General features: G+C 68.3%; 56 protein-coding genes and 2 tRNA genes (1 of these 58 cut by a window edge). 40 read left to right on the top strand and 18 right to left on the bottom strand.

All coding sequences use genetic code 11. From position 1 onward, the window contains the following. The 3 genes from KOF26_RS15490 to KOF26_RS15480 form a co-directional block, all read left to right on the top strand. Positions 1-774, top strand: the 3' portion of a protein-coding gene (locus KOF26_RS15490) for a cystathionine gamma-synthase family protein (RefSeq protein WP_216327095.1). 555 nt of this gene lie to the left of the window's left edge; only the last 774 of its 1329 coding nucleotides appear in the window; its start codon lies beyond the left edge, outside the window; the stop codon is at positions 772-774. 181 nt (positions 775-955) lie between these two features. After that, positions 956-2200, top strand: coding sequence for an SAM-dependent methyltransferase (locus tag KOF26_RS15485; protein WP_216327093.1), 1245 nt, complete (start codon positions 956-958; stop codon positions 2198-2200). Between the two features lie 46 nt (positions 2201-2246). Continuing rightward, positions 2247-2693 (top strand): NIPSNAP family protein, encoded by a 447-nt coding sequence (locus KOF26_RS15480; RefSeq protein WP_216327090.1) that lies wholly within the window; start codon positions 2247-2249, stop codon positions 2691-2693. Between the two features lie 31 nt (positions 2694-2724). Here the strand turns inward: KOF26_RS15480 and phaR are convergent, their stop codons facing one another. Next, positions 2725-3285 carry a polyhydroxyalkanoate synthesis repressor PhaR gene (phaR, locus tag KOF26_RS15475; RefSeq protein ID WP_216327438.1) on the bottom strand — a complete coding sequence of 187 codons (561 nt, stop codon included), beginning with the start codon at positions 3283-3285 and terminating at the stop codon, positions 2725-2727. 89 nt (positions 3286-3374) lie between these two features. On the opposite strand from phaR, the gene KOF26_RS15470 reads away from it, so the two are divergent. Then, positions 3375-4370: an alpha/beta fold hydrolase gene (locus KOF26_RS15470; protein ID WP_216327087.1), complete on the top strand. Its 996-nt coding sequence runs from the start codon at positions 3375-3377 to the stop codon at positions 4368-4370. 31 nt (positions 4371-4401) lie between these two features. Further along, complete coding sequence (locus KOF26_RS15465) at positions 4402-5577, top strand: acetyl-CoA C-acetyltransferase (RefSeq protein WP_216327086.1); 1176 nt, start codon at positions 4402-4404, stop codon at positions 5575-5577. 133 nt (positions 5578-5710) lie between these two features. Here the strand turns inward: KOF26_RS15465 and KOF26_RS15460 are convergent, their stop codons facing one another. Then, positions 5711-6886 (bottom strand): carbohydrate porin, encoded by a 1176-nt coding sequence (locus KOF26_RS15460; protein WP_216327083.1) that lies wholly within the window; start codon positions 6884-6886, stop codon positions 5711-5713. Positions 6887-7067: 181 nt separating this feature from the next. Between KOF26_RS15460 and KOF26_RS15455 the strand changes: the two genes are divergently transcribed. The 3 genes from KOF26_RS15455 to KOF26_RS15445 all read left to right on the top strand — a co-directional run bounded on the left by KOF26_RS15455 (position 7068) and on the right by KOF26_RS15445 (position 11448). Next, complete coding sequence (locus KOF26_RS15455; RefSeq protein WP_216327081.1) at positions 7068-8855, top strand: methyl-accepting chemotaxis protein; 1788 nt, start codon at positions 7068-7070, stop codon at positions 8853-8855. A gap of 183 nt (positions 8856-9038) precedes the next feature. Continuing rightward, positions 9039-10244, top strand: coding sequence for a glycosyltransferase 87 family protein (locus KOF26_RS15450; RefSeq protein ID WP_216327069.1), 1206 nt, complete (start codon positions 9039-9041; stop codon positions 10242-10244). A gap of 4 nt (positions 10245-10248) precedes the next feature. After that, complete coding sequence (locus tag KOF26_RS15445; RefSeq protein ID WP_216327067.1) at positions 10249-11448, top strand: glycosyltransferase 87 family protein; 1200 nt, start codon at positions 10249-10251, stop codon at positions 11446-11448. 3 nt (positions 11449-11451) lie between these two features. Here the strand turns inward: KOF26_RS15445 and KOF26_RS15440 are convergent, their stop codons facing one another. The 5 genes from KOF26_RS15440 to KOF26_RS15420 are packed head-to-tail and all read right to left on the bottom strand — an operon-like array spanning position 11452 to position 15748. Next, on the bottom strand, positions 11452-12207 hold the full coding sequence (locus KOF26_RS15440) for an ABC transporter ATP-binding protein (protein WP_216327064.1): 756 nt from the start codon (positions 12205-12207) through the stop codon (positions 11452-11454). Then, on the bottom strand, positions 12204-13001 hold the full coding sequence (locus KOF26_RS15435) for an MlaE family ABC transporter permease (protein WP_216327061.1): 798 nt from the start codon (positions 12999-13001) through the stop codon (positions 12204-12206). The genes KOF26_RS15440 and KOF26_RS15435 overlap by 4 nt, the downstream gene beginning before the upstream one ends. Next, complete coding sequence (gene alr, locus KOF26_RS15430) at positions 12998-14035, bottom strand: alanine racemase (RefSeq protein ID WP_363182273.1); 1038 nt, start codon at positions 14033-14035, stop codon at positions 12998-13000. Before alr ends, KOF26_RS15435 begins: the two co-directional genes overlap by 4 nt. Further along, positions 14025-14702 (bottom strand): RlmE family RNA methyltransferase, encoded by a 678-nt coding sequence (locus tag KOF26_RS15425; protein ID WP_216327055.1) that lies wholly within the window; start codon positions 14700-14702, stop codon positions 14025-14027. The genes alr and KOF26_RS15425 overlap by 11 nt, the downstream gene beginning before the upstream one ends. Next, positions 14699-15748 (bottom strand): Ppx/GppA phosphatase family protein, encoded by a 1050-nt coding sequence (locus KOF26_RS15420; protein ID WP_216327053.1) that lies wholly within the window; start codon positions 15746-15748, stop codon positions 14699-14701. The genes KOF26_RS15425 and KOF26_RS15420 overlap by 4 nt, the downstream gene beginning before the upstream one ends. Before the next feature lie 164 nt (positions 15749-15912). Between KOF26_RS15420 and KOF26_RS15415 the strand changes: the two genes are divergently transcribed. After that, positions 15913-15986, top strand: a tRNA-Gln gene (locus KOF26_RS15415). Positions 15987-16234: 248 nt separating this feature from the next. Beyond that, positions 16235-16861: a DVUA0089 family protein gene (locus KOF26_RS15410; RefSeq protein ID WP_216327050.1), complete on the top strand. Its 627-nt coding sequence runs from the start codon at positions 16235-16237 to the stop codon at positions 16859-16861. 27 nt (positions 16862-16888) lie between these two features. On the opposite strand, the gene KOF26_RS15405 is transcribed toward KOF26_RS15410, so the two are convergent. After that, on the bottom strand, positions 16889-19450 hold the full coding sequence (locus KOF26_RS15405; protein ID WP_216327047.1) for an HWE histidine kinase domain-containing protein: 2562 nt from the start codon (positions 19448-19450) through the stop codon (positions 16889-16891). After that, on the bottom strand, positions 19443-19994 hold the full coding sequence (locus KOF26_RS15400; protein ID WP_216327043.1) for a biliverdin-producing heme oxygenase: 552 nt from the start codon (positions 19992-19994) through the stop codon (positions 19443-19445). The genes KOF26_RS15405 and KOF26_RS15400 overlap by 8 nt, the downstream gene beginning before the upstream one ends. Before the next feature lie 219 nt (positions 19995-20213). Here KOF26_RS15400 and KOF26_RS15395 point away from each other — a divergent pair, with 219 nt between their 5' ends. The 16 genes from KOF26_RS15395 (at position 20214) to KOF26_RS15320 (ending at position 33327) form a co-directional block, all read left to right on the top strand. Further along, positions 20214-20414 (top strand): hypothetical protein, encoded by a 201-nt coding sequence (locus KOF26_RS15395; protein ID WP_216327040.1) that lies wholly within the window; start codon positions 20214-20216, stop codon positions 20412-20414. A gap of 149 nt (positions 20415-20563) precedes the next feature. Then, on the top strand, positions 20564-21025 hold the full coding sequence (locus KOF26_RS15390; protein WP_216327037.1) for a (2Fe-2S)-binding protein: 462 nt from the start codon (positions 20564-20566) through the stop codon (positions 21023-21025). Between the two features lie 2 nt (positions 21026-21027). Further along, positions 21028-23193 carry a xanthine dehydrogenase family protein molybdopterin-binding subunit gene (locus tag KOF26_RS15385; protein WP_216327035.1) on the top strand — a complete coding sequence of 722 codons (2166 nt, stop codon included), beginning with the start codon at positions 21028-21030 and terminating at the stop codon, positions 23191-23193. Then, entirely contained in the window at positions 23190-24557 is a 1368-nt protein-coding gene (locus tag KOF26_RS15380; protein WP_216327024.1) for a cytochrome c, read from the top strand. The genes KOF26_RS15385 and KOF26_RS15380 overlap by 4 nt, the downstream gene beginning before the upstream one ends. A gap of 31 nt (positions 24558-24588) precedes the next feature. Then, positions 24589-25530 carry an XdhC family protein gene (locus KOF26_RS15375; protein WP_216327022.1) on the top strand — a complete coding sequence of 314 codons (942 nt, stop codon included), beginning with the start codon at positions 24589-24591 and terminating at the stop codon, positions 25528-25530. Next, positions 25527-26102, top strand: coding sequence for a nucleotidyltransferase family protein (locus tag KOF26_RS15370; RefSeq protein WP_216327019.1), 576 nt, complete (start codon positions 25527-25529; stop codon positions 26100-26102). Before KOF26_RS15375 ends, KOF26_RS15370 begins: the two co-directional genes overlap by 4 nt. Further along, positions 26083-27126, top strand: a complete 1044-nt coding sequence (moaA, locus tag KOF26_RS15365) for a GTP 3',8-cyclase MoaA (RefSeq protein ID WP_216327016.1) — start codon at positions 26083-26085, stop codon at positions 27124-27126. Before KOF26_RS15370 ends, moaA begins: the two co-directional genes overlap by 20 nt. A 1-nt stretch (position 27127) precedes the next feature. Continuing rightward, complete coding sequence (locus tag KOF26_RS15360; protein WP_216327002.1) at positions 27128-27382, top strand: MoaD/ThiS family protein; 255 nt, start codon at positions 27128-27130, stop codon at positions 27380-27382. Position 27383: 1 nt separating this feature from the next. Next, the gene (locus KOF26_RS15355; RefSeq protein WP_216326998.1) at positions 27384-27839 is read left to right on the top strand and encodes a molybdenum cofactor biosynthesis protein MoaE; all 456 of its coding nucleotides are present in this window, start codon (positions 27384-27386) and stop codon (positions 27837-27839) included. Beyond that, a complete protein-coding gene (gene moaB, locus KOF26_RS15350) occupies positions 27836-28381 on the top strand; it encodes a molybdenum cofactor biosynthesis protein B (RefSeq protein WP_216326994.1) in 546 nt (181 codons plus the stop codon). Before KOF26_RS15355 ends, moaB begins: the two co-directional genes overlap by 4 nt. Continuing rightward, the gene (moaC, locus tag KOF26_RS15345; RefSeq protein WP_216326991.1) at positions 28381-28857 is read left to right on the top strand and encodes a cyclic pyranopterin monophosphate synthase MoaC; all 477 of its coding nucleotides are present in this window, start codon (positions 28381-28383) and stop codon (positions 28855-28857) included. Before moaB ends, moaC begins: the two co-directional genes overlap by 1 nt. Continuing rightward, a complete protein-coding gene (locus KOF26_RS15340; RefSeq protein ID WP_216326988.1) occupies positions 28854-30071 on the top strand; it encodes a molybdopterin molybdotransferase MoeA in 1218 nt (405 codons plus the stop codon). The genes moaC and KOF26_RS15340 overlap by 4 nt, the downstream gene beginning before the upstream one ends. Before the next feature lie 29 nt (positions 30072-30100). Then, a complete protein-coding gene (gene modA / locus KOF26_RS15335) occupies positions 30101-30847 on the top strand; it encodes a molybdate ABC transporter substrate-binding protein (protein WP_216327436.1) in 747 nt (248 codons plus the stop codon). After that, a complete protein-coding gene (gene modB, locus KOF26_RS15330; protein ID WP_216326984.1) occupies positions 30847-31542 on the top strand; it encodes a molybdate ABC transporter permease subunit in 696 nt (231 codons plus the stop codon). The genes modA and modB overlap by 1 nt, the downstream gene beginning before the upstream one ends. Continuing rightward, positions 31532-32155 (top strand): ATP-binding cassette domain-containing protein, encoded by a 624-nt coding sequence (locus tag KOF26_RS15325; protein ID WP_216326981.1) that lies wholly within the window; start codon positions 31532-31534, stop codon positions 32153-32155. Before modB ends, KOF26_RS15325 begins: the two co-directional genes overlap by 11 nt. A 332-nt stretch (positions 32156-32487) precedes the next feature. Beyond that, positions 32488-33327 carry an alpha/beta fold hydrolase gene (locus KOF26_RS15320; protein ID WP_216326978.1) on the top strand — a complete coding sequence of 280 codons (840 nt, stop codon included), beginning with the start codon at positions 32488-32490 and terminating at the stop codon, positions 33325-33327. Between the two features lie 17 nt (positions 33328-33344). Here the strand turns inward: KOF26_RS15320 and KOF26_RS15315 are convergent, their stop codons facing one another. Then, positions 33345-34823, bottom strand: a complete 1479-nt coding sequence (locus tag KOF26_RS15315) for a helicase HerA domain-containing protein (protein ID WP_216326965.1) — start codon at positions 34821-34823, stop codon at positions 33345-33347. A gap of 207 nt (positions 34824-35030) precedes the next feature. Between KOF26_RS15315 and KOF26_RS15310 the strand changes: the two genes are divergently transcribed. Beyond that, on the top strand, positions 35031-35234 hold the full coding sequence (locus KOF26_RS15310) for a hypothetical protein (protein WP_216326963.1): 204 nt from the start codon (positions 35031-35033) through the stop codon (positions 35232-35234). Here the strand turns inward: KOF26_RS15310 and KOF26_RS15305 are convergent. From KOF26_RS15305 to KOF26_RS15295, 3 genes are read right to left on the bottom strand one after another with little or no spacing between them, the layout of a single operon-like run. Next, positions 35231-36133 carry an MBL fold metallo-hydrolase gene (locus KOF26_RS15305; protein ID WP_216326961.1) on the bottom strand — a complete coding sequence of 301 codons (903 nt, stop codon included), beginning with the start codon at positions 36131-36133 and terminating at the stop codon, positions 35231-35233. The two genes, KOF26_RS15310 and KOF26_RS15305, sit on opposite strands and share 4 nt — an antisense overlap. Before the next feature lie 12 nt (positions 36134-36145). Next, entirely contained in the window at positions 36146-36922 is a 777-nt protein-coding gene (locus KOF26_RS15300; protein WP_363182272.1) for a hypothetical protein, read from the bottom strand. A gap of 1 nt (position 36923) precedes the next feature. Further along, positions 36924-38135: a toxic anion resistance protein gene (locus tag KOF26_RS15295; protein WP_216326959.1), complete on the bottom strand. Its 1212-nt coding sequence runs from the start codon at positions 38133-38135 to the stop codon at positions 36924-36926. 176 nt (positions 38136-38311) lie between these two features. On the opposite strand from KOF26_RS15295, the gene KOF26_RS15290 reads away from it, so the two are divergent. From KOF26_RS15290 to KOF26_RS15265, 6 genes are all read left to right on the top strand, one after another. Then, complete coding sequence (locus KOF26_RS15290) at positions 38312-39703, top strand: cytochrome ubiquinol oxidase subunit I (RefSeq protein WP_216326958.1); 1392 nt, start codon at positions 38312-38314, stop codon at positions 39701-39703. Further along, positions 39703-40710 carry a cytochrome d ubiquinol oxidase subunit II gene (gene cydB, locus KOF26_RS15285; protein WP_216326955.1) on the top strand — a complete coding sequence of 336 codons (1008 nt, stop codon included), beginning with the start codon at positions 39703-39705 and terminating at the stop codon, positions 40708-40710. Before KOF26_RS15290 ends, cydB begins: the two co-directional genes overlap by 1 nt. Further along, positions 40710-40811: a DUF2474 family protein gene (locus KOF26_RS15280; RefSeq protein ID WP_216326952.1), complete on the top strand. Its 102-nt coding sequence runs from the start codon at positions 40710-40712 to the stop codon at positions 40809-40811. Before cydB ends, KOF26_RS15280 begins: the two co-directional genes overlap by 1 nt. Before the next feature lie 97 nt (positions 40812-40908). Then, the gene (typA, locus tag KOF26_RS15275; protein ID WP_216326948.1) at positions 40909-42726 is read left to right on the top strand and encodes a translational GTPase TypA; all 1818 of its coding nucleotides are present in this window, start codon (positions 40909-40911) and stop codon (positions 42724-42726) included. 145 nt (positions 42727-42871) lie between these two features. Further along, the gene (locus tag KOF26_RS15270; protein WP_216326945.1) at positions 42872-43282 is read left to right on the top strand and encodes a hypothetical protein; all 411 of its coding nucleotides are present in this window, start codon (positions 42872-42874) and stop codon (positions 43280-43282) included. 55 nt (positions 43283-43337) lie between these two features. Beyond that, the gene (locus tag KOF26_RS15265) at positions 43338-44273 is read left to right on the top strand and encodes a thymidylate synthase (RefSeq protein ID WP_216326942.1); all 936 of its coding nucleotides are present in this window, start codon (positions 43338-43340) and stop codon (positions 44271-44273) included. A 52-nt stretch (positions 44274-44325) separates the two neighbouring features. On the opposite strand, the gene KOF26_RS15260 is transcribed toward KOF26_RS15265, so the two are convergent. After that, positions 44326-44847, bottom strand: coding sequence for a gamma carbonic anhydrase family protein (locus KOF26_RS15260; RefSeq protein ID WP_216326939.1), 522 nt, complete (start codon positions 44845-44847; stop codon positions 44326-44328). Positions 44848-44989: 142 nt separating this feature from the next. Here KOF26_RS15260 and KOF26_RS15255 point away from each other — a divergent pair. The 4 genes from KOF26_RS15255 (at position 44990) to KOF26_RS15240 (ending at position 47184) form a co-directional block, all read left to right on the top strand. Beyond that, positions 44990-45064, top strand: a tRNA-Gly gene (locus tag KOF26_RS15255). A 311-nt stretch (positions 45065-45375) separates the two neighbouring features. Further along, entirely contained in the window at positions 45376-45879 is a 504-nt protein-coding gene (locus KOF26_RS15250; RefSeq protein ID WP_216327430.1) for a sigma-70 family RNA polymerase sigma factor, read from the top strand. Continuing rightward, positions 45869-46510, top strand: a complete 642-nt coding sequence (locus KOF26_RS15245) for an NrsF family protein (RefSeq protein WP_216326936.1) — start codon at positions 45869-45871, stop codon at positions 46508-46510. Before KOF26_RS15250 ends, KOF26_RS15245 begins: the two co-directional genes overlap by 11 nt. A 104-nt stretch (positions 46511-46614) precedes the next feature. Then, positions 46615-47184: a DUF308 domain-containing protein gene (locus tag KOF26_RS15240; RefSeq protein WP_216326933.1), complete on the top strand. Its 570-nt coding sequence runs from the start codon at positions 46615-46617 to the stop codon at positions 47182-47184. A 127-nt stretch (positions 47185-47311) separates the two neighbouring features. On the opposite strand, the gene asd is transcribed toward KOF26_RS15240, so the two are convergent. Beyond that, complete coding sequence (gene asd / locus KOF26_RS15235; protein ID WP_253201499.1) at positions 47312-48250, bottom strand: archaetidylserine decarboxylase; 939 nt, start codon at positions 48248-48250, stop codon at positions 47312-47314. 34 nt (positions 48251-48284) lie between these two features. Between asd and KOF26_RS15230 the strand changes: the two genes are divergently transcribed. Further along, on the top strand, positions 48285-49931 hold the full coding sequence (locus KOF26_RS15230) for an aminotransferase class III-fold pyridoxal phosphate-dependent enzyme (protein WP_216326930.1): 1647 nt from the start codon (positions 48285-48287) through the stop codon (positions 49929-49931). Between the two features lie 4 nt (positions 49932-49935). Here KOF26_RS15230 and KOF26_RS15225 read toward each other — a convergent pair whose 3' ends face one another. Continuing rightward, on the bottom strand, positions 49936-50544 hold the full coding sequence (locus KOF26_RS15225) for a hypothetical protein (protein WP_216326927.1): 609 nt from the start codon (positions 50542-50544) through the stop codon (positions 49936-49938). A 16-nt stretch (positions 50545-50560) separates the two neighbouring features. Then, positions 50561-51205, bottom strand: coding sequence for a class I SAM-dependent methyltransferase (locus KOF26_RS15220; protein WP_216326924.1), 645 nt, complete (start codon positions 51203-51205; stop codon positions 50561-50563). 268 nt (positions 51206-51473) lie between these two features. On the opposite strand from KOF26_RS15220, the gene KOF26_RS15215 reads away from it, so the two are divergent. Further along, on the top strand, positions 51474-52328 hold the full coding sequence (locus tag KOF26_RS15215) for a UDP-2,3-diacylglucosamine diphosphatase (RefSeq protein ID WP_216327424.1): 855 nt from the start codon (positions 51474-51476) through the stop codon (positions 52326-52328). Then, the gene (locus tag KOF26_RS15210; RefSeq protein ID WP_216326922.1) at positions 52325-53416 is read left to right on the top strand and encodes a glycosyltransferase family 4 protein; all 1092 of its coding nucleotides are present in this window, start codon (positions 52325-52327) and stop codon (positions 53414-53416) included. Before KOF26_RS15215 ends, KOF26_RS15210 begins: the two co-directional genes overlap by 4 nt. 121 nt (positions 53417-53537) lie before the next feature. Here KOF26_RS15210 and KOF26_RS15205 read toward each other — a convergent pair whose 3' ends face one another. Next, the gene (locus KOF26_RS15205) at positions 53538-54875 is read right to left on the bottom strand and encodes a ferredoxin reductase family protein (protein ID WP_216326920.1); all 1338 of its coding nucleotides are present in this window, start codon (positions 54873-54875) and stop codon (positions 53538-53540) included. Positions 54876-55093: the final 218 nt, after the last annotated feature.

Below are 55093 nucleotides of genomic sequence, written 5' to 3'. Positions count from 1 at the left end.
GGCGCCGGCCGCGTCGCGCTGATCTATCTCGAAAGCCCGGCCAATCCGACCAACGTGCTGGTCGATGTCGAGGCGGTGGCGCGGGTGCGCGACCGCCATTTCCCGCAAGGCGGCGAGCGACCGCCCATCGTCATCGACAACACCTTCCTCGGCCCGCTCTGGCAGAAGCCGCTGGCGCATGGCGCCGACCTCGTCCTTTACAGCCTCACCAAATATGCCGGCGGCCATTCCGATCTGGTGGCAGGCGGCGTGACCGGCGCCAAGGCGGCGCTCGACCCGATCCGGGCGATGCGCAACACCATCGGCACGATCACCGACCCGCACTCGGCATGGATGCTGCTTCGCTCGCTGGAGACGCTGGAGCTGCGCATGAGCCGCGCCGGCGAGAATGCGGCCCGGGTGTGCGCCTGGCTGCGCGATCATCCCAAGGTGCAGCGCGTCGGCTATCTCGGCTTTCTCGAGGAAGGCTCGGCGCAGGCGGATATCTATCGCCGCCATTGCACCGGCGCCGGCTCGACCTTCTCGCTCTATCTCAAGGGCGGGGAGGCGGAGGCGTTCCGCTTCCTCGACGCGCTGAAGATCGCCAAGCTCGCCGTCAGCCTCGGCGGCACCGAGACGCTCGCCTCCCACCCCGCCGGCATGACGCACCTGTCCGTGCCGGACGCGCGCAAGCAGGCGCTCGACATCGGTGACAATCTCGTCCGCATCTCGATCGGCGTCGAGGATCCGGAGGATCTCATCGCCGATTTCCAGCAGGCGCTTGAAGCCGTCTGATCGGCGGCCGCAGCCGCCAGCCAGATCGCGCCATTTCCTCGTGCTGGGGCCCGCGCCGGGCGAAGGGCACGACATGCTCCGTCCGCCGGGCCCGCGCAGGCTCATGCTCATCACAGCCGGGCTTCATCCCTCGGCCCGATCGGTTATAGGGCCGTAACAGCAAGACAGGATGACATGCGGAATGTGGCTTCTCGACAAGATGCTCCGCAAGATCGTGAAAAACGGCGAGTTGATCGTTCACGAGGCCGGGGGAAAGATTCATCACTATGGCGCGCCCGATCCGGCGCGCGCGCCCGTCACCATCCGCTTCACCGATGCCGCGACTCCCAACCGCATTGCCCGCGATCCGCGGCTGGGCGCGGCGGAAGCGTGGATGGACGGGCGGATGACGGTGGACGGCGACGACATCCTCGGCCTCGTCGACCTGTTCCGCAGCAACGCCCAGTGGGACATGGCCGCCGACAGCGGATTGGAGGCGAGCGCCTTCAAGCGGCTGGTCCATCGTGCCACCCATGGCTGGGACCGGCTCAACTGGGAAAGCCGTTCGAAACGCAACGTCGCCCATCATTATGACCTCGATGACCGGCTCTACAGCCTGTTCCTCGATGTCGACCGGCAATATAGCTGCGCCTATTTCCGCGACGAGGATGTCAGCCTCGATCAGGCCCAGCTCGACAAGAAGGCCCACATCGCGGCCAAGCTGGCGCTCGCTCCGGGCCAGCGCGTGCTCGATATCGGCTGCGGCTGGGGCGGCATGGCGCTCTATCTCCACCGCGTCGCCGACGTCGACGTGCTCGGCGTCACCCTTTCCGAGGAACAGCTCAAGGTGGCGCGCGCCCGCGCCGAGGCGGCCGGCGTGGCGAGCCGCGTCAAGTTCGAGCTGATCGATTATCGCAACGTCACCGGCAAGTTCGACCGCATCGTCTCGGTCGGCATGTTCGAGCATGTCGGCCCGCCGCATTACGAGACCTTCTTCGCCAAGTGCCGCGAGCTGCTCGCCGACGAAGGCGTGATGCTGCTGCACACCATCGGCCGCATGGGCAAGCCCGGCACCACCGACCTGTTCACCAGCCGCTACATCTTCCCGGGCGGCTACAACCCGGCCCTGTCCGAGGTGATCAGCGCTTCGGAGAAGGTGAAGCTGATCGCGTCGGACATCGAGATGCTGCGCGTCCATTACGCGCTGACCATCCGCCACTGGTATGATCGCACCGTCGCCGCGCGGAAGGAAATCGAGGCGCTTTATGATGCACGCTTCTGGCGGATGTGGACCTTCTATCTGGCCGGCGCGATGACCGCGTTCAGCCGGGGGGGCCTGTGCAACTACCAGATCCAGTATATCCGCCGCCGCAACGCCGTGCCACTGACCCGCGATTATATCGGCGAGGCCGAGGCGGCGCTGCGCGCGAAGGCGCCGACGCCCTGACGCCTCGCCGCGCCCGATCTCACGACAGAAAAGAGGGAGAGAGAAGATGATTCGTTCCGCCGCCAAGGCGATCATTCTGGCAGCGCTCGCGGCGAGCTTCGCCCCGGCCGCCGCCCCGGCGCAGCCGGCCCCGCTCCAGGCGCGGCAGGCGCTGTATGAGCTGCGCGTCTATCACGCCGCGCCCGGCAAGCTCGCCGACCTCAACACGCGCTTCCGCGACCATACGCTGCGCCTGTTCCGTAAACATGGCATGACCAGCGTCGCCTATTGGAACGAGGCGCCGACCCCCGCCGATCCCAATGGCAAGGTGATCTATATCCTCGCCTATCCCGACATGGCGGCCCATGATGCCGACTGGAAGGCGTTCCGCGCCGATCCCGAGTGGCAGAAGGCGGCCGCCGCGTCGGAGGCCAACGGCAAGCTGGTGCTGAAGGTGGACAGCAGCTTCATGACGATGACGGACTATTCGCCGCCGCTGACGTTGGGGCGATGAACGAGGCGGCGGAGGGGCCGCCCGCCCTCCGTCACTTCACCAGCTTCTCGATCTTTTCCTGCAGCCCGGCGAGCTGGGCCTTGAGCGCGTCAAGCTCCGCGTCGCGATCGGCCGGGGCGCCGGCCGCGGGGGCCGCTGCATCGCCTACCTTCGGCTTGAACGCGCTGGAGGCGGCTTCGAACATTTCCATGTTGCGCTTGGCGATCTCGGCGAACGGGCCGCCGGAGAAGGCGCCTTCCATGGCCGAGCGGAACTGCGCCTGATTGCGGCGGAACGCATCCATGGACGCTTCGAGATATTGCGGCACCATCGACTGCATGGAGTCGCCATAGAGCGAGATCAGCTGGCGCAGGAAGCTGACCGGCAGCATCGTCTGCCCGCGATTTTCCTCGTCCATGATGATTTGGGTGAGGACATTATGTGTAATATCCTCGTCGGTGCGGGCATCGAGTACCTTGAAGTCCCGGCCGTCGCGGGTCATTTGCGCCAGGTGGTCAAGCGTGATGTAGCTCGAAGATTCCGTATTGTAGAGACGCCGGTTAGCATACTTCTTGATGATGACCGTGTCCGTGCCCGAGGTAGACTTCGCCATGGCGTTTCCCGTCAATGCCTGACGCCCGTGTAACACCGAAGCTTGCCGCACCGCAACACGGACCTCGTCCGCTCCCGTTATTTCTCCATATGTTGCGCAGCGAGACGTCCGGCGATGGCGAGCGCATGGCCGCAGCGCTCGCCGGGCTCGCTGCCTATCAGGCCGCGACCCGCACCGCACCACCGGCCGAGCCGCCCGTCGCCGCCGCGGTCGGCCGGGCGCGCCTGCTCGATTATGGCGGCGCGGGCGCCCCGCTGGTGGTGGTGCCGTCGCTGATCAATCCGCACACGATTCTCGACCTGACCGAGGAGGTGTCGCTGATGCGTTGGCTGGCGAGCCGGGGCGTGCGGCCGCTCTTGCTCGACTGGGGAATGCCGACGCCGCACGACCGCGGCCTTGACGTCGCCGGTCATGTCGAGGCGATGCTGCTGCCCCTGATCGACGCGCTGGGCGAGGCGCCGCTGCTCGCCGGCTATTGCCTGGGCGGGACGATGGCGCTGGCGGCGGCGGCGCTGCGCCCGGTGCGCGGGCTGGCGCTGATCGCGACGCCGTGGCGCTTTCACGGCTTCCCGGCCCGGACCCGCGCCGGCATCGCCGAGCTGTGGGAGGCCGCCCGCCCCCCCGCCGAGGCGATGGGCGTGCTGCCGATGGAAGTGCTCCAGGCCGGCTTCTGGCGAATCGATCCGCAGGGGACGATCGACAAATATGTCCGCTTCGGCCGCATGGCGCCGGGGTCCGAGGCCGCCCGTCGCTTCGTGGCGATGGAGGATTGGGCGAATGACGGCGCGCCGCTTACCCATGCCGCCGGCCGCGAGCTGATGGAGGATTTGATCGCCGCCGATCGCAGCGGCCGCCGGCGGTGGCGGGTGGCGGGCACGCCGATCGTGCCCGGCCGCATCACCGCGCCGATGCTCAACATCGTCTCGACCACCGATCGCATCGTGCCCGCCGCGACCGCCGTCCGCCGCGGCCGGCGCCTGACCCTCGGCCTCGGCCATGTCGGCATGATCGTCAGCCGCCGCGCGCGGCCGACGCTTTGGGAGCCGCTGGCCGCATGGCTTTTGCAACAGACAATGCCTAGATAAGCCGAACTATTCCCCAAGTCCGGAGTCCAGAATGACCGAAGTCGTGATCACCGCCGCCAAGCGCACGCCCGTCGGCAGCTTCCTCGGCGCGCTCGGCACGACGCCCGCCCATATCCTGGGCCAGGTGGCGATCGAGGCCGCGCTCGCCGAAGCCGGCGTCCGCCCGGAAGAGGTATCGGAAGTGATCCTCGGCCAGGTGCTGACCGCCGCGCAGGGCCAGAACCCGGCCCGGCAGGCGGCGATGGGCGCCGGCATCCCCAAGGAGGTCGTGGCGTGGAGCGTGCAACAGGTGTGCGGCTCGGGCCTGCGCTCCGTCGCCACCGCCGCCCAGGCGATCATCGCCGGCGATGCGTCGATCGTCGTCGCCGGCGGGCAGGAGAGCATGTCCCTCGCCCCCCACGCCCAGGCGCTGCGCGCCGGCCAGAAGATGGGCGCCGTCGAACTCGTCGACACGATGATCAAGGACGGCCTGATGGACGTGTTCAACGGCTATCACATGGGCGTCACCGCCGAAAACCTCGCCGAGGAATATCAGATCACCCGCGAGACGCAGGACGAGTTCGCCACCCGCTCGCAGAACAAGGCCGAGGCGGCCCGCCGCGAGGGCCGGTTCAAGGACGAGATCGCGCCCGTCACCGTGAAGGGCCGCAAGGGCGACACCGTCGTCGACCAGGACGAGTTCATCCGCGAGGGCGTGCTCGTCGCCTCGCTCGCCGGCCTGCGCCCGGCCTTCAAGAAGGACGGCACCGTCACCGCCGCCAACGCCTCCGGCCTCAATGACGGCGGCGCGGCGCTGGTGGTGATGAGCCGCGCCGAGGCCGAGCGCCGCGGCGCGCCGATCCTCGCCCGTATCGCCAGCTTCGCCTCGGTCGGCGTCGATCCTTCGATCATGGGCATCGGCCCGGTGCCGGCGAGCCGCAAGGCGCTGGAAAAGGCCGGCTGGTCGCTCGGCGATCTCGATCTGATCGAGGCCAACGAGGCCTTCGCCGCCCAGGCGCTGGCGGTCGGCAAGGAGCTGGGCTGGGATGCGGAGAAGGTCAACGTCAATGGCGGCGCCATCGCCATCGGCCACCCGATCGGCGCATCCGGCGCGCGCATCCTTACGACGCTGCTCCACGAGCTGAAGCGCCGCGACGGCAGGAAGGGCCTCGCCACCTTGTGCATCGGCGGCGGCATGGGCATCGCCATATGCGTCGAGCGCATCTGAACCGACTGGCTCCGCCGGCCCCTTCGCGAGGAGGAGCCGGCGGAGGGCCACGAACCTGACCGCGGGCGCGGATCGCAGGCATCCGCGGGCGGACGGCAATTGCCGGGCTCTTGTGCCCGGCTGAAGCCGCTCCTCAATATTCCACTGTCATCCGCATCGCCACGGCGATGGAGCGCCTGCGATCCTGTTCGCCGCCCGGGCTGAAAATCCACTGGAAGTCGGGCTGCAGCGTCAGGTGCGGGATGATCTGGTCGGAGAAGGTCACTTCCGCCGCGGTCTCGGCCTTGCGGACGCCGATGCCGTCGTCCGTGAGGTTGCGGCGATAGCCTTTCGACAGATAGCCCTGATTGGCGCCAATCGAAAACAGGCTGTTCGGACGGCCGGCGAGCGGGCGGTCGACCAGCAGGCCGGCCTGCCATCCGCCGCGAAACGGGGTGGTCTTGCCGTCCGAAACGCCGACGCGGGCGAAGGCCTGCATCGCCCATGGTCCGTCGCTGTCGTTGAGCGCATGCTGGACAATGGCATAGGCGCCGTGAGCATTGCGCCGGACCGGCGCGCCGCTCATGTCAACGGCGCGGATATCGTCCTGACGACGCGTATAGGTCCATAGGCCCAGCGCAACCTTGCTGCTCCCTTCGAGGCCGAATTCGCCGACGAGCAGGGCGCCGTTCCTGAACGACATGTCGACGCCATGGGCGTCGCCGATCGTGCTGGCATTGGCGTTGAGCGCGGCGAACCGCGCATAGCCCTGTTTGCCGAGCTTGGTGTCGATACGCACCGCCAACGCCGTCGACGGAAAGATGGACGGGCCGTTCGGTCCGGTCGCGGCGATTTCCGATCCCACGCCGAATGCCGGAGCGAGCAGCGCGCCCGCCGCCTCGTTGGTGTAGAATTCGCTGTTCAGATCATAAAGGCCGGCGCGCACCGTGCTGCGCTTGCCGACGGCCTGCTCCAGCCACACCTCGAAGACGCGCAGACGCTGGCTGGCGACCTCAATATTGTCGATGCCTTGCAGCGTGCCCGCGCGGGTGTTGGGCATGCCACCGAGATTGTTGAGCAGGTGCAGATGGGCGGTGCCTCCGTTCCACCCGATCAGGCGGGAGAGGTCTGCCGTCGCCGTCACGTCCAGATTATCGAGATAAAATGTCCTGTCGCGATAATCCTTCGCGAACACGCCTATAATGTCGGCAGTATAGGCCGCGCCGAGCACCACGGGCGGCTGCTGGGCCGCTTCGGGCGGTCCGGAAGGCTGCGCATTGGCCGCAGAGCCCGCTGCAAGCAGCGAGAGAACGCAATAACGCCATGACATATGCTGACCCGTGTTTGACCTTGCCCCCAAGGCTTTCAATAGTCGCGGTCAGGATAAGGGAACGTAAACTTCCCATTCTCTGAAAATTAAGCATCGGTGCTTACCCACGATCCGACAATTCTCAGGGGTGAGCCGGATGGTTACGTCCATTAATCGCATGACTTTTTCCGCTATCGCGTTGATGTTGCTGCTTGTCTTCGGCTCCGGCGCGGTCAGCCTCTGGGCAAGCAGGAATCAGGCGAGCGCCCTCGGCCACATGCAGGAGGCCTCCGCGCTGCTGCGCAATCATATGAACGCGGACATGATGCACGACGCGGTGCGCGCGGACGTGCTCAGCATCCTCGCCGCCGGACCGGGGAGCGGCACCGATCTTGCCGAGGGCCAGAAGGACCTTGCCGAGCATCTCGCCGCCCTTGAGAAGAGCATCAAGACCGACGAAGCCTATCAGAACTCCGTCGCAGTGCATGACGCCGCCGTCGCCGTGCAGCCGGCGGTGGAAGGCTATATCGCCGCCGCCCGCGAAATCGCCGGCAAGGCTACGGATAATCGCGCTGCGGCGCTCGCGATCCTCCCCCAGTTCATCGGCGAATTCCACCAGCTCGAAGGGGCGATGGACAAGGTTTCCGACGTCATCGAGAACCACACGGATGAAGTCCGCGCGAGCGCCGAAAGCATCAGCGGCACCGCGATCGTGCTGATCCTGCTGGGCATGCTTGCTTCGGCGGCGGTCGTCGGCGCGATCGGCGTCGCCTGTCGCCGCTTCCTGGTGGCGCCGCTGATCGGGCTGGTCGCGGTGCTGAAGCGCATGACCTCCGGCGACCTCGCCGCCGAGGTGCCCTGTGCGGCTCGCGGCGACGAACTGGGCCAGCTCGCCCAGGCGACGCTCGCCTTGCGCGATCAGCTGGCCGGCGCCGAGCGCGAGAAGGCCGCGCAGACCGCGCTGATCGTCGAGAACATCGGTGCCGGCCTGGATGCGCTCGCCAAGGGCGACCTGACGAGGCGCATCGACGCCGAGTTGACCGGCCCGTTCGCCAAGCTCAAGGCGGACTTCAACGGCGCGATGGATTCGGTTTCGCAGACGCTGGTCGCGGTGACCCACGCCACCGGCCAGATCCGCACCGGCTCCGGCGAGATCAGCCAGGCCTCCGACGATCTCTCCCGCCGCACCGAACAGCAGGCCGCCAGCCTGGAAGAGACGGCCGCGGCGATGAGCGAGATCACCGGCACGGTCCGAGAGACCGCCAGCGCCGCGACCCGCGCCAACTCCGCCGTGCTCGAAGCGCGCGGTGAGGCGGAAGAAGGCGGCCGCGTCGTGCATGAGGCGGTCGCCGCGATGGGCGGCATCGAGCGCTCGGCCCACGAGATCTCCGACATCATCTCGGTGATCGACGGCATCGCCTTCCAGACCAATTTGCTGGCGCTCAATGCCGGCGTCGAGGCGGCGCGGGCGGGCGATGCCGGCAAGGGCTTCGCGGTCGTCGCGTCGGAAGTACGCGCGCTCGCCCAGCGTTCGGCTGAGGCGGCCAAGGACGTCAAGACGCGGATCACCGTCTCGTCAGAGCAGGTCGAGGCGGGCGTGGCGCTGGTCGACAAGACCGGCAAGGCGCTGGAGCGGATCATCGCCCGTATCGGCGAGATCAGCGTCCTCGTCTCGACGATCGCCACCTCGGCGGAACAGCAGGCGTCCGGCCTTCAGCAGGTCAACACCGCCGTCGCCGAAATGGACAATGTCACCCAGCAGAACGCCGCGATGGTCGAGCAGGCGACAGCCGCGGCGCGCAGCCTGGCTGCCGAGGCGGACGACCTCGCCCGTCAGGTCGCCCGCTTCCGCACCGGTCAGGACGAGATCAATGCCAACCCCGTCCACCGCCTGCAGAACCGCGCCCGCGCCGCCCTGCCCGCGGCGCGCCCGGCTCCCGCGGTGAAGGGCAATCTTGCGGTGCAGGAGGATGACTGGTCGGAATTCTGAGCGGGGCCACCCGCCGGACGCGGCGACCCGGGCAGGAACTTATTGATATCATCCGGTTCTTTCAACTGGGTCGACTCACTCTACTGGGCAGGTTGCGGCGCGTGCGAATTCCGTTCGCATGCGTCGCGATCACCATGACCATGGCCACAGGTTCGGCCGTTTTGCGCCGATCGGCCCGGATTCGTGCTGAGCCGCGACGCGGGGCGGCTGGCCGCCATCGCCATGACGACGCTGGCGCTTGCCTATCTCGTCGTCAAATCCGCCTTCAGCCATGACGACCCGTCCGAATTTCCGATGTTCTGGGGGGTCGGCCGCGCGATGGCGGAAGGGATCAGTCCCTATTCGCCCCGCACGCCGCTGTTGATCGGCACTCTGCTTTCGATCGAGGATCCGGCGCCGTGGTTCTACCCACCGCAATGGTTCGTGATCCTGAGGCCCATTGGCTTGCTGCCGATGGATCGGGCGATCGAAGTCTGGCGGGCGATCAACGCGCTGCTGCTGGCCATCGCTGCGATGGCGCTGTCCCGCGCCTTGCCGCGCGCCGGGATCATGCTTCCCGAATGGGCAATGGCCCTGTTCCTGCTGTTCGCAACCTTCATCCAGGCGACGCCGGCGACATTGGCGATGGGCCAGTCATCGCTGCTGATCTTCGCCGGCTACTGCTTTTATGCACGCGGCCTGATCCTGTCAGAACGCGCCACCCTCGCCCTCGGCGTATTTCTGTTGCTGCTGAAGCCGCATTTCGGCGTAGCTGCGGCGATGGCGCTGGTGCTCGTGCCCGGCTGCGGCGGCGCGCTGTTCATCGCCGTCCTCGCCACGGGCGCCGCCGCGCTCCCGCAGTTCGTCCTCCACGGCTTCGCGCCGACTATTGTCGATTTCATCGGCAATATCCGGGCCTATGGCGGGCAGGCGCCCAACGCGCCCATCTACATGAACGGCCTCAGCCAGATCCTCAGCCGCTTCCTGCACGTCGGGGCATCGGGCATCGTGCTGCTGCCGCTGTGCGTCGCGGCGAGCATGGGAGCGGCGCTGGCGCTGCGTGCGCGCGTCGACGGGCGGGGCGCGATCGCCTTTGCGGTCATCGCCCTCGCCATGTTCTTCGTTCCGACGCATCCCTATGACATCATCGCATTCGCCCCGCTCGCCATTCTGGCCATGGCCTTTGACTGGCCGGTGCGCGCCGCCACGTGGCTCAGCATGGCAATCTGCCTGCGTCCTCGTCTGGTCTGGGATTTCCTCTCGCTCCCGGCGTTGCGCCCCGGGGGCGACACCACGCCGCAAAACATTCCGCTGACCGCGCTCATCCTGACCGTCGCCTGCACGCTGGCGCTGATCGCCGCGGCACTGGTGCTGCTGCGGCCGCCAGTCTCGGGTGCGCGGGCGCGATAGGGCGATGCGTCAGCGGCTCCCGTTCCAGGACATCGCCAGCGCGGCGTGCCTTGCGGTCGCGATCGCCTACCTCATCGCGAAATCGACCTTCTACGATGGCGAGGGCGGCGATTTCCTGTCCTACTGGACGGCCGGCCGGATCTGGGCGGACGGCGGCGATCCCTATTCGGGCCGCTTCATGTTCCTCGCCAGGCGATTATTTCCGGGCAGCAGTCTCGCCCATGCCGGGCCGCACGGCGCAGCGCCGTGGTTCTACCCGCCGCAATGGTGGCTCGTCGCCACGCCCGTGGCGTCGCTGCCCGCCGACGTCGCGCTTTGCGTCTGGCGCGCCGGCAATGCCCTGCTCCTCGTCCTCGCCTCCGTGGCGCTGGCCCGCGCCCTGCCCCGCGCCGGCGTCCCGCTGCCGGGCTGGGCGATGCCTGTGTTTCTCGTTGTGGCGGCGTTCATGACGCCGACGCCGATGGCGCTGGCGGCGGGGCAATCGTCCATCCTGATCTTTGCCGGCTATTGCCTTTACGCGCGCGGCCTGATGCTTTCCGAGCGCATCACCCTCGCCTTCGGCCTGTTCCTGCTGTTGCTGAAGCCGCCTTTCGGCGTGCCGGCTGCCGCCGCCCTGCTGCTCCTGCCTCATGGCCGGAGCGCGCTGGCGATCGCGGGCACTGCCACGCTGGTCGGCTGCCTGCCGCAATTCGCCGCGAACGGGGTTATGCCGACCATCCACGGCATGCTCGCCAACACCGCCAGCTACGGCACCTATCCCCCGAACGATCCGTTCATCCTGAGCGGGCTCAACCAGATCGTCGTCCACGCCTTTGGCGGCGGCGTCCCCGCCAGCGCGGCGCTACTGCCCTGCGTGGTGACGAGCATGGCGGCGGCGCTGCTCCTGCACGCGCGGAACGATGCCGGAGCAGAAGGAGGCGCGCTCACGCTCGTCCTCATCGCGCTGACCGTGTTTTTCATGCCGCTGCACGTCTATGACTTCGTGGCGATCGCGCCGATCGCCATCCTGGCGACGGCGTTCGATTGGCCGGTGCGCGTCGCGGCGTGGCTCGGCGTGGCGATTTGCCTGCGCCCCTATTTGCTGGCCGGCCTTCTGCCCGCCGCGCTTGGCAACGGCATCGCCATCATCCTCACCATTGCCAGCCTGCTGGCGCTGACCGCCGCGGCGCTGGCCTTGCGCGACACGCTGCCGCAGAAGGGATGAACGCTACTGAATCGGCCCGTCAGCGCGCCCCTGCACGAACTGATCCACATAGGGATTGCGGCTGTCATAGAGCCGATCGCACGGGCCGTGCCAGATGATCCGGCCCTGATAGAGCATCGCCACGCGATGGGCTATCTTGCGCGCCGAAGTCATGTCGTGAGTGATCGTCACCGCGGTCACGCCAAGCCCCTCGACGAGGCTGCGGATCAGATCGTTGATCACATCCGCCATGATCGGATCGAGCCCGGTGGTCGGCTCGTCGAAGAAGATGATCTGCGGGCGGGGCGCGATGGCACGGGCCAGCGACACGCGCTTCTGCATGCCGCCCGACAGCTCGCTCGGCCGGAGGTCGAGCACGTCCGCGCCAAGGCCGACCCGCTCCAGATTCTCCTCGGCCAGCCGCCGCATCCGGCCCGAATCCATCGCCCGTCCGCGCGTCAGGCCGAAGGTGACGTTGCGCCAGATGGGCAGCGAATCGAACAGCGCGCCGCCCTGGAACAACATGCCGAACTTGGCCTGCACCTCGCGCCGGGCACGGCCGCGCAGGTGCGTGGTGTCTTCGCCATCGATGCGGATGGTGCCGCCATCGGGCTGGATCAGGCCGAGGATGCATTTCAGCATCACCGACTTGCCGGTGCCCGAGCCGCCGATGATCGCCATCGATTCGCCCGGTTCGACGGCCAGCGTCACGCCGTCCAGCACCACCTTGTCGCCAAACGCCTTGGCGAGATCGTTGAGGGCGATCTTGGGCTCGGTCATCCGAACGCCAGCACGGTGAGCAGAAGGTTGGAGAAGAGGATGAGGATGAAGGCCGAGACCACGGCGTCGGTCGTCGCGCGCCCGACGCCGGCGGCGCCGCCGCGCGTGTGATAGCCGTGATAGCAGCCCATCAGCGCGATGAAGAAGCCGAACACCCCCGCCTTGACCTCGGAAGTGACGATATCGTCCCATTCCAGATATTGGCGGGTGACGTTGAGATAATTGGCGGCATTGAAACCGAGCTTCTCCACCGACAGCAGATAGCCGCCGAACAGCCCGATGGCGTTGGCGATCATCACCATCAGCGGCAGCGAAATCATCGCCGCCACCAGGCGCGGCGCGATCAGATATTGGAACGGGTCGGTGCGCAGCGTCGTCATCGCGTCGAGCTGCTCGGTAACGCGCATCGTGCCGATCTCGGCGGCCATCGCCGAGGCGACGCGGCCGGCGACCATCAGGCCGACAAGCACCGGCCCAAGCTCCCGCACCATGCCGAACACGACGATCGCCGGCACCGTCGATTGCGCGTTGAAGCGCGAGCCGCCGGTATAGATTTGCTGGGCGAGCGCCGCGCCGGTGAAGATCGCGGTGAGGCCGACGACCGGCAGCGAGAACCAGCCGATCTGGGCCATCTGCTCCAGATAGCGGGCCGGATAGTAAGGCGGGGCGAAGATGCTGATGATCGTGCGGCCGGCGAACATCGCGACGCGGCCGAGCGCGGCGAGCAGGCCGATCGCCAGCGCGCCGATCCGCGCCAGCAGGCGCACGGGGGGGGAAGTGGCGAACCCGCTCATGACCAGCGTCGCCCATAGCGGCGGCCAAGGCCGGTCAGCAACTCATATTGCGACAGACCGGATTGTTCGGCCGCCTCAGGGAGGGCATAGGCGATCTCCAGCCAGTCTCCCTCGCCCACCGTATCCGGCACGGCGACGGCGAGCAGGTCCATCGAGACGCGGCCGGCCACCGGGCATCGCACCCCGCCGGCCAGCGCATGGCCGCGGGAGGAGAAGCCGCGCAGATAGCCATCGGCATAGCCGATGTTGAGGACGGCGATCCGCGTCGGCCGCTCGGCCGTCCACGTCGCGCCATAGCCGACCGGCGTGCCGGCGTCCGCAGTACGGACCTGTAGCACCTGCGCCTCGATCCGCGCCACTTGCGCCAGACCCTCGGCCCCGGGCGCCGGCCGGCCGCCGTACAGGGCGAGGCCCGGCCGGGTGAGGTCGCAGGCATAATCGGCCCCGAGGAAGATGCCGGCCGAATTGGCAAGGCTCGTGCGGCGGGCGGGCACGCGCTCGCCAAGCGCCGCGAAGGCCGCGCGCTGGCTGGCGTTGAGCGGATGCGCAGGCTCGTCCGCGCAGGCGAGATGGCTCATCAGCGTTTCGATCGCGAGCCCGTCGAGCAGACCCGAAACCGCCTCCTCCGGGGTGAGGCCGAGCCGGTTCATGCCGGTATCGACCATCACGTCGCAGGCCCCGCCGCCCGCCACCTTCCAGCGCGCCACCTGCGCCGCCGAATTGAGGACCGGCCGATGCGGGCCCGCCAAGGCCAGCGCCATGTCCGCCTCGCGCACGCCATGGAGGACGGAGAGCACAGCACCGTCGGGCAACTGGCCGAGCGCCTCCGCCTCGCCCCAGGTGGCGACGAAGAAGTCGCGGCAGCCCGCCGCCGCCAGCCGCGCCACCACGTCGCGCGCGCCCAGCCCATAGCCGTCCGCCTTGACCGCGGCGCCGCAGGCGGCCGGGCCGCTCAGCCGCGCGAGCAGCCGCCAGTTCTGGACCAGCGCCCGCCCGTCGAGAGTGAGGCGCGCCGGCAATGCGTCAGGCGTCACTGTCGGCCGTCCCCCGGAACCCCTGGGCGATGACATACCATTCGGACGAATCCTTGCGGCTCGCCGGCGGCTTGGCGTGCTTGACGGTAGTGAAGTTGCGCTTGAGCCCGGCGACGAGCCCGCTGTCCGCCCCGCCGGCCAGCACCTTGGCGACGAAGGCGCCGCCCGGCCGCAGGATCTGGTTGGCGAAGTCGGCGGCTGCCTCGACCAGCGCCATGGTGCGCAAATGATCGGTCTGGGGATGGCCGACGGTGTTCGCCGCCATGTCGGACAGCACGAGATCAGCCTGGCCGCCGAGCGCCTCGGACAGCAGGTCGGGCGCGGCATCGGCCATGAAATCCATCTGGAGCAGGGTTACGCCCTCGATCGGCAGCGTCGGCAGCAGATCGATGCCGACCACGATCGCCTTGGGCCGCATCTTGCGCACCACCTGCGCCCAGCCGCCCGGCGCGACGCCGAGATCGACCACCCGCTCCACCCCGCGCAGCAGGCTGAAACGCTCGTCCAGCTCGGTCAGCTTATAGGCGGCGCGGCTGCGATAGCCCTCCGCCTTCGCCTTCTTGACATAAGGGTCGTTGAGCTGCCGTTCCAGCCAGCGGGTGGACGCAGCGGTGCGCCCCCGCGCGGTCTTGACGCGGGTGCGCCCGCCCGATCCGCCCCGGCTCATCCGCGGGTTTCCCGCGCCATCAGTGATCGCAAGATACCTTCCCTTATGCCGCGATCGGCGACGCCGAGGCGTTCGGCCGGCCAAATGTCCAGAATCGCCTCGAGGATGGCGCAGCCCGCCACCACCAGATCGGCGCGCTCCTGCCCGATGCACGACAGGGTGGCGCGCTCCGCCACCGACATCGCCGACAGCCGCGCGCTGATGTCGCGCATCGCCTCGGCCGGCACGATCAGCCCGTCCACCGCCCGGCGATCATAGGAAGCGAGGCCGAGATGGAGCGAGGCCAGCGTCGTCACCGTGCCGCTGGTGCCAAGCAGGCGTGGCGGCATCGCGTGTTCGGTGGGCAGCGTGGTGGCGAAGGTGGCGAAGCTTTCCGTCACCCGCGCCTTCATCCGCCGATAGGCGGCGAGGTGCGCGTCGCGGCCCTCGCGCGGACCCGCCTCGCTCTCGGTGAGGGAGACGACGCCCCACGGCGCGCTGTACCAGGAGCGGATCACCGGCTCGCCCTCGTCCGTATCGATGAGGATCAGCTCGGTCGACCCGCCGCCAATGTCGAAGATCAGCGCCGGCCCCTCGCCCTCCTCCAGCAGCGCCTGACAGCCGAGCACCGCCAGCCGCGCCTCCTCGGCCGGCGAGATGATGTCGAGCATGATACCGGTCTCGCGATAGACGCGCTCGACGAAGGCGCGGCCATTGGCCGCCCGCCGGCACGCCTCCGTCGCCACCGAGCGGACCAGCGAGACGTGGCGGCGGCGGAGCTTGTCGGCGCACACCGCCAGCGCCGAGACGCCGCGATCCATGGCCGCATCGGACAGGCGCCCGGTCGCCCCCAAGCCCTCACCAAGCCGTACGATGCGCGAGAAAGCGTCGACGATGACGAATCCCTCCGCCGTCGGCCGCGCGATCAGCAGCCGGCAATTGTTGGTGCCGAGATCCAGCGCGCCATAGGTGCGAGCCGCATTCTGCCGTGAGGGTGTCCGCCGCGAAGGGGGCGGGGATTGCGCGGTGCCGGTGGCGGCCGCGAATGTCGCGTCTGATCGCGCCATTTCGCCTGTCTTCTTCTATAATAGTCCCGGCGGGAAATTTCCGCCGCTGCTTGGCGACAAGCGTAACCGTTCGTTGCCGGGCTGGCAATCGCTGGGGAGGGCTCGCCATGCACAGCGCGTTGACAGGACCGGCGGCCGACTCTATCTGGCCGGCCTTGCTTTGGTGCCCCGTCGTCTAAAGGTAAGACTACGGACTCTGACTCCGTCAATCGAGGTTCGAATCCTCGCGGGGCATCCAATCCTTCGACCACCCGCTGATGCCCCCGGAAGCCGGGTCCGGCCGGCCCGGGTCGTTCCCGCATTCGCGCGGCCGCATCGGTTCGCACGGTGCTCAGGCGCCTCGGGACGCTTGATCCAGATCAGGCGAGACTGTCGAATTCGCATACAAGCATCGGCCGCCGATATTCCGGGAATCATGGTTAACAGCCAAATTTTCGAGTTGGCACGGCAGTTGCAGTACGAAGGCCCTCAACAGTTGGAGGGGTTATGAAGCATTACCTCGCGGCCGCTGCCGCCGCTCTTCTTGCCACCAGCGCGCATGCCGCAGACTTTTCGTTCACCGGCAGTTTCGTGAACGACAATGACAAGGCCGCATTCACCTTTACCGTCGGTGCCGCTTCGCAGGTCGTGCTGCGCAGCTGGTCCTATGCCGGCGGCGTCAACGCGGCCGGGCAGACGATCGCCCGCGGCGGCTTCGATCCGATCCTGTCGCTCTATGATTCGAGTGGCCAGCGCATCGGACAGAATGACGACGACGACACCGGCAACTCGATCGCCGACGCGGTCACCGGCTCGGTCTTCGACGTCTACCTCAGCAACCTCCTCACCCCGGGTGACTATACCGTCTACGTGACGCAGTATGACAATTTCGCGCCGGAAAACATTCCGGGCGCATTCCCGGCTGACGGCGATCCCGATTTCAGAAACGGCTTCGTCGACGTGAACGGCGACGTGCGCGACGGCCATTGGGCGTTCGACATCCTCAACGTGGACGTCGCCGCCGGCCCGGGTTCGGCCGTGCCCGAGCCCGCCAGCTGGGCGATGATGCTGGTTGGCTTCGGCCTGGTCGGCGCCGCAGCGCGCCGCCGGACGCCGGCGCGCCAGACGGCCTGAGCCTCGACACGCAAAAGCCCGGCGCCCTCACGGCGTCGGGCTTTCAGCCTCCTCTCGCCGTTCGAACAGGGTGAGCAGCTGCGAGACGCCATAGGGCTTGGTGAGGGTGCGCGCGCCGCGGAACCGTGGGTCGCTGATCGCCTCCCCATATCCGGTGGCGAACGCGAAATATATCTGCTGCGCGACTAGCCGGTCGGCGATCGGCGCGCTGGTTTCCGCCCCGAGATTGAAGTCGAGCAGGGCGAAATCGAAATCCTGCTGGTCGAGCGCGCGCTGCGCCTCGACGACGCTGCCTGCCGTCACCACCAGCGCGGCGCCGAGGGCGCGCAGCGCGTCCTCGCCGTCGAGCGCGATGATCATGCTGTCCTCGACGAGCAGCACCGTCTTGCCCTCCAGCGGGCGGCGATCGACCGGCAGCGCGCGGCGGGCGGGGCCGCTCAGCGCATCCGCCGCCACCCCGGCGACGTGGCGCGACGGCACGCAGAACCGCGCCTCCAGCCCGGCCAGCCGATAATTGACCTCGGCGGTGCCGCCAAGGTCATAGGGAATGGAGCGTTCGATGATCGTGCTGCCGAAGCCGCGCCGCGTCGGCGCGGTCACCGCCGGCCCGCCCCGCTCGGTCCATTCGAGCAACAGGCTGCCATCGGCATCGACCCGCCAGCCGACCCGCACCTCACCATTGTCGGAGAGGGCGCCATATTTGGCAGCGTTGGTCATCAGCTCGTGGATGACCAGCGCCAGCGTGCTGTAGGCGTTGGGCTGGAGGAGCACGTTGGCGCCCTCCAGCCGGATGCGATCGCGTTTGAGCCCGACATAGGCGCCGCTCTCGATCTCGATCAGGTCGACGAGCCGGGCCGGCCCCCAGCGATCCGAGGTGATCTGGTCATGCGCGCGGGCCAGCGCCTGGATGCGGTGATCGAGGGTGGAGATGAAATCCTCGACGGTGGTGGCGGTGCTCCGCGTCTGCGAGATCAGGCCGCGAATCAGCGACAGGATATTGCGGACCCGATGGTTCAGCTCGGCGATGAGCAGTTCCTGCCGCTCGTTGGCGCGCACCCGCTCCTGATCGGCGTTTTCGGAAAGGTGGATCAGCACCTCGATCATGCCGGTGCGCAGCGTCTCGGCGACGCGGCGCTCGGCCGCGGTGAAGCTGTTGCTGGTGCCCTTCACCAGTTCGGACCACGCCTCGAAGCTCTTGCGCGGGGTGAGGCGCGGGCCGTTCGGGCCATAGTCTACGGCCTTGTCCGGATTGCCCGCCCAACGCACCGAGCGTAGCCGCTCGCTGCGGAACAGCACGACATAATCACGCGGACTGCGCGAAACCGGAATGGCGATGAGGCCGGCGGCGATATCGGCATAGGCTGCCGCCTCGGGCACGATGTGCTGGATCGAGTCGGTGGAGAAAACGGTACTCGACGCGGTGCGGTTGAGCGCCTGGACAATCGCGCCGAACTGATCGGCCGTCGGCGTCAGCCCGGACAAGGCGACGCTGCCGTTGAGATAGACGGCAACGCCATCCGCAGGGATAGCGTCTGCGATGACCTCGCCAAGCCATTGGGCGTTGTCGAGGAGGTTGTTGTCCTGCGCGATCGTCGACATCAGGCGATCGACGATGGTGCGGGCGCGCGTTTCGTAATCCGCCGCCTCGCGCCGCTCGCGGCTTTCGAGCATCAGCGAGAACATCTGGCCGAACAACTCGGCGGCGGTGCGCGCGGCGAAGCTCGGCAGGCGCGGCGCATAATGATGGCAGGCGAACAGCCCCCATAATTTGCCGCCGACGATGATCGAGATGGAGAGGGACGCCCCCACCCCCATGTTGCGCAGATATTCGATGTGGATCGGCGATACCGCGCGCAGCACCGACAGCGACTGATCGAGCGCGACTCCGCGCGGATCGAGCTGCGGCGTGATCGGCACCGGCGTCGCGCCGACATCGGCGATGACCCGGAAGACGTTGCGCAGGTAAAGCCTGCGGGCCTGGGCGGGAATGTCGCTGGCCGGATAATGCAGGCCCATGAAGCTGTCGACGCCGGGCCGCAGAGCCTCGGCGACGACCTCGCCCGACTGCTGCTCGTCGAAACGATAGACCATCACCCGATCGAAGCCGGTGATCGCCCGCACCTGCCGCGCGCCTTCGCGCAGGAAGGAGGACATCTGCTCGGTCTGGTCGAGACGGCTGACCATCGCACGGACCATCGCCGCCGCCTCGACGCTCTCCTCGGCGGCCGGCTCGGCCTCGATGACGATGAGGCCGGAGGCCATGTGAACGGCGATGTCGAACGCCGGCCGGCCCTCGAACAGAATGTGGTTGAACAGCCGCTCCACGCCGTCCGGCCCGCGCAACATGGTCAGGCGGTTGCGAATGGCGTGCAACGCATGATGGGTGACGATGTCGGCGATCGGCTTGCCGAGCAAATCACCGGGAGCGCGGCCGCTGAATTGCTCGACATTGGCCGAGACGCGCGAAACCATCCAGTCCGCCGTCACCGCCATCAGGAAGCCGAACGGCTGGATGATGCCGAGGACATGGATCGGCTCGCGATCGCAATTGGTCAGGTCGACCTGGAAATCGAGCTCGTCGTCAGCCATGGGTGCGCGCCTCGTCCGCGGCACGGCGATAGGCGGCGAACACCGACCTTGCGCTGGCGATCGCCGCGCGGCGCCAGCTTTCGTCCACGGCCGCCGCGTCCATCGCCGCGAGGAAGCGCCGCCACGCGCCGCCGCGATGCACTGCGGACAGATAGGCGGCCGGCAGCCCGGCGCCGACCCTGCGCGACAGGACGGCGCCGCCCAGCCGCGATCCCTCGACGACATAGATCGCCCCCCAGCGCGCCGCGCCGTGCATCGCGGCCGCGGGCACGAGCGGCGCAGGCATGTCCGCGCCGAGGGCGGCGAGGTCGTCGGCGAGCGCCGCCGTGCGCTGCTCCCAGCCCGGCATCAACGCCGCCGGCGCCAAAGCCGCCTCAAAACCGGGCAGGACCAGCGAATGCGCGGTGAGGAATTGCCGGTAGCTGTCTGCATCGGCCAGATCGAACCGGCCGAACCGATCGTCCACCGCCTCATGATCGGCACGCGTATCGGCGCGTAGTCGGTGATGGAAGGCGCCGGCCGGTGCCGCTTCCGCCGTTTGCATGACCGATGATGCCGCCATCAACCCCGGCTAGACGCTGGCCACGTCGATGTAAACTCGCCAGACCTTGACCTGGATTAGTCTGGTTGCTCCAATCGCCCTGATGCGTTGAGTTCGGGGCAGCCTGCCAGATAACGGCCTGCGGGATGGATCGAGCAGCGATACGAAGACGATGATGTCCGCGATTTCGCCGCGTCGCGCGCTTTTCCTGTCGCCTCTGACATGCGCGAAACGGTGGCGGGCGGCGCGCCTGATCGCGGGGCGCGCCTCACCGAGACGGGCTGCGAGGTGCTGCGCCTGCTCGATCGCGATTATGTTGTCACCGACAGGTTCCCGGACTCTATTCGTCAGCGTCCGCGGCCATTATTGAACAAGAGAATCGTGGAAAATCCGAAGATCGTTCATATATATCGGCGTATATAGCCGAACTTCTTCCAGCTCCCTTGGCCCGGTGCACCGCGCTTTGTTCGCGGACTTGCGGTTCCCGGCTTGCCGTCATACTATCCCCGATAGATGGCGCCGGAGAGCGTCAGATTCAGATCAGGCGCGCCCGCGCGCGCCGAAGGGGGGACATGAAGGGCACTCTTCAGGTCAACGGCGTCGCCCACGATGTGGAGGCGCCTGACGACATGCCGTTGCTATGGGTGCTGCGCGACATGCTGGGCATGACGGGCACCAAATATGGCTGCGGCATCGCCCAATGCGGCGCCTGCACCGTCCATCTCGACGGCAAGCCGGTTCGCTCCTGCCTGCTGCCGGTCAGCGCGGTCGGCGACAAGCCGGTGGTAACGATCGAGGGCGTGGGCACGACGCCGGCCGGCGCCAAGGCGCAGAAGGCCTGGATCGAGCTTGACGTGCCGCAATGCGGCTATTGCCAGTCGGGCCAGATCATGTCGGCCTCGGCGCTGCTCGCCAATACTCCCGCCCCCACCGACGCCGACATCGACGCGGCGATGGCCGGCAATATCTGCCGCTGCGGCACCTATCTTCGCATACGCGCCGCGATCAAGCGCGCCGCCGGAACGCAGGCCTGATCATGGCGACCAGCATCGACACATCGCGCCGTGGCTTCCTCAAGGTCTCGGCGGCGGCCGGCGGCGGCCTGCTGCTCGGCTTCGAGCTGCTTCAGGATGGCGCCGAGGCGGCCAGCGCGTTCGCGCCCAACGCCTTCATCCGCATCGATCCCAAAGGGATCGTGACGCTGATCATGCCCCAGCAGGAAATGGGGCAAGGCACCCATACCGGCCATTCCCAGCTGCTCGCCGAGGAACTGGACGTGGCGATGAGCCAGGTGGTGCTGGAACAGGCGCCGCCCAACGACATGCTCTATGGCGGACCGAAGGCGCCGCCCGAGCGGCGCCGCCAGTCGACCGGCGGCTCCAGCTCGTTCCGCAACGGCTTCTACATCTCGCTGCGCCAGGCCGGCGCCAATGCCCGCGCGATCCTGGTGACGGCGGCGGCGCGGCTGTGGAAGGTGGATCCGGCGACGCTGCGCACGTCGGACGGCGTCGTCTATCACGACCCCAGCGGCCGCCAGATCGGCTATGGCGAATTGAGCCCGCGGGCGGGCGCGATCACCCTCCCCACCGACGCGCCGCTCAAGGCGGACAAGGATTTCAAGCTGATCGGCAAGCCGGTGCACCGGCTGGACGTGCCCGCCAAGACCAACGGCTCGGTGACCTACGGCATCGACGTGATGGCCGGCAAGGTGCCGGTCGCCGCGGTGCTGCAAGCGCCGGTGGTCGGCGGTAAGGTCGCGGCCGTTGACGATGCGGCGGCCAGGGCCATCCCCGGCGTCAAGCAGATCGTCGTGCTCGACGATCTCGTCGCGGTCGTCGCCGACAATACGTGGCTGGCATTCAAGGGGCTGAAGGCGCTCGGCGTCACCTGGAACGACGGGCCGAACGGCCGGCTCGGCCAGGCCGACATCGTCCGCGACCTGCGCGAAAAAACCTCCAAGCCCGGCGTATCGGCGAAGAACGAGGGCGATATCGACAAGGCCTTCGGGTCGGGCGACCGCATCGACGTCGCCTATGAGATGCCGTTCCTCGCCCATTCGCCGATGGAGCCGCTGAACTGCACGGTGCATGTGCAGGGCAAGACCGCCGAAATCTGGGTCGGCACGCAGGTGCAGACCGGCGCGCAGAAGGCCGCCGCCAAGGTGCTCGACGTCGATCCCAAGGCGGTGACGCTGACCAATTTTATGCTCGGCGGCGGCTTTGGACGGCGCCTCGACACGGACATGGTCACCAACGCGGTGCGCGTGGCCCAGCAGGTGTCGGGGCCGGTCAAGGTGATGTGGTCGCGCGAGGAGGACACACGTCACGACACGGTGCGCCCCTATTACCGCAACGTCATGGCCGCCACGTTGAAGGACGGCCGCATCGACGCATGGCTGCATCGCATCTCCGGCGGGTCGGTGCCGGTACGCATGTCGGGCAAGCCGCCCAAGGATGGGCTGGACGGCTCGACGATCGATGGCGCGGACGAGATTCCCTATGAGATCCCGAACCTGCGCGTCGAATATGTGCAGTGCGAGCCGGGTGCCGTGAATGTCGGCTGGTGGCGCGGCGTCGGCCCCAACAACTCGCTGTTCGCGGTGGAGAGCCTGATCGACGAGCTGGCCAGGAAGGCCGGCAAGGATCCGCTCGAATTCCGCCTTGCCCACCTCCAGAAATCGCCGCGCGCGGCCGGGGTGCTCCGGCTGGCGGCGGACAAGGCCGGATGGAGCGGCCCGCTGGAGGGCAAGGCCGGTCGCGGCATCGCGATGATCAACGCCTTCGGCTCCTTCTGCGCGGCGGTGTGCGAGGCGGAGGTCAACGCGGACGGCGACGTCCGGGTGCGGCGGATGGTGGTGGCGGTGGATGCCGGCAAGGTCGTCAATCCTGACGGCATCACCTCCCAGGTCGAAGGCGGCGTGGTCTTCGCGCTGACCTCGGCTTTCTGGGGCAACATCACGGTCGCCAATGGCCGTATCCAGCAGAGCAATTTCCACGATTACCGCATGATGCGCATCCACGAGGCGCCGCCGGTGGAGGTCCATATCGTGCCAAGCAACGAGGACCCGGGGGGGATTGGCGAGCCCGGCGTGACGGTGAGCACGCCGGCGCTCGTCAATGCCATCGCGGCCGCCACCGGAATCCGGCTGCGGACCATGCCGATCGATCGTGAAATCCTTGCCGGCAGGAAGGACAACGCATGAGCGGGAAGATCCTTCGCATCGCCGCGATCGGCGGTGCCGCCATTGTCGCCATTGCCGCCGCGGTCGGCGGCTGGACGGTGCTCGGCCCGGGCCCGATGGCCTTCGCCAAGGGCGGCACGGTCGAACTTGCCGCCTATAAAGGCCCGAGCCCGACCGGCGTGCCGGCCGCGCTACGCTCGGCGAGCCTCGTCAAGCGGGGCGAATATCTCGCCCGCGCCGCCGATTGCGCGGTGTGCCATACGGTTCCGGGCGGGCAGCCCTATGCCGGCGGCTTCGCCTTCAACATGCCGTTCGGCGCAATCTATTCGACCAACATCACCCCGGACAAGGAAACCGGCATCGGCAATTATACCGATGCGCAGTTCCTCGACGCGGTGCGCAAGGGCATCCGCCCGGACGGAACGCGCCTTTATCCGGCGATGCCGTTCGGCTCCTACACCTACATGACGGATGAGGACGCGCTGGCGATCAAGGCCTATCTGATGAGCCTGCCGCCCGTGAAATCCCCGCCGCGGGCGAACACGCTCGGCTGGCCCTATAACCAGCGCGCCCTGCTCGGCCTGTGGTCGGCGGCGTTCAGCCCGAACAAAAGGTTCGAGCCGAACCCCGAACAGAGCCCGGAATGGAATCGCGGCGCCTATCTCGCCGAGGCGATGGCCCATTGCGGCGAGTGCCACACGCCGCGCAACATCGGCCTTGCCCTCAACAACCGGCAGAAATTCGCCGGTGCAACCAATGCCGGCTGGCGCGCGCACAATATCAGCAGCGATGGCGATAGCGGCATCGGCAACTGGAAGACCGAGGATCTCACCGCCTATCTGTCGACGGGCTTCGCCAACAGCCACGGCGTCGCCTCCGGCCCGATGGGCGAGGTGGTGGACTATAGCCTGCGCTACCTGACGCCGGACGATCTCAAGGCGCTGGTGACCTATATCCGCTCCGTTCCGGCAGTGGCCGGGGATCTGCCGAACCGGGTGCTGACGGCGGCGCCGGCCTCCTACAAGGCCGGGCCTGCGGCGACGCTGGCAGGCAGCGGCGACCGGGCCGGCGAACGCATCTTCGCCGGGGCCTGCGCGGGTTGCCACGACTGGACGGGCGTCAGCCCGCTGTCGCCGGCGGCGACGCTGACCGGAACGCGCTCGATCAACGATCCGGGTGCGACCAACGTCGCCCAGGTCGTCATCGCCGGCGTCCACCGTCAGGTGCCCCAGGACATATTGACGATGCCGGCATTCGGTCACAGCCTGAATGACAAGGAAGTCGCGGCGGTCGCCAACTATGTCACGGCCCGCTTCGGCGCCCAGGGCTCGCGCCTCACCGAGGCCGATGTCCGCAAATTGCGCTCGCAGGCCGCCCAGCAATAGGGCGGCCCGCGCCCGATGTTGGAAGGCTGACATGGCAGGCATCGCGCTGGAGGAGCAGGCCGCGATCGGGCGTCCCCGGCCGCATCCGATCGACCAGACGGCCGATGCGGAGGCCGTCCTCGCCCATCTCGTCGCGGCGCGGGCGACGGGGCGCGGCGCGGTGCTCGTCGCCATCACCGGCCTGACCGCATCGAGCGTGCGCGGGCTGGGAGCGCTGATGGCGGTGCTGCCGGACGGTGGCTATGCCGGCTCCTTCTCGGGCGGCTGCATCGAGGCGGCGATCGTCGGCGAGGCGCTGGACGCGCTGGACGCCGGCCAACCCCGCCAGGTCCGCTTCGGTGCCGGATCGCCCTATATCGACGTGCGCCTGCCGTGCGGCGGCGGCGTCGACCTCACCTTCCTGCCCAATCCCGACGCCGCCCTGATCGACGGCGTGCTGACCGATCTGCGCGCCCGCCGCCCGGCGCAGCTGGCGCTGGGCGCGGCCGAATTCCACTACGTGCCGCGGCTGCGCGTGATCGTCGTCGGCCAGGGCGCCGAAACGGTGGCGCTCACCGATCTCACCCGCGCCTTCGGCGGCGCAGTGGACGTCGTCACGCCCCAGCCCGCCATCGTCGAAGAGGCTGCGGCGGCCGGCGCACGGGCACGGCTGATCCGCACGCCCGGCGAGATCGGCACGCTTTCCGCCGATCCGTGGACGGCGATCGCGCTGCTGTTCCACGATCATGACTGGGAGCTTGCCGTGCTGCGCGCCGCACTCGCCTCGCCGGCCTTCTGGATCGGGGCGATGGGCGGCGCGAAAACCCGCGCGGCGCGAATCGCGATGCTGGCGGCGGCCGGCGTCGCGCCCGCGGACATCGCTCGTGTGCGCTCGCCGATCGGCCTCATCCCTTCGGCGCGCGACCCTTCCACGCTGGCCTTGTCGGCGCTGGCGGAGATCGTCGCGGCTTACCGCGCCGCGGGGACCGCGTGATCGCCGGCCTGCTCGTCTGCGCCGGGCTGTCGGAGCGCTTCGGCGCCGAGGACAAGATGATGGCCGAGCTGGAGGGCCAGCCGCTCGCCCTTCACGCCGCCGCGGTGCTCGCCGCCGTGCCGCTCGACGAGCGTATCGCCGTCCTGCGCCCCGGTCAGGAGGAGCTCGCGGCGCGGCTCACCAGCCTCGGCTTCCGGATCGCGATCAATCCCCGGCCGGCCGATGGGCGGGACAGCTCGATCCGCATCGGGCTGACGACCGTGTCGGCGGCGTCGCGCGGGGCGCTGCTCTGTCTCGGCGACATGCCGCGCATCACTCCCGCGCTGCTCGGCACGCTGGTTGGCCATGATCCTCGCCCTGCACTGTGCGTTCATGACGGTATCGCCTCGCCGCCGGCCTGGTTCCCGCGCCGGTTGATCGCCGCGATCCTGGACGGGAGGGAGGATCCGATCCGCGCCATCGTCGCGCGTGCCGGCCCCGCGCAGATTCCGGCCGATGCCATCGCCCTGGCGGATGTCGACACGCCCGCCGATCTGGGCCATGTTCGCCAGCATGGCACATCTGGCTGCTGATGAGACGCGCACAGTGACGGCGCAGGGGGTGCGGGCGCTCGTCGACCGTTTCGGGCGCGCGATCAGCTATGTGCGCGTGTCGGTGACGGATCGCTGCGACTTGCGCTGCACCTATTGCATGGCCGAGCGCGAGACCTTTCTGCCGCGCGCCGAGCTGCTGTCGCTGGACGAGCTGGACCGGCTGTGCGCCACCTTCATCGATCTCGGCACGCGCCGGCTGCGGCTGACCGGCGGCGAGCCGCTGATCCGCAAGGGCTTCATCGATCTGGTCGCGCGGCTGTCGCGGCACCTCGATGCCGGCCGGCTGGACGAACTGACGCTGACCACCAACGGCACCCGGCTTGAGGCGCATGCCGACGCGCTGGCCCGCCATGGTGTGGAGCGGATCAACGTCTCGCTCGATTCCCTCGACGCCGGCCTTTACCGCCGCATCACCCGCGGCGGCGACCTGGCGGGGGTTTTGCGGGGCATCGACGCCGCCCGCGCCGCCGGCTTGCGCGTCAAGATCAACACCGTCGCCCTACTCGACAACAGGGCCGAGCTGCCCGACCTGATCGCCTGGGCCCACGGCCATGGCATGGACATCACCCTTATCGAGACGATGCCGCTCGGCGAAACCGGCATTGATCGCACCGCCCAATATCTGCCGCTGGATCAGGTTCGCGCCGATCTGGCGCGGGGCTGGACGCTGACGCCGCTTGCCCGGCGCACCGGCGGACCGGCGCGCTACACGCGCGTCGAGGAGACCGGCGGATCGCTCGGGTTCATTACCCCGATGACGCATAATTTCTGCGACCAGTGCAATCGCGTGCGCGTCACCTGCACCGGCACACTCTACACCTGCCTCGGGCAGGAGGATCATGCCGAGCTGCGCGAGGTGCTCCGTGCCAGCCCGGATGATGACGCCCCGCTGCGCGCGGCGATCGCCGAGGCCATTGCCCGCAAGCCGAAAGGCCATGATTTCGTCATCGCAAGCGGCCGTTCGCCCTCGGTGTCGCGCCCGATGTCGCGCACCGGAGGCTGAATTGGCGCAGGTCACTCTCTTCGGATCCTACCAGGATCTCGCCGGCTGGCGGACGCGCGCGGTGCCCGGCGGCTCGCTCGGCGCGATCCGGCAGGCGGTGGCGGCGGAGAATGCCGCACTCGGCGAGCAGCTGGGCCATCCGTGCACGCTCGTCATCGTCAATGAGCGGCTGGTCGGGCGCGGGGATGGCGCGGACGCCCACCCGCTCGCCGAGAATGATGACGTCGCGTTCGGGCCGCCGGTCAGCGGAGGATGAGATGATCCGCCTCGCGGATGCCGCGATCGATCCCGGCGCGCTGCTCGCCGAGTTCTGCGCGGGACGTACCGATGCCGGCGCGGTGGTCAGCTTCACCGGGCTGACGCGCGGGCGGACGGACGGCGCGGCGGTGACGCGGCTGACGCTCGATGCCTATCCCGGCTTCACCGAGGCGGTGATGGCGGAGATCGAGGCGGAGGCCCGGGCGCGCTTCGCGGTCGAGGACGTGCTGGCGGTGCATCGCTGGGGCAGCCTCGACATCGGCGAGCCGATCATCTTCGTAGCGGCAGCGGCGGAGCATCGCCGCGCGGCCTTTGAAGCGGTGGATTATCTGATGGACCAGTTCAAGACGCGCGCGCCCTTCTGGAAACGGGAGGACGGGCCTGACGGCGCGCGCTGGATCGAGGCGCGCCCGGACGATCATCAGGCGATCGAGCGCTGGGCGACGGCGCAATGACGGACCTGCCCTTTCCCGGCCGCCTGGACGACAGCAATCTCGTGCCCGTGCGTATCGCCGTGCTCTCGATCTCGGACACCCGGGACGAGGAAACGGACACGTCGGGCGCGATCCTCGTCGCCCGTATCGGCGAGGCCGGCCATCAGTGCGCGGCACGTGCCATCGTACCGGACGATGTCGAGGCGATCCGCGCGCAGGTACGCGCCTGGATCGAGGCCGGCACGGTCGACGCGATCATCACCACCGGCGGCACCGGCCTCACCGGCCGCGACGTCACGCCCGAAGCGCTGGAGCCATTGTTCGACAAGCGGATCGACGGCTTTTCCGTCACCTTCCACATCGTCAGCTATCAGAGCATCGGCCTGTCCACGCTTCAGTCACGCGCGACGGCGGGGATCATCGACGGCGTGTTCGTTTTCTGCCTGCCCGGCTCCAACGGCGCGGTGCGCGACGGCTGGGACAAGGTGATCCGCTGGCAGCTCGACAGCCGGCATCGTCCCTGCAACATGGTCGAGATCATGCCGCGCCTCAGGGAGAGGTGATGGCCGATCTTACCCATATCGATGCCGATGGGCGGGCGCGGATGGTCGACGTATCGGCCAAGCCCGCGACGGTGCGCGAGGCCGAGGCCGAGGGACGGCTGATCATGGCCCCGGAAACGTTGCGGCTGGCGCTGTCCGGCGGCGGCAGGAAGGGCGATGTGCGCGCCGTCGCCGAGATCGCCGGGGTGATGGCGGCCAAACGCACCGCCGAGCTGATCCCGATGTGCCACCCGCTGATGCTGAGCTCGGTGAAGGTCTCGGTGGCGCCGCTCGGCGACGGCAGCGGCCTCGGCGTTTCGGCGATCGCGCGCACCAGCGGCCAGACCGGCGTCGAGATGGAGGCGCTGACCGCCGCCAGCGTCGCGCTGCTCACCCTCTACGACATGCTCAAGGCGGCCGATCGCGGCATGGAGATCGCCGCCGTGCGCCTCGTCGCCAAATCCGGCGGCGCCTCGGGCGACTGGCAGCGCGCATGAGCCTGCCGACGATGGAGGAGGCGCTCGCCAGCATGCTGGCGGCGGTGCGCCCGCTGGCGGTGGCGCCGGTGCCCGTCGGCGCGGCGGACGGCCGTTGGCTCGCTGAGACTGTTGCCGCGCTGCGTGATCAGCCGCCGTTCGACGCTTCGGCGATGGACGGGTGGGCGGTGCGCTCCGCGGACGCAGCGAAGGGGGCGAGGCTGCGCATCGTCGGCGAAAGCCTGGCCGGCCACGCGCCCGATGCCGCCTTCACGCCCGGCGATGCGATGCGCATCTTTACCGGCGCCGCCCTGCCCTCCGGCGCCGATCGTGTCGTCATCCAGGAAGAGGCGCGGCGCGACGGCGACCAGCTGGTCGTCGAGGCGGAGGCCGACAGCGCGGCCTATGTCCGCCCGCGCGGCTGCGACTTCATGGCCGGGGAGACCTTGCTGGAAGCCGGGCAGAGGCTGAACCCGTGGCGCATCGCGCTCGCCGCCTCGGCCGGCATCGCCACCCTGCCCTGCCACGCAGCGCCGCGCGTCGCCCTGCTCTCAACCGGTGACGAGCTGGTCGCGCCGGGTGGGCTGGCGGGTCCGCATCAGATCTATGATTCCTGCACGCCGGCGCTGGCCGCCTTCGTCGCCCACCACGGCGGCAGGCCGATGCCGCCCGCGCAGGTGCCGGACGACGAGGCGGCGATCGCTGCGGCGGTGGCAGGCGCGGCCTGCGACATCATCGTCACCATTGGTGGCGCCTCTGTCGGCGATCGCGATCTCGTCAAGCCGGCGGTGCGCGGGCTCGGCGCACGGCTGCTGGTCGAGGGTGTGCAGATGCGGCCGGGCAAGCCGGTGTGGTTCGCGATCCTCGGCGACGGTCGACCGCTCCTCGGCCTGCCGGGCAACCCGGCCTCCGCGCTGGTGTGCGCCGAGCTGTTCCTGGCGCCGCTGCTCGCGCGGTTGCAGGGCGGCGATACAGGGGAGCGCTTCGCCACGGCGCGGCTCGCCGGGCCGATCGCCGCCAATGGCCCGCGCGACCATTATCTGCGCGGGCGTCTGGGCCGCGACGGGACGGGCGGGCGGGTGGTCACCGCGTTCGCCAATCAGGATTCGTCGCTGGTGTCGGTGATGGCGGCGGCGGACGTGCTGGTGCGGCGGCGGCCGAATGCGCCGGCAGCCGAAGCGGGCGAGCCGGTCGAGGTGCTGGAACCGGGCCTCGTGCGGGACGCGTCTTGCTGAACCCGGTTCAGCCTGGCCGTGCGAGGGCGCTGGTGCGCCTCCTCGCCCTCTGGCTCGCGCTCCTTGCCACACCCGCCCTCACGGCGCCGCCGATCGTGCTCGCCGCGGCCAGCCTGCAGGAGTCGCTCACCGAGGCGGCAGGCGCATGGGCGAAGGCTGGCCATGCCATGCCGGTGCTGTCGTTCGGGGCATCCTCTGCGCTGGCGCGGCAGATCCGGGCCGGCGCGCCCGCCGACCTCTTCTTCTCCGCCGACGAGGACTGGATGGACGCGGTCGAGCAATCCGGCGAGCTGCGTCCGGGCACGCGCGCCGACCTGCTCGGCAACCGGCTGGCGCTGATCGTGCCCGCCGGCGACCGGCGCCGCTTCACGCTGGACCGGCGCCTGCCGCTGGCCCGGCTGCTCGGCAACGGCCGGCTGGCGATGGCCGATCCCGACGCGGTGCCCGCCGGCAAATATGGCAAGGCCGCGCTCGCCGCGCTCGGCCTGTGGCCGGACGTGGCGAACCGCATCGCACGCGGCGAGAGCGTGCGCACCGCCCTTGCCTTCGTCGAGCGTGGCGAGGCGCCGTTCGGCATCGTCTACGAGACGGACGCCATGGCCTCCTCCAGCGTGCGCGTCGCGGCCATCTTCCCGGCCGGCAGCCATAAGCCGATCCGCTATCCGGTGGCGCTGCTCAAGCGCTCGGCGAGCCCCGACGCCGCGGGTTTCCGGCGTTTCCTCGCCTCGCCCGCCGCGAGCGCCATTTTCCGCCGCCACGGCTTCGGGCCGCTGTGATGCTGTCCGGCGACGAGTGGCAGATCGTGCGGCTCTCGCTGTGGGTCAGTGGCATCGCCGTGCTGGCGGCGCTGCCGCTCTCGGTGGCGCTGGCCTGGCTGCTGGCGCGGGTGCGCTTCCCGGGCAAGGCGATCGTCGATGGCGTCATCCATTTGCCGCTGGTGCTGCCGCCGGTGGTGATCGGCTGGCTGCTGCTGATCGCGTTCGGGCTGAACGGGCCGATCGGATCGCGCCTGCACGACTGGTTCGGCGTCGGCTTCGTGTTCCACTGGACCGGAGCGGCGCTGGCGGCGGCGATCATGGCGCTGCCGCTGATGGTGCGCGCCATCCGCCTCTCAATCGAGGCGGTCGACCCGCGGCTGGAAGGCGCCGCCCGTACCCTCGGCGCCGGGCGCTGGCGCACCTTCCGGACCGTGACGCTGCCGCTCTCCGTCCCAGGCATTGTCGCCGCGCTGGTGCTCGGCTTCGCGCGTTCGCTCGGCGAGTTCGGGGCGACGATCACCTTTGCCGGCAACATTCCCGGGGAGACGCGCACCTTGCCGCTCGCGATCTACGCCCAGCTTCAGGTGCCCGGCATGGATGCGGCGGTGATGCGGCTGGCGGCGATGTCGGTCGCGCTGTCCCTGGCCGCGCTGGTCGCCTCGGAGGTGCTGACGCGGCGCGGGGCGTTCGGGGCGGGGGCCCATGTCCTTTGACATCGACGTGCGGCTGCGCCGCCGCGATCGCGACATCGGTGCCCGCTTCCGCAGCGACGGCGGCCTGACCGTCGTCACCGGCCCATCCGGGGCCGGCAAGACCTCCGTGCTGATGATGATCGCCGGCCTTATCCATCCCGATGCCGGCCATGTGCGCATCGGCGAGGCGACATTGTTCGACAAGGCGGCGCGGGTCGATGTGCCGCCGGAGCGGCGCCGGCTCGGCTATGTCTTCCAGGATGCGCGGCTGTTCCCGCATCGCCGGGTGCTGGCCAACCTGCTCTACGGCTATCGCCTCGCCGCGCCGGGGCATCGCTGGATGGAGCCGGATCAGGCGATCGATTTTCTCGGGCTCGGCAATCTCCTCGATCGCTGGCCGCGCTCATTGTCGGGCGGCGAGGCGCAGCGCGTCGCGATCGGCCGGGCGCTGCTCTCCGGCCCGCGCGCGCTGCTCATGGACGAGCCGCTCGGCGGACTGGATCCGACCCGGCGCGACGAGGTGATGCGCGCCATCGAACGCATCCGCGACGAGCTTCGCGTGCCGATCCTCTACGTCACCCATGACCGCGCCGAGGCGACGCGGCTGGCGACGCACACGCTCACGCTCGGCTGAGCCCTGTTATTCCGCCGGGCCCGTGGTCTCCGGCTGGATCAGCGCGGCGCGCGCTGCATAGCGGCGCGCCATCGCCTCATGCACGGAGCGCACCGGATGACTGGATGCGGAGGCAGCGTACTTCATTTCCTGTTCCGCCCGGCTGAGAAGATACTCCCTCTCGTTCTCTTTCACTTTACTGTCCTCCTCAAAGGCTTTGTTATCGGGCCATACTATAGAATGAGACGAGCCATCACCATATCATGGATTAGTAACTGCTGTTCGAGGCAGTCTTTCGGAGGGAACGTCGATCGCTGCCGGCTGTTTGAACGCCAATCATTCAGGAGCCGCCCATGCCTTATGTCGACGCCCGCGACGGAACGAAGCTGCACGTCAAGGACATGGGCACTGGCGAACCGGTGCTGCTCATTCATGGCTGGCCGCTGACCGGCGACATGTTCGAATATCAGACGCTGGCCCTGCTCGAGGCAGGCTATCGGGTGATCACCTATGACCGGCGCGGCTTCGGCCAGTCGGAGCATCCCGCCACCGGTTATGACTATGATATGCTGGCCGACGATCTGGCGGCGGTGATCGACGGTTGCGGGCTCGACTCGGTGAACCTGGTCGGCTTCTCGATGGGTGGCGGCGAGCTTGCCCGCTACCTGTCCCGCCACGGCGCGGCGAAGGTCCGGCGGGCGGCGCTGGTCGGCGCCGTGGTCCCCTATCTGCGCCGGGCCGACGACAATCCCCATGGCGTCGACGAAAGCGTGCTGGAGACCATGATCGCGCAGGTCCGCGAGGATCGCTTCGCCTTCCTCAGGAGCTTCGCGAAGCAATTCTACGGGGTCGGCTTCGTCTCCAGCCCGGTCAGCGATGCGCTGCTCGACTGGTCGTTCCTGCTCGGCGTGATGGCCAGCCCCAGGGCCACGATCGAATGCATCAAGGCGTTCGGCTATACCGATTTCCGGCCGGACCTGCCGGCCTTCGCCGGGGTGCCGACGCTGATCATGCACGGCACCGCCGACAAGGTGGTGCCGATCGACGCCAGTGCGCGCGCGGCGGCCGAGGGCATCCCGCACGCCCAGCTCATCGAATATGAGGGCGAACCGCATGGCCTCGTCATCACCGCCGCCGAGCAGGTGAATGAGGATCTGCTCAGCTTCCTCGCCAATGGCGGCGTGCCCGCCTAGGCGAGCCCGACGCCCGATCAGCCGCGTGCGCGCAGTTCGCCGCCGCCGCCGGCATCGGCCTCGGTCGTCCAGCCGAGCTGAGGGATGGTCGCCGTCCGCCGGCCGCGCAGGTCGGTGCGGAAGGCGACATAGCCCTTGCTCTCCATATAGCCGACCAGCCGCCGTACCCGCCCCAGCGACTGCGTGCCGTAGACGCGCGCAAGGTCGCCGTCGCCCGGACAGGGCTCGCGATCGCGGGCAGCGCGGGCGAGCAGCATGAACACCCCGATCATGTCGTCCGGCATCGCCTCGGCCAGATCGAGGGCGGGTCGCCAATCCGGCTCGGCCAGCTCCGCGGACAGGAAGCCCGCGCGGGCCAGCGCCAGCCGGCGCGAGAATCCCGGCTGGGTGAGCGGCGGCTGCAACAGCCCATGCATGCGGCAGCGCACCACAAAGTCCTGATAGACCGCGGCCGGCGCCCGCACGTCGTCGACATCGGCGACGATGTCCGACAGCACAGCGTCGACCTTGCCGGCGATGGCGGCGTCGCGATCCGGATCGGGCGCTGCGTCGACGGAGGGCGCCGTGCTCGCCTCGATGCGCGCGATGAGCTGGGTGACGGGCTCGACCACGCGCGGTGCCGGCGGTGGCGGCGGCTCCGCCTCGATGCCGTCGAACAGCAATGCCTGCCGATCCGCCTCGCCAAGGCTGGGCAGCGGCATCAGGCTATGTACGCCGGTGCTCGATGAGGTGACCACCGCGCCGATGTGGATGAGCCGCGGCCGCCGCGACAGCGCCGGTCCCAGCGCGAGGAACTGGCCGCGCGCCAGATCGCGAATCTGCTCCGCCTGCCGCCGCTCCATGCCGAGCAGGTCGGCGGCGCGCAGCATGTCGATGTCGAGGAAGGTTCGACCCATCAGGAAATTCGACGCCTCGGCCGCGACATTCTTGGCGAGCTTCGCCAGACGCTGGGTGGCAATGACGCCGGCGAGGCCCCGCTTGCGCCCCCGGCACATCAGATTGGTCATCGCGCCGAGCGACACGCGGCGCGCATCCTCGCCGACCTCGCCGGCTGCCGCCGGTGCGAACAACTGCGCCTCGTCGACGACGACCAGCACCGGATACCATTGCTCGCGCGGCGCCTCGAACAGGCGGTTGAGGAAGCCGCCGGCGCAGCGCAGCTGCGCGTCCACCTCCAGCCCCTCGAGATTCAGCACCACCGAAATGCGATGCTCGCGCACGCGGGCGGCGATGCTGGCGATCTCCTGCTCGGTATAATCTGCCGCCTCGACGACGAGATGACCGAACGCCTGCGAAAGGCTGCCGAAATCGCCTTCGGGATCGATCACCACCTGCTGGACGAAATTCGCGCTCTGTTCGAGAAGCCGGCGCAGCAGGTGCGATTTGCCGCTGCCCGAATTGCCCTGGACGAGCAGGCGGCTGGCGAGCAGCTCCTCAAGCTCGATCTCGGCCGGGATGCCGCCGGGTTCGGCGCCGATGGGGATCATGGTGGGCATTCGCCCCCATGCCGAAGCGAATCCGGGATAGGCAAGCCCGGGCGGCGATTCCGGCGACTTCCGCCGACCGCGGGATGGCACAGACGTCACGTTCCAGCGATTTGGTTCCAACGGTTCGCCGCGCGAGAAGTGCGTTGTGGCGCATGGCCGCGAAAACGGGTTGTTCACCTTCTCGCTTTATCGTCCGGGTCGGATCATGGAGCGGTCATGCTGAACTTTGTCGTTTTCCTCTACGCAATGCTCACGATGTTCGTCCTCGGCGCGATGCGTCAGAACGAGATCGCGGGGCGCGCGAATCCGGAAATCGTCCAGCATTTCGGCTGGGGGCTGATGGTGGTGTCGCTGCTCACCTCGGGCGGCGCGGCGCTGTGGCTGCTCCGCGTCATGTTGACGACCGGGGCCGCCTTCTAACCGGCTTCGCTGAACGCCTGATCGGCGACGCGCTTCAGATTCTGCGCGTTCTGCCAGCCACCATAGACGCCGCGCAATTCGCCCAGCAGCTCCTCGGCCGAGCGCCCCGCCCGCTTCGCGGCGGCCGCGCGTTTCTGCACGTCCACGAAGAAGGCGCGCTGTTCGGTGATCATGTCGCCGCCGGCCGGCGCGCTGTGATCCGGCAGCACGAGGCGCGGGTTCAACGCCGCCACCTCGTCCAGGGCCTTGAGCCAGCTGGCAATCGAGATGGCGCTGCCGATCGGGTTGGGCACGGTGCGGTTCTGCACCACGTCGCCGCTGATCAGCGCGCCGTCCGTCTCGACGAAGGCGACGAGATCGGCATTGGTGTGCGCCGGCGGCACCTGCACCAGGCGGACCGTCACGTCGCCCAGGTTCAGCCGGTAATCATGGTCGAAAAGCTCCGACGCCTTGCCATATTCGGCGCCCTCCAGAAGCCTCGCCCATTCCGGGCTGCGCTGGCGAAAGCGGGCGAGCAGCCCCGGCGCCGCCGTCTCCAGATCACGCTGCTGGGCCTGCGAGCGAAGCAGGATGGTGCCGGGCGGGAAGCCGGCAAAACCGGCGGCATGCTCGGGATGCTCGTGCGTCACCGCGAGATAGAGCTTGCCGCCTCGCGACACCCGCGCCGCGGCCTGGGCGACGAACCGACCGTTGGGCGTGCCCATGCCGGTGTCGACGACGAGCGTGCCGGCGCTGCCGGTGACGATAAAGGCGTTGGGATAGCCTTCGATCATCCAGATGTGCGGAGCGACCTTGCGCTCCCTGGCCGCGAGCACCGGATCGGCGCCGGGCGGTTGCGCTGCCAGCGGAAACGCTGTCGCAATCATCACCCCGGCCACCACAAGGGCGGCTTTCCTCACATCTTCCCTCCTCTATGAGCCACCGCCCTCGATCGCGTCATTGCCCTTATATTTGAGCTCGAGATAGCGTTGCTGGGTCGCCAGCGCGTGCAGGTCGCCGGTGGCGAGCTGGGCGTTCATCCGGCCGATCTCCTCACCGATCGTCTCCAGCCCATCGGCAAGCTGGCGATCCGGCGACAGGCCCCCGTTGAGCGGCTGGCGGCGCAGGCTTTCCGGCACGCGCTGATAGCCGCGCACCAGCTCGGGCAGTTCCTCGCCGACCAGCCGGCGCACTTCGATCGCCGCCGGTTCGCGTGGGTCGAGCGCGGCGAGCTGCGGGCCCAGCTGTTCCAGCGCGAGGCTGATCTGGTCGACCTGCCGCTGGGCGGGCGCGGGCAGCGCGGGGCGCTGCGCCTCCAGCCAGCTCTCGGTACGCTGGGGCAGCTGGGCAAGGTCGGTCTGGACGAAGCGCTCCGGCGGCATGTCGCGGTCCCGCACGCTCCACGCCACGATCGCCACCCAGGCGATGATCATCGCCAGCACCGCCGCCATCAGTCCGCCCAGCCCGATCGGGCCGAGCACGAACCCTGCCGCCAGCACCGCGACGAAGATCGCCGCCGTCGCTGCGATCAGCCGCCGGGCGATGCGCAGAAAGGCAGCGCGCCGCCGCTCCGCCCGGCGGCGGGCAAGCTTGCGCCCCTCCGGGCTGATGCGGTGCACCGCCTCCTCTGCCCAATCGAACGCATAGCCGCGCGCCCTGGCGAGCAGCTCGTTGCCCTTGCGCATCAGCTCGTCGGGCGTGTCGCCCACCTCAATTCTCCAGACGGAAGGGGTCGCCGGAGGACGTGCCGCCGGTCAGCTGCGCCTGCGCCGCGCCCTCGGCCCGCGCGATATAGCCGCGCGACTTCTCGACCTCGTCGGAAAGCACGTTGACGGTCTGCTTCATGCTGTCGAGCGCCTGCAACTTGAAGGTGTCGATCGCGTCCATCGTCGAATAGATGTTCTGGAAGGCCCGCTTCAGGGTCTCGATCGGGATGGTGGAGGCGGCGGCCTGCTGGTGAATCTGGCCGGTCTGGTTCTTCAGCATCTCGCCGGTGGAATCGATGATGTTGGCCGTGGTGGTGTTGAGCGCGGTGATCTGCTCCAGCACCAGTTTCTGGTTGGTCAGCGCCTGCGCCACGGTGACGCCGGTGCGCAGCGCGGCGACCGTGGTCGTGGACGCGCGATCGACGCCCTTCACCAGCTCGACATTGTTCTTCTTGACGAGATCGAGCGCGAGATAGCCCTGCACCGTCACCGCCATCTGGGTGAGCAGATCCTGGGTGCGCTGGCGGACATAGAAGAGCGCCGTCTCGCGGATCGCCTTGGCCTTGGCCGGATCGGTGCTCTCCAGCTCCATGGCCTTGTCCTCGAGCGCCGTGTCCAGCGCCTTGGAGATGTGGATCATCTGCTCGAGCTTGCCCATCGCCGCCCACAGCGCCTGCCGCTCGACGTCGATCGCCGCATTGTCCTTCAGCAGCTCGTCCTTGCCGGAGGCCAGGCGGGCGAGGATCGAGGCAATGTGGCTCTGGGCGGACTTATAACCGTCGAAATAGTCGCGCAGCTTCGATCCGAAGGGAATGATGCCGAACAGCTTCTTGCGGGTGAACAGGTCGCCCTTGCTGCCCGGATCGAGATCCTCGATCACCCGGCGCAGTTCGGCAAGGTCGGTGCCGACATTGCTGTCCTTGTCCATCGCCTTCACCGGGCGATCGAGGAAGCGGTTTGACTGGCCGGCCGCCTCGGCGATCTCGCGCCGACCCATATTGGTGATGGCATCGACCTGCTTGCCGAATTCCGGGCTGTTCGCGTCCGTTTCGACGAGCTGGGTGACGAAGCCCTCCACCTTCTCCTCGAGCTTGGACTTCTGATCCTCGCGCAGCGGCACCAGCCCGGCGGCCCTGGCCGGGGCTACCGCCTTCACCGGCTCGGGCGGGGTCAGCACCAGATCGGTGTCGCTCGTCGTCGGGGTCGTCGTGGCCATAGGATGCCCTTGTCGTTGGTCGCTGGCGAAGATGGCGGGGAAAGCGCCCGCGTTCAAGCGCCGCCTCGGTTGCACCCCATGCATTCGTATGGCTCTTATGTACTCAGATATGGGGTGCGCGTCGCCCGATCCGGGCCTATTGGAGGTCCGGCTGCTTCAAGGCCAGGGGAGCAGAAATGACCGATGCCGATACCGCGCTGGTGCTCGCGCGCGCGCAGTTCGCGTTCACCGTCTCGTTCCACTTCATTTTCCCGAGCTTTTCGATCGGGCTGGCGAGCTATCTCGCCGTGCTGGAGGGGCTGTGGCTGAAGACGGGGCGGTCCGAATATCTCGACCTGTTCCGCTACTGGGTAAAGATCTTCGCCGTCGCCTTCGCGATGGGTGTCGTTTCCGGCATCGTCATGTCCTACCAGTTCGGCACCAACTGGTCGGTATTCTCCGACAAGGCCGGACCGGTGGTCGGCCCGCTGATGGCCTATGAGGTGCTCACCGCCTTCTTCCTGGAGGCGGGATTCCTCGGCGTGATGCTGTTCGGCACCGCGAAGGTCGGCAAGGGCCTGCACTTCGGCGCCACCTTGATGGTCGCGGTCGGCACCTTCATCTCGGCGTTCTGGATTCTCTCGGTGAACAGCTGGATGCAGACGCCGCAGGGCTTCACGACGAATGCCGATGGGCAATTCGTGCCGGCGGGATCGTGGCTACCGATCATCTTCAACCCCAGCTTCCCCTATCGCCTCGTCCACACCGTCATCGCCGCCTATCTCACCACCGCGCTGGCGGTGGGCGGCGTGGGAGCGTGGCACCTGCTGAAGGGGCGGGCGACGCCGCAGGTGCGGCGGATGTTCTCGATGGCGATGTGGATGGCGGCGCTGGTGGCACCCGTGCAACTGCTCGTCGGCGACCAGCACGGCCTCAACACGCTGGAGCATCAGCCGGCCAAGGTGATGGCGATGGAAGGCCATTATGAGGATCACCCGGACGGCGCGCCGCTGGTGCTGTTCGGCATCCCCGATGACGAGGCGGCAACGGTGCACGCCGCGATCGAGATTCCCAAGCTCTCCTCGCTGATCCTGCGCCACGATCCCAACGCGCCGCTCAAGGGCCTGAAGTCGTTACCCAAAGCGGATCGGCCGCCGGCGCGCATCATCTTCTGGTCGTTCCGCATCATGGTCGGTCTCGGGCTGCTGATGATCGCGCTGGGCATGTGGAGCCTCGTCGCCCGGCTGGCGGGGCGGCTTTACGACTGGCGCTGGATGCATCGGCTGGCGCTGGCGCTCGGGCCGGCGGGATTCGTGGCGGTGATCGCCGGCTGGGTGACGACGGAGGTCGGCCGCCAGCCCTGGGTGATCTACGGACAGTTGCGCACCGCCGACGCCGTCTCGCCGATCGCGGCGCCGGGCGTGGGCGGGTCGCTGATCGCCTTCGTGCTGATCTATTTCTCGGTATTCGGTGCCGGCAGCTGGTACATCCTGCGCCTGATGGCCGCGCCGCCGGAGCCCGGCGAGCCGGACCCCCGGGCGACGCCGCGCATGGCGGCGCCGCAGGCGGCCCAGCGGGGAGAAGGCTGATGGGCGTGGATTTCGACCTGACGGTGGTCTGGGCGATGATCATCGCCTTCGCGGTGACCATGTATGTGGTGATGGACGGGTTCGATCTCGGCATCGGCATCCTCTTCCCCTTCTTCCGCGTCGGGCGCGAGCGGGATGCGGCGATGAACGCCATCGCGCCGGTGTGGGACGGCAACGAGACCTGGCTGGTGCTGGGCGGCGGCGGGCTGATGGCGGCTTTCCCACTCGCCTATGCGATCATCCTGCCGGCGCTCTACACGCCGCTGATCGCGATGCTGCTCGGGCTGGTCTTCCGCGGCGTGGCGTTCGAGTTCCGGTGGCGCGATCCGGGCCACCGTGCGCTGTGGGACGCGGCGTTTTGCGCGGGCTCGATCGTGGCGACGCTGGCGCAGGGCGTGACGCTGGGCGCGCTGCTCCAGGGCGTCGAGATTTCCGGGCGTGCCTATGCCGGCGGCTGGTGGGATTGGCTGAGCCCGTTCAGCCTGCTCACCGGCGCGGCCTTGCTGATCTCCTACGCGCTGCTCGGCGCCGGCTGGCTGGTGTGGAAAACCGAAGGGCGCGTACATGACGACGCCCGCCGCTTTGCCCGCCTGCTGTTGCCGGCGATGCTGGTGGCGGTGCTGGCGGTGAGCGCGGCGACGCCCTTCCTCGACGGCAAATATTATGAGCGCTGGTTCGTCGCGCCGGGCCTGTTCGTGACGGTGCCGATGCCGCTGCTCGTCGCGTTCTGCGCCTTGATGGCGTGGCGCGGCATCGGCGGCGGACGCGACGAGCAGCCCTTCTTCTGGACGCTCGGCCTGTTCGCCTGCACGCTCGCCGGCCTCGCCATCTCCTTCTGGCCGGACGTGATCCCCGGCCGCGTGACGATCTGGGAGGCGGCGGCGCCTGCCCGGAGCCAGCTGTTCATGCTGGTCGGCACCGCGGTGATGGTGCCCCTGATCCTCGCCTATACCGGCTGGTCCTACTGGGTGTTCCGGGGCAAGGTCGGCGAGCATGGCTATCATTGATGTGGGCGCGGCGCATCGGCTGGCTGGTGGCGATCTGGGCCGGCAGCGTGGCGGCCCTCGGCGTCGTCTCGCTGGTCATCCGCTGGGCGCTGCATCCCTAGGCAGGGCGTGCGCCAATTATAGGCACAGGCCCTAGCCGCGGCGCACCATTTCGGCTATGGGCGCCGCCAAACCGCTCCCGCTCAGCCAGGAATTCTCATGAGCCTCCGCAACGTGGCCATCATCGCGCATGTCGATCATGGCAAGACCACTCTCGTCGACCAGCTGTTCCGCCAGTCCGGCACCTTCCGCGACAACCAGCGCGTCGAAGAGCGCGCCATGGACTCGAACGACCTGGAGAAGGAGCGCGGCATCACCATCCTCGCCAAATGCACCTCGGTGGACTGGCAGGGCACCCGCATCAACATCGTCGACACCCCCGGCCACGCCGATTTCGGCGGCGAGGTGGAACGCATCCTGTCGATGGTCGACGGCGTCATCCTGCTCGTCGATGCCTCGGAAGGCGCTATGCCGCAAACCAAGTTCGTCACCGGCAAGGCGCTGGCGCTTGGCCTCAAGCCGATCGTCGTCGTCAACAAGGTGGACCGCCCCGACGGGCGCATCCAGGAAGTGCTGGACGAGGTGTTCGACCTGTTCGTCAGCCTCGAGGCCAATGACGAGCAGCTCGACTTCCCGGTGCTCTATGCCTCGGGCCGCAATGGCTATGCCAACGAGAATCCGGACGCCCGCGAGGGCACGCTGGAGCCGTTGTTCAACAAGATCGTCAGCCACGTGTCCGCGCCGAAGGTCGATCCGGACGCGGCCTTCACCTTCCTCGTCACGCTGCTCGACCGCGACAATTTCGTCGGCCGCATCCTCACCGGCCGGGTCAATTCCGGCACGCTGAAGCTGAACCAGCCGATCCACGCGCTCGACGCCGACGGCAATGTCATCGAGACCGGCCGCGCCACGAAGATCATGTCCTTCCGCGGGCTGGAGCGGGTGCCGGTGGACGAGGCGAAGGCGGGCGACATCATCAGCCTCGCCGGCCTCACCGTGGCGACGGTGGCCAACACCATCGCGGACACGTCCGTCACCACGCCGCTCGCCGCCCAGCCGATCGACCCGCCGACGCTGTCGATGCGCTTCGCGGTGAACGACAGCCCGTTCGCCGGCCGCGAGGGCAGCAAGGTGACGTCGCGCATGATCCGCGACCGCCTGCTGCGCGAGGCGGAATCGAACGTCGCCATCCGCGTCACCGAGAGCGCCGACAAGGACAGCTTCGAAGTCGCCGGCCGCGGCGAGCTTCAGCTCGGCGTGCTGATCGAGACGATGCGCCGCGAGGGCTTCGAGCTTGGCATCTCGCGCCCGCGCGTGCTGCTGCGCGACGGCGAGAATGGCCGCGAGGAGCCTTACGAGACGGTCGTCATCGACGTCGACGAGGAATTCTCCGGGACGGTGGTCGAGAAGATGAACCTGCGCAAGGCCGAGCTCACCGACATGCGGCCGTCCGGCGGCGGCAAGACCCGCATCACCTTCTCCGCGCCGTCGCGCGGCCTGATCGGCTATCATGGCGAGTTCCTTTCGGACACGCGCGGCACCGGCATCATGAACCGGCTGTTCGAGAAGTACGGCCCCTACAAAGGCCCGATCGCCGGCCGGCAGAACGGCGTCCTGATCTCCAACGGCACCGGCGAGGCGGTGGGCTATGCGCTCGGCTATCTGGAGGAGCGTGGGGTGCTGATGGTCTCGCCCGGCGAGCCCATCTACGAGGGCATGGTGATCGGCGAGAACGCCAAGACGGATGACCTCGAGGTCAATCCGATGAAGTCCAAGCAGCTCACCAACTTCCGCGCCTCCGGCAAGGACGACGCGCTACGCCTCACCCCGCCCAAGCGGCTGACGCTGGAGCAGGCGATCGCTTATATCGACGAGGACGAGCTGGTCGAGGTGACGCCCAAGTCGATCCGCCTGCGCAAGCGCTATCTCGACCCGCACGAGCGCAAGAAGGCGAGCCGGGCAGCCGCCTCGGCCTGATGCCGGGCCGCGGCATCGACCGCGTCCTGCCGGCTGGACGGTTGCTTAACGGGCCATTCCCCCATCGTTCAGGTGCCGGGGTTTAGGAACCTGTCTTGTGGTGGTACGCTGATTCGCTCGGCTCACCGGATGAGGAGACGAAGCAATGGCACGGTTCAACAAGGCGATTGCCGCCCTGCTGCTTGGCGCGACGATTGCGGGCGCGGCTGCCACGCCTGCCGAAGCCGCCCGCTATTACGGGCGCGGCGGCCACGGTTATGGCTATAGCCGCGGATATCATGGCGGCTATTATGGTCGCGGCTATTACCCGCGTCGTGGCGTGAGCACGGGCGCGGCGGTGGGTCTTGGCCTGCTCGGCGTCGGCATCGGCGCCGCGATCGCCAGCCAGCCGCGCTATTATGGCGGCGCGCCAGCCTATGGCTATGTCGGCCCGTCCTATTATGACAGCTACTACGCGCCGCCGCCCCCGCCGCCGGTCTATTACCGCAGCTGCGTGACCCGTCCGGTGTTCGATCCCTATATCGGCCGCACGGTGCCGGTCGAAAGCTGCAACTGATCCGTTGAAAGGCCCGGCCAGGCGCCGGGCCTTTTCTTTTCCGGCGCATGCCGCCATGTCTCGCCCGATCTGCGGCGGAGCGACGACCTTGGCATCGAGGCATCCCGAATATCAGTATCTCGACCTGCTCGAGCGCATCCTCGCCCATGGCGACGAGCGCATAGATCGCACCGGTATCGGCACGCGATCGGTCTTCGGAGAGCTGTTACGCTTCGACCTGTCTGGCGGACAGGTGCCGATCCTGACGACCAAACGCGTCTACTGGAAGCCGGCGGTGCGCGAGATGCTGTGGTTCCTGACCGGCGGCACCAACATCCGCGACCTGCTGAAGGACAAGGTCCGCATCTGGACGGATTGGCCGCTCGCCCATTATCGCAAGGCCACCGGCGAGGCCATCGCGCAGGGGGATTTCGAGGCGCGCATCCTCGCCGACGAGGCTTTCGCCGCGCAATGGGGCGATCTCGGCCCCGTCTACGGCAAGCAGTGGCGCCGCTGGCTCGATGCCGAGGGCCGCGAGCATGACCAGATCGCCACGCTGGTCGACACGCTCCGCCGCAACCCGGCCAGCCGCCGCATGCTGTTCCACGCATGGAATGTCGGGGAACTGGATCGCATGGCGCTGCCGCCCTGCCACATGGTCTACCAGTTCCATGTCACGTCGCGCGGGCGGCTGAACTGCCTGATCTTCCAGCGCTCGTGCGACCTGTTCCTGGGTGCCGCGTTCAATTTCACCGGCGGCGCCGCGCTTCTGCTGATGCTCGCGCAACAGGCCGATCTGGAGCCCGGCGAGCTGATCTGGGTCGGCGGCGACGTCCACATCTATCTCAACCATGTCGAGCAGGCGCGGGAGCAGCTCGCCCGCACCCCACGCGCCTTTCCGACGATGCGGCTGGCGCGCAAGGCGGAGTCGATCGACGGCTATCGCATCGAAGATTTCGTCGTCGACGGCTACGACCCCCACCCCGCCATTCACGGCGATGTGGCGGTCTAGCGCAGCGGCCCCGGCCCTGAAGTCTCGGCCGTCTGCGAAGACGCGGGCGGGACTAGCTCAGCCCTGCGGCGAAGCGACGGCCATTGGCGACATAGCCTTCCGCTGACTTGCGCAGCCCCTCGATCTCGGCGGGGGTCAGCGGCCGGACGAGCTTGGCCGGAGTGCCGACGATCAACGATCCTTCCGGGAACACCTTGCCCTCGGTGACCAGCGCGTTGGCGCCGACCAGGCTGTTGGCGCCGATCACCGCCCCGTTCAGCACGGTCGCGCCCATGCCGATCAGGCTGCCGGCGCCGATCGTCGCTCCATGGACGATGGCGCGATGGCCAATCGTGCAGTCCGGGCCGATCGTCGCCGGCACGCCGGGATCGGCATGGACGATGGCGCCGTCCTGGATGTTGGTGCGATCGCCGATGGCGATCAGGTCATTGTCGCCGCGGATCACGACGTTGAACCATATCGACACGTCCAGCCCGACATGGATGCGGCCGATCAGCCGTGCCCCCGGCGCGATGTAAACACGGTCCGGATCGGCAAGGACGGGCGTTTCCTGGTCGAGCGTGTGAAGCGACATCCGATAATCCCCGAGCTGCGGCCAACCGCGACGCCCCTGCTACACCAGCACCCGACCTTTTGCACCTCGCATCCGACCCGCCAGTTGCGCGGATCATCGGTGGTTGCGGAACGCGGGCGCAGTAGATATCTCGGTGGCGCGAGCGGACGTAACTCAGCGGTAGAGTTCCTGCCTTCCAAGCAGGATGTCGTGGGTTCGAATCCCATCGTCCGCTCCAGTTCCACCTTCGCCGGTGACCGCCCACGCCGGAAAAGCCCAGGCCGCGCCGGCTTGAGGCACTCAATAGCCGCTCCCCGGCGCGCCGCTTGCGATAAGCGCGGCCCGATCAGAAGACGACGATCGGCCGGCCAGGATCAAATCGTCGTCGCGTCCAAAAAATTTCACGGTGATGGTGACCTCAGCCAGCTTGCCGGCGAATAAGGCTGCATGCGCCTGACCCCGCTCTCAAGACTGGTGCCGACATCGCCGCGTGCGCCGCTGCACGGCGTCGACCGCGCCGACCCCGCGGCGGATGTGTGGGGCGGGCTGATGGCAGCGGCACAGGATGGGCACGCCGGCGCCTATCAGCGGCTGCTGTCCGAGGTTTCCGAATGGCTTCACCGCTATTTCCAGCGGCGCCTTCCGCCCGCCGAGGTCGACGATGCCGTGCAGGAAACATTGCTCGCCGTGCATCGCCGCCGTCATACCTACGACCCGCAACTTCCGCTCGCGCCGTGGCTGGCGGCAATCGCCAGGCGCAAGTGGGTCGACCAGCTCCGCAGCCTCGGCCGCCGGCCGACAGAGGAGATCGCAGAAACACTGTCGGTCGGGGATCACGAAAGCTCCGTGACGAGCGCCTCGGTGCTCGCGAGCCTCCTCGATGAACTTCGTCCGGCGCAGGCTCAGGTGATCCGACTGGTCAAGCTGCACGGCCACAGCATCGAGGATGCCTCCCGGGAAACCGGCCTGTCCCCGTCCGCCGTCAAGATGAATATCCATCGCGGTCTCGCCCGCCTGACCGCCCTTGTCGAGAAGAGCCGCGATGTCGAATGACGCCCTGATCCTCAACCTCGCCGCAGGGCTGACGCCCGTCAGACGGCGCAGCATGACCCGCGAGGCGCTGCTGCTGCTGGCTGTCGCGGTCGTCGAGGGCGCGCTGATCGTGGCGGCCGGCCTGATGCGGCCGGACATGGCGCAGATGATCGGATCGTCCTTCATGACGTGGAAGATCGGCAGCCTTGCCATCCTCGCAGGCCTGAGCTGCACCGTTGCGATGCGGTCCTTCTCGCCGCACCGGTCGCCTCGGCGCGGGCTTAGGCTCGCCGTTGGTGTCGCAGGCCTGGCGGTGACCGTGGGAGCTTTCCTCGCCTTCACGGCGGACATCCAGCAGCCGCTCATCGCCCGGGTGTCGCCGGCTCGGGGCATGCTGTGCGCCGTGTCGATCATCGTCCTGGCCTTGCCGTTGCTTGCCGTGTTGCGCGCGATGATGCGACGCGCAGCGCCTGTCTTCCCTCAGTCCAGCGCATTCGCCGCCGGGCTGGCGGCAGGCACGAGCGGCGCGCTGGTCTTCACCCTGTGCTGCCCGATGAACGACCCGCTTTACGTCCTCATCTGGTATTGCGTGGGGTGCACCGCCGTCGCCGCGCTCGGCCGATGGCTGCTGCCCCGTCACTTCCGCCTGTGATCTGATCAAGCGGCCCATCCGCCGCTCGCTCCCCACCAACCTCGAACCCGCCGCCCCGCCGTGGCGCGGCGCCGCATGCTCGCGCCCAAGAAAGGACCCTGACCATGAACACCGCCGCTGTCGCTCCTCGCCCCGCCGACCAATGGCTGCAACGCTATTATGCCGGCCGCGCATTGTTCTCCGCCGCCTGGGTGGCGTTGGCGTTCGCGATCGGGCGATCCCTGTCGCCGGCTGCGGTCGGACTGATCGTCGCCTATCCGCTGTGGGACTGTCTGGCCAATTATGCCGATGCGCGCCGCAATGGCGGCCTGCGCGCCAACCCGACGCAGACTTTCAACGCCGTGGTGAGCGCGGCGGTGACGCTTGCGGTGATCGTGAGCGTGCCGCGCGGCTTCCATGCCGTCCTCGGCGTCATCGGCATCTGGGCGACGCTGGCGGGCATCCTGCAATTGGCGACGGCCGTCAGCCGGTGGCGCAGCGCCGATGCGCAATGGCCGATGATCCTCAGCGGCGCGCAATCGGCCTTGGCCGGGGTGTTCATGCTGCGGCGCGCGGGCGACGCCTCGCTCACCCTGGGCGTCGCCGACGTCGCCCCCTATGCGGCGTTCGGCGCCATCTACTTCGCGATCTCGGCCATCGTGCTTGCGCTGCGGTCGCGCCCGACATTGCGCTGACATGTCTGCCGGGGGGGCGTTGGCCAGCCAGGGTCATGGACTGGCTGGAGAATGCCAGTTCAGGAGCGGCGTCTCGGGAGTCCAAGCGGATGATCAGGCCTGGACCTGCCGCCGCTTGCGCTCCCGATCACCCGGCCCTGATCCCGGGCAGGAGCATGAGCGGCTGGCCCATTCGTATCAGGCGCCCCTCCTCGACCGCCGGCGCGAAGGAAAGCCCCGGCGGGGCAAGCATCAGGATCGTGGAGCCATGTTCGAACCAGCCCATCTCCTCGCCCTTGGCGAAGGGGCAGGCAAGCCGCATGGTCCCGATGCCGCGGGCGTGGCGACCAGCCACCTCCTCCAGAAATGGCAGGCGGATGCTCGCCACCAGCACTGCCGCCACCGGAACCAGCATCAAGGGCAGCCCGCCCGCATCGAGGCGGACGCTGATCGGCGCGCGCTCGTTCTTGCAGAACAAGCGCTCGATCCGCCGGAGCGCGATCGGGTTGACGTTCCAGGTGTCACCGGCAATGTAACGGACGCGTTCCACGACGAGATCGTGCGGCGCGTGAAAACGGTGGTACATTCCTGCCGTCAGCCGCAACGTCACGAAATATCCGCCACGAAACGGCTCGGCGTCGGCATCGTCACCCAGCAGATCCGTCAGAGTATAGGGGAAGCCCTTGATCTGGTGCATCCCGCCCGCGACGATCGGGCCGTGCGCTCCGACGATCGCGTCGCACGGGCTGACGAGAACGGATGGATCGTCCTCGACCGGGCGGGCGCCGGGACGCAGGCGGCGGACGAACGCGGCCTGCAACGATGCGTAGCGAGCCGCATCGGCATCGGCGAGGTCGACGTCGCAGAATTTGCGCCACAAAGCGATCGAGGCGCGCGCCAGCAACGGCGTCTCGATCTTGCTGATCCGCCCCATCGCTCGCGTTAGCGCCAGCCGCGGAATGCGATTGGTGAGGAGGAAGTTGATGTCCTCCTGCATCATCAGCCGCCGTATCAGCGTCGTGCGCCCCGGGCTCCGGCGGTTCGCAGGACGGCGACGCAGCGCCCGGTTGAGGGGTGGCAATGTCATCGCTCCGTCCCATCCCCATAGTATCTCGGCAGCCATGCCCGACTATGCTCTTCCCGTCGCTGCCGGCGCGCTGGCGCTGCTCGCCGCCGCCCCCAGCGCGTGGGCGCGCCTCGCTCTGTCACAGGCGAAACACCGTTCACTCACCGGCCACGCGCGCATGTCGCGCAAAGTCGCCAGGCTGATCCGCTTCTATGAGCTTGGCGAGGAGCGCTTCTTCCGCGCCGACGACGCGCCGGCCGACATCGCTGCCCAGCGTGAGGCGGGATTCGATCGGCTGGCGGCGCTCTATGCCGAGCGCTTCCCGAAAACAAAGGCGCTCGCCGCCGAGATGGGCGGCGGGCTGTCGGACCTGCAGTTCACCACAGCCTATCGCGTCCCTTTCCAGTTCAGCCGCAAGGTGCGGGAGGCGCTCCCCTCGGGCGCAGTGGCGGTCGCGTCGAGCGGCGTGACGCTGACCGATGCCGACGGCAACCAATTCTACGATCTCACCGGTTCCTTTGGGCTCAACCTGCTGGGCACCGATGCCTACAAGGCGATGATCGCCGAGGGCGCACGCACGGTGGAGGCGCTGGGGCCGGTCCTCGGCACACTCCACCCGGTCGTCGCCGACAACATCCGCCGGTTGAAAGCGATCTCCGGCCTGGACGAGGTCTCGTTCCACATGTCGGGGACGGAGGCGGTGATGCAGGCGGTGCAGCTCGCCCGCTATCACACCGGCCGCGCGCGCATCGTGCGCTTCGCCGGCGCCTATCATGGCTGGTGGGGCGAGGTGCAGCCGGGCGTCGGCAACCCGACGCCGGCAGACCGGACGCTGACGCTTGCGGATATGAGCGAGCGCTCGCTGGCGGTGCTCGCCCGGCGCAAGGACATCGCCTGCGTGCTGGTGAATCCGCTCCAGGCGATGCACCCCAATGGGGGCGCGCCGGGTGACTCCGCGCTGGTCGCAGGACGCCGTCTCGGCGGAGTCTGTCGCGCCACCTATGCCGCGTGGCTGGCGCGGCTCGCCGAGGTCGCCCGTGCGAACGGCATCGTCTTCATCATCGACGAAGTGTTCACCGGCTTCCGCCTCGCCCGCGGCGGCGCATGCGAGTATTTCGGCGTACAGCCGGACATGGTCACCTATGGCAAGACGGTTGGCGGCGGGCTGCCGATCGGCGTCGTCTGCGGGCGCGCTGAACTGATGCGCCGTTCGCGCGCCGATCGGCCGGCGGACATCTGCTTCGCGCGCGGCACGTTCAATGCCCACCCCCATGTGATGGGGTCGATGGACGCCTTCCTCCGTCACATCGAAGGCCCCTCCGGTGACGCGCTCTACGAAGGCCTGGACGAACGCTTGCGGATGCGCGCCGAGACGCTCGATCGCCGTCTCGCCGAGCATGGCCTGCCGCTGCGCATCGCCGCGCTCGGCACGATCTGGTCGGTCCAGTTCGAACGGCCGTCGCGCTACAACTGGATGCTGCAATATTATCTCCGCGCTCAGGGCCTGGCGCTCAGCTGGGTCGGCACCGGCCGCCTGATCTTCAGCCTGGCCTATACCGACGACGATTTCGCCGAGGTCGTCGATCGCTTCGTTACTGCGGCGCGCACCATGGCGGCGGACGGCTGGTGGTGGGTGGCGGACGGTGCCACCGACACGCGCGTGCGCCGCAAGATCCTCCGCGAGATGGTCCGCCGCGGCTGAATCTTCAGCGCGACGCCGCGACGAAGCCGTGACCGAGGCGCTCGCCGCGCATCAGCCGCGCCGGCGCACGCCAGTAGAGCGAGATGTCATGGAATGGATCGGTGAGAATCTTCGTCGCCCAGACGATGCCGGTCATCACGTCGCGGATGAAGAAGAGCTGCACCATGCGGAACACCAGTGCCGCGCAGCCCAGCACCAGCCAGATGAGGCCGAGATTGTGGAGAAAGCCCGCGACGCCCGGCCGCGCCTCAAGGAGCCCGAACAACGCCGGCGCGGCAAGCAGCAGCAGCGGCGCCGCCGCCCAGAATAAGGTGAGCACCAGCTTGCGCACCAGATTGTAGCCGACCTTGACCTCTTCCTTGAATCGATGCGTGACGCCGTTGACGTTGTCATAGCCCCTTGGCTCGAAGAAGAAATGGCCGGCCTGCCGGCTCGTCATGGACACCGTCCAGGCGATCAGCGCTGCGGCTGCAGGGTCGACGAACAGGAGACCATAGCAGGCGAGGAAGGTGCATGCGCTCAGCAGGTGCAGGCTCTGGTTGATCAGGCTGTGATGGTAAAAGCGATGATCGTCCCAGCGCTGTTCGCGCAGTTGTTCCCGAAAGCTCGACATGGGGATCTCCTTTGCGTCAGCCGTCCTGCTTGACGAAACGGACGAGCGAGAAATGACCGAGCGGCGGCAGGGGGCGGCGCTCGACGAGGCGGATCGACTGCTGCGTCGCAAGCCAGTCGAGATAGCGTCGCCACCTGAACTCGGTGCGAAAGCCAAGCCGACTGGTCAGCGGCATGAGCACACGCTCGACGTGGCGGCGCACGCCGGTGTCCGCACCGACGCGGGTCGTGATCACGATCTCCCCACCGGGGCGGACGACGCGGGCGAATTCATCGAGGGCGCGCTCCGGATCAGGAACCGCCGTCACGACATATTGCGCCACCACCACGTCGAAGCTGTTATCGTCGAATTCGAGCGCTTCGGCGTCCATCACCCGGAGCGCCGCGACGTTGCTCAGGCCGTGGGCGCGCACGCGCTCCTGGGCTTTTGCGAGCATTCCGTCCGAAATGTCGACACCCGTCAGCCGGACGGCGCTGCTATATTGCGGCAACGACAAGCCCGTGCCGACGCCGACCTCGAGCACCTCGCCGCCGATCCGCTCGGCCGCCATGATCGCGTCGCTGCGCCCCTGGCGGAAGACGCGGCCGAAGAACAGGTCATAAGCCGGCGCCCAACGATCGTAAGCCGTTGCGACCCGGTCCGTTCGCATCGCCACAGCCATGCCGATCTCCCATGAAGCTGAGCAGCTGATGGACAAGCGTTGTTACAAAGTCGCGGCAGATCCGTGACGGAAACTGGTATTGACCCTCGTCGCAGCAGAGGGGGCTGTCATGCTTCCGATCAGGATCTGAAATTATACTGTCTTCGTTCTTTGCGAGAAAACGGGCGCGGCCCGAACGGGGGCCGCTCTGTTTGGGAGCCGTACCATCGCGACCTCCGCAGACCTGCGCGTGCGCGCGCCTGAAACGGCTTGGCGGCCACCCGCCAATATCATCGGCGCGCGTCAACGGCTCCCCAGCTGGTTCGAGGAGCCTGCCGAGCCTGAACCGCGCCGGGAGCGGTTGCGTTTCCGCACGGTCTGGATTTCCGACACTCATCTCGGCACGCCCGGCTGCAACGCGGAGTTGCTGCTCGATTTCCTCCGCTCGATCGACTGCGAGACGCTTTATCTGGTCGGCGATATTGTCGACGGCTGGCAGTTGCGCAAAGGCTGGTACTGGCCGCCGCTGCACAATGAGATCGTGCGCTGTATCCTCAAGCAGGCGAAGAATGGCACCCGCGTCGTCTATTTGCCGGGCAACCATGACGAGGCGTTCCGCGACTATGCCGGGCTGAACTTCGGCGGCATCGAGCTGTTGCCGGACATCATCCACATCACTGCCGACGGCCGCCGCCTGCTGATCCTGCACGGCGACATCTTCGACGGTGTTGTTCTGTATGCTCGGTGGCTCGCCTTTCTCGGCGACAGCGCCTACGAACTGCTGCTCAAGAGCAACCGGCTGGTCAACGCGGTTCGGCGCCGCTTCGGCATGCCCTATTGGTCCCTTGCCGCGCACCTCAAGAAGCGTGTGAAGAACGCCGTGCAGTTCATCTGCTCGTTCGAAGAGGCCGTTGCCCATGCGGCCGCCGAGGCGAAGGTCGACGGCGTGGTCTGCGGGCACATCCACTCAGCCGAGATCCGTCAGTTCGGGGCCATCACCTATTATAATGACGGCGACTGGGTGGAGAGCTGCACCGCGCTCGTCGAACATGCCGACGGAAAGATGGAGATCCTCGACTGGGCAAGCCGAGTTCGCGAGGGCGAGCGGCCCCGGGCGGCGGCCGCGGCCAGCGCGGCGTCGTGAAGCTCGCGCTCGTCAGCGACGCCTGGACCCCGCAAGTCAACGGCGTCGTGCGCACGCTCACGACGACGGCGGCTGAACTGGTTCGCCGCGGGCACGACGTCGAAACGATCACGCCGGGCCAGTTTCGCACCCTGCCATGTCCGACCTATCCGGAAATCCGGCTCGCCATCGGTTGTGGCGCGGAGGTTGCCGCGCGCCTGGATCGGGCCCGGGCGGACGCGGTCCATATCGCGACCGAGGGTCCGCTTGGATGGGCAGCACGTCGCTGGTGCCTGCGCAACGGGATGGCATTCACGACCTCGTTCCACACCCATTTCGCACGATATCTGGCGGTTCGCACACACCTTCCCGATTGGCTGTTTTGGCCTGCGATCACCCGCTTCCACGCCCCTGCGATGCGAACCTTTGCGGCGACACCGACACTCGAACGGGAGCTGAGGACACACGCTATCGCCCGTACGCACCGATGGGCACGAGGCGTGGACCCCCTGGTCTTCTTCCCAACCACGCCCGCTGACGACCGCATCGCCGCCTTGCCGCGGCCGATCCTCCTGTCGGTGGGGCGTGTCGCCGTGGAAAAGAACCTGCGTGCATTTCTCGACGCGCCGGTTGCGGGCACGAAGGTGGTGGTCGGCGACGGCCCGGCACTGGAGCCGCTCAGTCAACGCTATCCCGAAGCGGTGTTCACCGGCGCTCTGCAAGGCGCGCGGCTGGCCAGCGCCTATGCCGCCGCCGACGTCTTCGTCTTCCCGAGCCTGACCGACACTTTCGGCCTCGTGATGATCGAGGCACTGGCAAGCGGTTTGCCGGTCGCGGCCTTCCCGGTGCCGGGGCCGATCGACATCCTCGGCGCCGATGGTCGCGGCATGAACGGCGCGCAGATCGGCGCGCTCGACCACCGGCTTGAGCAGGCGATCGCGCGAGCGCTCGCATGTTCCGGCGCGGACTGCGTCGCCGAGGCGCAGCGCTACAGCTGGCAGCAATGCACCGATCAATTCATCGCCGGGCTTGCGATCCGACCCGCGGGTCGGGCGACTGGCGGAGGCGCCACGAACACGGCGATGCCCGTCGGCCAACTGCGCGGATAATCCGGCTGCTCGCCCCTTCGGGCGCCGCGTCGGCCTCGCCCGCGCAAGATGGCGAGCCGCTGTCGCCCCGCCCTGTTTATCGCGCGCGCATCGCCTCGCGGGCCTTGTTGAGCGGCCTTCCTCACCGCATCGAGAATAGTTCCTGGTGGAAATGGGCCTCCACGGGAAAGCCCTCGGCGGCGAAGTCGCGGCGCAGGCTGTCGCCGAAGGCGGATGGTCCACAGAACCAGATGCTCGCCTCGTTCCACGCGGGGACGGCGGCGCGGATGCGTGAGCCGGTGAGCAGCCCGTCGCGCGCGTCGATCAGGATATGGAGCCGGATATTCGCCGCCTCGGCGTCCGCCGTCAGCCGGGCGAGCGCATGGTCATCGACCTCCGCGCTGCAATGGAACAGGTCGATGCTGCGGCCCGGATCGGGCTGTCGGGCGAGCGCATCCATGCGCGCGATGAATGGCGTGATGCCGATGCCGCCGGCCACCCAGATCTGGCGGATGCGATCGTCGTCGAAGGTGAAGCAGCCATAAGGCCCCTCGATCATCACCTGCTGGCCGAGCCGGAGGCGGTGGGAGAGCGTGCGCGTATGATCGCCGAGTTCGCGCGCGACGAAGCTGATCCGGCGCTCCTGCGCATCCCAGGCCGACGCGATGGTATAAGGATGCGGCCCCTCGGCGGGGTCGGAGGCGGCGAAGGCGAATTGACCCGGCTTGTGGCCCGGCCAGCCCTTTGCGACCTCGATCTCGACCGCCACCGATCGTACGCCGGGGTAATGGCGGATGGCGGTGATCTCGCCGGACACCTGGCGCCGTCGGCCGGCGAGGCGCGTCAGGATGAGCAGGGTCGCCCAACTCGCGTAGCCCAGCAACGCCGCCAGCATCAGCCCGAGCGGCGAGGCCCAATAGGCCGGCTTCACCAGCACCACGCTATGGACCACCAGCACCCCATAGACCAATGCCAGCAGCCAATGGGTTCGCGCGAAGATGTGATAGGGGATGCGCCGGACGAGCGCCAAGGCAATCAACAGCACAGCGGCGTAGAATGCCCACTCGCCCAGCATTTCGGCGGTGTGGCGGAATGACGCGAACAGCGGTTCTACGGCGTCGCCGGACGCCGCCCTCGGCACGCGCGGCCGCCGCGCCATCCAGCCCAGCCCCACCGCCCATTTTGGCGCCTGCGCCCACAGCCAATGGACGATGGCGAGCACCAGAGCGCCGATCCCGAGCCATTTATGGAGCCGGTACATCTTGTCCAGCCCGTCGAGCCAGCGCTCCGGCCAGCGCGGGCGGATTGCGAGGATCATCGCCACGCTCATGAAGGCGATGGCGAGGATGCCGCTATATTGCACCATCGCCGTACGGACGGCGAAGAAGCCGGCAGTCTGGAAGAGCGACCGGTCGGCGAGCAGCCACAACAGCGTCGTGACACCGAGCAGGCTCCACAATGTCCACCGCAATTTCCGCATGCCGGCTCCGCGTTCGTGCAGCAAATGCGCACAATCCAGGGGTGGGAGCCGTTTGCGTCGTTACACGCTTTCGGGCGCGGACACCAGCGGTGCCGCCGGCCCGCCCTACCAGGCCAGCCGTGCGCCGATCTTGGCGCCGTAGGTCTGTCCGCGATTGTGGAAGCGGGCGAGGTAGTTGCCCGAGGCGTAGACGGCGAGGCCGCCGGTGATCTGGGCAT

It is taken from the genome of Sphingomonas quercus (genome assembly GCF_018863195.1).
Taxonomy (GTDB): domain Bacteria; phylum Pseudomonadota; class Alphaproteobacteria; order Sphingomonadales; family Sphingomonadaceae; genus Solisphingomonas; species Solisphingomonas quercus.
This window is presented reverse-complemented; position numbering and strand designations above follow the sequence as displayed.

What these genes read in the sequence shown, in the direction of transcription:
- KOF26_RS15485 (WP_216327093.1), top strand. Translation starts at nt 956, where the DNA reads ATGTGGCTTCTCGACAAGATGCTCCGCAAGATCGTGAAAAACGGCGAG.
- KOF26_RS15480 (WP_216327090.1), top strand. Translation starts at nt 2,247, where the DNA reads ATGATTCGTTCCGCCGCCAAGGCGATCATTCTGGCAGCGCTCGCGGCG.
- phaR (WP_216327438.1), bottom strand. Translation starts at nt 3,285, where the DNA reads ATGGCGAAGTCTACCTCGGGCACGGACACGGTCATCATCAAGAAGTAT.
- KOF26_RS15470 (WP_216327087.1), top strand. Translation starts at nt 3,375, where the DNA reads ATGTTGCGCAGCGAGACGTCCGGCGATGGCGAGCGCATGGCCGCAGCG.
- KOF26_RS15465 (WP_216327086.1), top strand. Translation starts at nt 4,402, where the DNA reads ATGACCGAAGTCGTGATCACCGCCGCCAAGCGCACGCCCGTCGGCAGC.
- KOF26_RS15460 (WP_216327083.1), bottom strand. Translation starts at nt 6,886, where the DNA reads ATGTCATGGCGTTATTGCGTTCTCTCGCTGCTTGCAGCGGGCTCTGCG.
- KOF26_RS15455 (WP_216327081.1), top strand. Translation starts at nt 7,068, where the DNA reads ATGTTGCTGCTTGTCTTCGGCTCCGGCGCGGTCAGCCTCTGGGCAAGC.
- KOF26_RS15445 (WP_216327067.1), top strand. Translation starts at nt 10,249, where the DNA reads ATGCGTCAGCGGCTCCCGTTCCAGGACATCGCCAGCGCGGCGTGCCTT.
- KOF26_RS15440 (WP_216327064.1), bottom strand. Translation starts at nt 12,207, where the DNA reads ATGACCGAGCCCAAGATCGCCCTCAACGATCTCGCCAAGGCGTTTGGC.
- KOF26_RS15435 (WP_216327061.1), bottom strand. Translation starts at nt 13,001, where the DNA reads ATGAGCGGGTTCGCCACTTCCCCCCCCGTGCGCCTGCTGGCGCGGATC.
- KOF26_RS15425 (WP_216327055.1), bottom strand. Translation starts at nt 14,702, where the DNA reads ATGAGCCGGGGCGGATCGGGCGGGCGCACCCGCGTCAAGACCGCGCGG.
- KOF26_RS15420 (WP_216327053.1), bottom strand. Translation starts at nt 15,748, where the DNA reads ATGGCGCGATCAGACGCGACATTCGCGGCCGCCACCGGCACCGCGCAA.
- KOF26_RS15410 (WP_216327050.1), top strand. Translation starts at nt 16,235, where the DNA reads ATGAAGCATTACCTCGCGGCCGCTGCCGCCGCTCTTCTTGCCACCAGC.
- KOF26_RS15405 (WP_216327047.1), bottom strand. Translation starts at nt 19,450, where the DNA reads ATGGCTGACGACGAGCTCGATTTCCAGGTCGACCTGACCAATTGCGAT.
- KOF26_RS15400 (WP_216327043.1), bottom strand. Translation starts at nt 19,994, where the DNA reads ATGCAAACGGCGGAAGCGGCACCGGCCGGCGCCTTCCATCACCGACTA.
- KOF26_RS15395 (WP_216327040.1), top strand. Translation starts at nt 20,214, where the DNA reads ATGCGCGAAACGGTGGCGGGCGGCGCGCCTGATCGCGGGGCGCGCCTC.
- KOF26_RS15390 (WP_216327037.1), top strand. Translation starts at nt 20,564, where the DNA reads ATGAAGGGCACTCTTCAGGTCAACGGCGTCGCCCACGATGTGGAGGCG.
- KOF26_RS15385 (WP_216327035.1), top strand. Translation starts at nt 21,028, where the DNA reads ATGGCGACCAGCATCGACACATCGCGCCGTGGCTTCCTCAAGGTCTCG.
- KOF26_RS15380 (WP_216327024.1), top strand. Translation starts at nt 23,190, where the DNA reads ATGAGCGGGAAGATCCTTCGCATCGCCGCGATCGGCGGTGCCGCCATT.
- KOF26_RS15375 (WP_216327022.1), top strand. Translation starts at nt 24,589, where the DNA reads ATGGCAGGCATCGCGCTGGAGGAGCAGGCCGCGATCGGGCGTCCCCGG.
- moaA (WP_216327016.1), top strand. Translation starts at nt 26,083, where the DNA reads ATGGCACATCTGGCTGCTGATGAGACGCGCACAGTGACGGCGCAGGGG.
- KOF26_RS15355 (WP_216326998.1), top strand. Translation starts at nt 27,384, where the DNA reads ATGATCCGCCTCGCGGATGCCGCGATCGATCCCGGCGCGCTGCTCGCC.
- moaB (WP_216326994.1), top strand. Translation starts at nt 27,836, where the DNA reads ATGACGGACCTGCCCTTTCCCGGCCGCCTGGACGACAGCAATCTCGTG.
- moaC (WP_216326991.1), top strand. Translation starts at nt 28,381, where the DNA reads ATGGCCGATCTTACCCATATCGATGCCGATGGGCGGGCGCGGATGGTC.
- KOF26_RS15340 (WP_216326988.1), top strand. Translation starts at nt 28,854, where the DNA reads ATGAGCCTGCCGACGATGGAGGAGGCGCTCGCCAGCATGCTGGCGGCG.
- modB (WP_216326984.1), top strand. Translation starts at nt 30,847, where the DNA reads ATGCTGTCCGGCGACGAGTGGCAGATCGTGCGGCTCTCGCTGTGGGTC.
- KOF26_RS15325 (WP_216326981.1), top strand. Translation starts at nt 31,532, where the DNA reads ATGTCCTTTGACATCGACGTGCGGCTGCGCCGCCGCGATCGCGACATC.
- KOF26_RS15320 (WP_216326978.1), top strand. Translation starts at nt 32,488, where the DNA reads ATGCCTTATGTCGACGCCCGCGACGGAACGAAGCTGCACGTCAAGGAC.
- KOF26_RS15315 (WP_216326965.1), bottom strand. Translation starts at nt 34,823, where the DNA reads ATGCCCACCATGATCCCCATCGGCGCCGAACCCGGCGGCATCCCGGCC.
- KOF26_RS15310 (WP_216326963.1), top strand. Translation starts at nt 35,031, where the DNA reads ATGCTGAACTTTGTCGTTTTCCTCTACGCAATGCTCACGATGTTCGTC.
- KOF26_RS15295 (WP_216326959.1), bottom strand. Translation starts at nt 38,135, where the DNA reads ATGGCCACGACGACCCCGACGACGAGCGACACCGATCTGGTGCTGACC.
- KOF26_RS15290 (WP_216326958.1), top strand. Translation starts at nt 38,312, where the DNA reads ATGACCGATGCCGATACCGCGCTGGTGCTCGCGCGCGCGCAGTTCGCG.
- cydB (WP_216326955.1), top strand. Translation starts at nt 39,703, where the DNA reads ATGGGCGTGGATTTCGACCTGACGGTGGTCTGGGCGATGATCATCGCC.
- KOF26_RS15280 (WP_216326952.1), top strand. Translation starts at nt 40,710, where the DNA reads ATGTGGGCGCGGCGCATCGGCTGGCTGGTGGCGATCTGGGCCGGCAGC.
- typA (WP_216326948.1), top strand. Translation starts at nt 40,909, where the DNA reads ATGAGCCTCCGCAACGTGGCCATCATCGCGCATGTCGATCATGGCAAG.
- KOF26_RS15270 (WP_216326945.1), top strand. Translation starts at nt 42,872, where the DNA reads ATGGCACGGTTCAACAAGGCGATTGCCGCCCTGCTGCTTGGCGCGACG.
- KOF26_RS15265 (WP_216326942.1), top strand. Translation starts at nt 43,338, where the DNA reads ATGTCTCGCCCGATCTGCGGCGGAGCGACGACCTTGGCATCGAGGCAT.
- KOF26_RS15260 (WP_216326939.1), bottom strand. Translation starts at nt 44,847, where the DNA reads ATGTCGCTTCACACGCTCGACCAGGAAACGCCCGTCCTTGCCGATCCG.
- KOF26_RS15250 (WP_216327430.1), top strand. Translation starts at nt 45,376, where the DNA reads ATGGCAGCGGCACAGGATGGGCACGCCGGCGCCTATCAGCGGCTGCTG.
- KOF26_RS15245 (WP_216326936.1), top strand. Translation starts at nt 45,869, where the DNA reads ATGTCGAATGACGCCCTGATCCTCAACCTCGCCGCAGGGCTGACGCCC.
- KOF26_RS15240 (WP_216326933.1), top strand. Translation starts at nt 46,615, where the DNA reads ATGAACACCGCCGCTGTCGCTCCTCGCCCCGCCGACCAATGGCTGCAA.
- asd (WP_253201499.1), bottom strand. Translation starts at nt 48,250, where the DNA reads ATGACATTGCCACCCCTCAACCGGGCGCTGCGTCGCCGTCCTGCGAAC.
- KOF26_RS15230 (WP_216326930.1), top strand. Translation starts at nt 48,285, where the DNA reads ATGCCCGACTATGCTCTTCCCGTCGCTGCCGGCGCGCTGGCGCTGCTC.
- KOF26_RS15225 (WP_216326927.1), bottom strand. Translation starts at nt 50,544, where the DNA reads ATGTCGAGCTTTCGGGAACAACTGCGCGAACAGCGCTGGGACGATCAT.
- KOF26_RS15220 (WP_216326924.1), bottom strand. Translation starts at nt 51,205, where the DNA reads ATGGCTGTGGCGATGCGAACGGACCGGGTCGCAACGGCTTACGATCGT.
- KOF26_RS15205 (WP_216326920.1), bottom strand. Translation starts at nt 54,875, where the DNA reads ATGCGGAAATTGCGGTGGACATTGTGGAGCCTGCTCGGTGTCACGACG.